Annotated in this window: 55 protein-coding genes and 1 pseudogene (1 of these 56 only partly in view); 28 read left to right on the plus strand and 28 right to left on the minus strand. The window is 70.7% G+C overall.

The genetic code is table 11. From position 1 onward, the window contains the following. The first annotated feature begins 51 nt into the window (after positions 1–51). Positions 52–663, plus strand: coding sequence for a hypothetical protein (locus ASE44_RS08930; protein WP_056779043.1), 612 nt, complete (start codon positions 52–54; stop codon positions 661–663). Positions 664–876: 213 nt separating this feature from the next. Next, complete coding sequence (locus ASE44_RS08935; protein WP_056779047.1) at positions 877–2,955, plus strand: cytochrome c oxidase assembly protein; 2,079 nt, start codon at positions 877–879, stop codon at positions 2,953–2,955. Positions 2,956–3,019: 64 nt separating this feature from the next. On the opposite strand, the gene ASE44_RS18950 is transcribed toward ASE44_RS08935, so the two are convergent. The 6 genes and pseudogenes from ASE44_RS18950 to ASE44_RS08960 all read right to left on the minus strand — a co-directional run. Beyond that, a partial coding sequence (locus ASE44_RS18950; RefSeq protein ID WP_369817188.1) for a hypothetical protein occupies positions 3,020–3,286 on the minus strand: 267 nt, incomplete at its 5' end. Position 3,287: 1 nt separating this feature from the next. Continuing rightward, positions 3,288–3,707 (minus strand): annotated as a pseudogene (locus ASE44_RS19100) (copper resistance protein CopC); the annotation flags it as partial. Then, complete coding sequence (locus tag ASE44_RS08945) at positions 3,707–4,474, minus strand: YcnI family protein (protein WP_056779052.1); 768 nt, start codon at positions 4,472–4,474, stop codon at positions 3,707–3,709. The gene ASE44_RS08945 and the pseudogene ASE44_RS19100, both read right to left, overlap by 1 nt. Positions 4,475–4,618: 144 nt before the next feature. Continuing rightward, a complete protein-coding gene (locus tag ASE44_RS18465; RefSeq protein ID WP_056779055.1) occupies positions 4,619–5,233 on the minus strand; it encodes a hypothetical protein in 615 nt (204 codons plus the stop codon). A gap of 74 nt (positions 5,234–5,307) precedes the next feature. Next, positions 5,308–5,742: a hypothetical protein gene (locus tag ASE44_RS18470; protein WP_157579835.1), complete on the minus strand. Its 435-nt coding sequence runs from the start codon at positions 5,740–5,742 to the stop codon at positions 5,308–5,310. Between the two features lie 47 nt (positions 5,743–5,789). Continuing rightward, positions 5,790–6,908 carry an AI-2E family transporter gene (locus ASE44_RS08960; protein WP_056779061.1) on the minus strand — a complete coding sequence of 373 codons (1,119 nt, stop codon included), beginning with the start codon at positions 6,906–6,908 and terminating at the stop codon, positions 5,790–5,792. A gap of 117 nt (positions 6,909–7,025) precedes the next feature. Between ASE44_RS08960 and ASE44_RS08965 the strand changes: the two genes are divergently transcribed. The 4 genes from ASE44_RS08965 to ASE44_RS08980 all read left to right on the plus strand — a co-directional run bounded on the left by ASE44_RS08965 (position 7,026) and on the right by ASE44_RS08980 (position 11,250). Continuing rightward, on the plus strand, positions 7,026–7,976 hold the full coding sequence (locus tag ASE44_RS08965; RefSeq protein WP_056779065.1) for a pirin family protein: 951 nt from the start codon (positions 7,026–7,028) through the stop codon (positions 7,974–7,976). Positions 7,977–8,089: 113 nt separating this feature from the next. Further along, on the plus strand, positions 8,090–8,671 hold the full coding sequence (locus tag ASE44_RS08970) for an ECF transporter S component (protein WP_056779067.1): 582 nt from the start codon (positions 8,090–8,092) through the stop codon (positions 8,669–8,671). Next, complete coding sequence (locus ASE44_RS08975; protein WP_056779070.1) at positions 8,672–10,420, plus strand: ABC transporter ATP-binding protein; 1,749 nt, start codon at positions 8,672–8,674, stop codon at positions 10,418–10,420. After that, positions 10,417–11,250 carry an energy-coupling factor transporter transmembrane component T gene (locus ASE44_RS08980; protein WP_082455919.1) on the plus strand — a complete coding sequence of 278 codons (834 nt, stop codon included), beginning with the start codon at positions 10,417–10,419 and terminating at the stop codon, positions 11,248–11,250. The genes ASE44_RS08975 and ASE44_RS08980 overlap by 4 nt, the downstream gene beginning before the upstream one ends. A 45-nt stretch (positions 11,251–11,295) precedes the next feature. On the opposite strand, the gene ASE44_RS08985 is transcribed toward ASE44_RS08980, so the two are convergent. Then, the gene (locus ASE44_RS08985; RefSeq protein WP_056779073.1) at positions 11,296–11,775 is read right to left on the minus strand and encodes a GNAT family N-acetyltransferase; all 480 of its coding nucleotides are present in this window, start codon (positions 11,773–11,775) and stop codon (positions 11,296–11,298) included. A gap of 63 nt (positions 11,776–11,838) precedes the next feature. Between ASE44_RS08985 and ASE44_RS08990 the strand changes: the two genes are divergently transcribed. Further along, on the plus strand, positions 11,839–12,930 hold the full coding sequence (locus ASE44_RS08990) for an Rv2578c family radical SAM protein (RefSeq protein ID WP_056008626.1): 1,092 nt from the start codon (positions 11,839–11,841) through the stop codon (positions 12,928–12,930). A gap of 68 nt (positions 12,931–12,998) precedes the next feature. Here ASE44_RS08990 and ASE44_RS08995 read toward each other — a convergent pair whose 3' ends face one another. After that, positions 12,999–13,418: a GNAT family acetyltransferase gene (locus ASE44_RS08995; protein ID WP_056008629.1), complete on the minus strand. Its 420-nt coding sequence runs from the start codon at positions 13,416–13,418 to the stop codon at positions 12,999–13,001. A gap of 98 nt (positions 13,419–13,516) precedes the next feature. Here ASE44_RS08995 and ASE44_RS09000 point away from each other — a divergent pair, with 98 nt between their 5' ends. Beyond that, a complete protein-coding gene (locus ASE44_RS09000; RefSeq protein WP_082455920.1) occupies positions 13,517–15,034 on the plus strand; it encodes a carboxylesterase/lipase family protein in 1,518 nt (505 codons plus the stop codon). 95 nt (positions 15,035–15,129) lie between these two features. On the opposite strand, the gene ASE44_RS09005 is transcribed toward ASE44_RS09000, so the two are convergent. After that, positions 15,130–17,589: a DEAD/DEAH box helicase gene (locus ASE44_RS09005; RefSeq protein ID WP_056779075.1), complete on the minus strand. Its 2,460-nt coding sequence runs from the start codon at positions 17,587–17,589 to the stop codon at positions 15,130–15,132. A gap of 284 nt (positions 17,590–17,873) precedes the next feature. On the opposite strand from ASE44_RS09005, the gene ASE44_RS09010 reads away from it, so the two are divergent. After that, positions 17,874–19,667: a glycoside hydrolase family 15 protein gene (locus ASE44_RS09010; RefSeq protein ID WP_255353630.1), complete on the plus strand. Its 1,794-nt coding sequence runs from the start codon at positions 17,874–17,876 to the stop codon at positions 19,665–19,667. 15 nt (positions 19,668–19,682) lie between these two features. Here ASE44_RS09010 and ASE44_RS09015 read toward each other — a convergent pair whose 3' ends face one another. Beyond that, positions 19,683–20,168 carry an NUDIX domain-containing protein gene (locus ASE44_RS09015; protein ID WP_056008642.1) on the minus strand — a complete coding sequence of 162 codons (486 nt, stop codon included), beginning with the start codon at positions 20,166–20,168 and terminating at the stop codon, positions 19,683–19,685. Between the two features lie 64 nt (positions 20,169–20,232). Here ASE44_RS09015 and ASE44_RS09020 point away from each other — a divergent pair, with 64 nt between their 5' ends. Then, positions 20,233–20,847, plus strand: a complete 615-nt coding sequence (locus ASE44_RS09020; RefSeq protein ID WP_056779082.1) for a hypothetical protein — start codon at positions 20,233–20,235, stop codon at positions 20,845–20,847. A 30-nt stretch (positions 20,848–20,877) separates the two neighbouring features. Here the strand turns inward: ASE44_RS09020 and ASE44_RS09025 are convergent, their stop codons facing one another. Further along, complete coding sequence (locus ASE44_RS09025; RefSeq protein WP_162235744.1) at positions 20,878–21,840, minus strand: AraC family transcriptional regulator; 963 nt, start codon at positions 21,838–21,840, stop codon at positions 20,878–20,880. A 99-nt stretch (positions 21,841–21,939) separates the two neighbouring features. Here ASE44_RS09025 and ASE44_RS09030 point away from each other — a divergent pair, with 99 nt between their 5' ends. Further along, a complete protein-coding gene (locus ASE44_RS09030) occupies positions 21,940–22,422 on the plus strand; it encodes a hypothetical protein (protein WP_056779089.1) in 483 nt (160 codons plus the stop codon). A 42-nt stretch (positions 22,423–22,464) separates the two neighbouring features. Here the strand turns inward: ASE44_RS09030 and ASE44_RS09035 are convergent, their stop codons facing one another. Then, the gene (locus ASE44_RS09035; protein ID WP_056779094.1) at positions 22,465–23,217 is read right to left on the minus strand and encodes an IclR family transcriptional regulator; all 753 of its coding nucleotides are present in this window, start codon (positions 23,215–23,217) and stop codon (positions 22,465–22,467) included. Positions 23,218–23,350: 133 nt separating this feature from the next. On the opposite strand from ASE44_RS09035, the gene hutH reads away from it, so the two are divergent. Beyond that, positions 23,351–24,964, plus strand: a complete 1,614-nt coding sequence (gene hutH, locus ASE44_RS09040; protein ID WP_235522575.1) for a histidine ammonia-lyase — start codon at positions 23,351–23,353, stop codon at positions 24,962–24,964. 40 nt (positions 24,965–25,004) lie between these two features. On the opposite strand, the gene ASE44_RS09045 is transcribed toward hutH, so the two are convergent. Together ASE44_RS09045 and ASE44_RS09050 are read right to left on the minus strand one after the other, a co-directional pair. Beyond that, positions 25,005–29,060, minus strand: coding sequence for an efflux RND transporter permease subunit (locus ASE44_RS09045; RefSeq protein WP_157579836.1), 4,056 nt, complete (start codon positions 29,058–29,060; stop codon positions 25,005–25,007). A gap of 141 nt (positions 29,061–29,201) precedes the next feature. Beyond that, positions 29,202–30,644, minus strand: a complete 1,443-nt coding sequence (locus ASE44_RS09050; protein ID WP_056779096.1) for a PLP-dependent aminotransferase family protein — start codon at positions 30,642–30,644, stop codon at positions 29,202–29,204. A 63-nt stretch (positions 30,645–30,707) separates the two neighbouring features. Here ASE44_RS09050 and ASE44_RS09055 point away from each other — a divergent pair, with 63 nt between their 5' ends. Continuing rightward, positions 30,708–31,367: a YitT family protein gene (locus ASE44_RS09055; protein ID WP_056008660.1), complete on the plus strand. Its 660-nt coding sequence runs from the start codon at positions 30,708–30,710 to the stop codon at positions 31,365–31,367. A gap of 118 nt (positions 31,368–31,485) precedes the next feature. Here the strand turns inward: ASE44_RS09055 and ASE44_RS09060 are convergent, their stop codons facing one another. After that, the gene (locus ASE44_RS09060) at positions 31,486–32,808 is read right to left on the minus strand and encodes a cation:dicarboxylate symporter family transporter (protein ID WP_056008663.1); all 1,323 of its coding nucleotides are present in this window, start codon (positions 32,806–32,808) and stop codon (positions 31,486–31,488) included. 217 nt (positions 32,809–33,025) lie between these two features. On the opposite strand from ASE44_RS09060, the gene ASE44_RS09065 reads away from it, so the two are divergent. The 4 genes from ASE44_RS09065 to ASE44_RS09080 all read left to right on the plus strand — a co-directional run bounded on the left by ASE44_RS09065 (position 33,026) and on the right by ASE44_RS09080 (position 36,425). Next, a complete protein-coding gene (locus ASE44_RS09065) occupies positions 33,026–34,669 on the plus strand; it encodes a sensor histidine kinase (RefSeq protein WP_235522576.1) in 1,644 nt (547 codons plus the stop codon). Then, positions 34,666–35,373 (plus strand): response regulator, encoded by a 708-nt coding sequence (locus ASE44_RS09070; RefSeq protein WP_056779099.1) that lies wholly within the window; start codon positions 34,666–34,668, stop codon positions 35,371–35,373. Before ASE44_RS09065 ends, ASE44_RS09070 begins: the two co-directional genes overlap by 4 nt. Before the next feature lie 103 nt (positions 35,374–35,476). After that, positions 35,477–35,713, plus strand: coding sequence for a hypothetical protein (locus tag ASE44_RS09075; RefSeq protein ID WP_056008668.1), 237 nt, complete (start codon positions 35,477–35,479; stop codon positions 35,711–35,713). Positions 35,714–35,783: 70 nt separating this feature from the next. Further along, the gene (locus ASE44_RS09080) at positions 35,784–36,425 is read left to right on the plus strand and encodes a hypothetical protein (RefSeq protein WP_056779102.1); all 642 of its coding nucleotides are present in this window, start codon (positions 35,784–35,786) and stop codon (positions 36,423–36,425) included. A gap of 51 nt (positions 36,426–36,476) precedes the next feature. Here ASE44_RS09080 and ASE44_RS09085 read toward each other — a convergent pair whose 3' ends face one another. Continuing rightward, on the minus strand, positions 36,477–36,686 hold the full coding sequence (locus tag ASE44_RS09085; RefSeq protein ID WP_056779104.1) for a helix-turn-helix transcriptional regulator: 210 nt from the start codon (positions 36,684–36,686) through the stop codon (positions 36,477–36,479). Continuing rightward, positions 36,683–37,087: a hypothetical protein gene (locus ASE44_RS09090; RefSeq protein WP_056008676.1), complete on the minus strand. Its 405-nt coding sequence runs from the start codon at positions 37,085–37,087 to the stop codon at positions 36,683–36,685. Before ASE44_RS09090 ends, ASE44_RS09085 begins: the two co-directional genes overlap by 4 nt. 229 nt (positions 37,088–37,316) lie before the next feature. Between ASE44_RS09090 and ASE44_RS09095 the strand changes: the two genes are divergently transcribed. Both ASE44_RS09095 and ASE44_RS09100 read left to right on the plus strand, forming a co-directional pair. Beyond that, the gene (locus ASE44_RS09095; protein WP_056008678.1) at positions 37,317–38,168 is read left to right on the plus strand and encodes a DUF4097 family beta strand repeat-containing protein; all 852 of its coding nucleotides are present in this window, start codon (positions 37,317–37,319) and stop codon (positions 38,166–38,168) included. Beyond that, the gene (locus tag ASE44_RS09100; protein ID WP_056779108.1) at positions 38,165–38,797 is read left to right on the plus strand and encodes a PadR family transcriptional regulator; all 633 of its coding nucleotides are present in this window, start codon (positions 38,165–38,167) and stop codon (positions 38,795–38,797) included. The genes ASE44_RS09095 and ASE44_RS09100 overlap by 4 nt, the downstream gene beginning before the upstream one ends. Positions 38,798–38,861: 64 nt before the next feature. On the opposite strand, the gene ASE44_RS09105 is transcribed toward ASE44_RS09100, so the two are convergent. Continuing rightward, a complete protein-coding gene (locus ASE44_RS09105; RefSeq protein ID WP_056779111.1) occupies positions 38,862–39,368 on the minus strand; it encodes a septum formation family protein in 507 nt (168 codons plus the stop codon). 261 nt (positions 39,369–39,629) lie between these two features. Between ASE44_RS09105 and ASE44_RS09110 the strand changes: the two genes are divergently transcribed. Next, positions 39,630–41,633 (plus strand): APC family permease, encoded by a 2,004-nt coding sequence (locus ASE44_RS09110; RefSeq protein ID WP_369796429.1) that lies wholly within the window; start codon positions 39,630–39,632, stop codon positions 41,631–41,633. A gap of 37 nt (positions 41,634–41,670) precedes the next feature. Here the strand turns inward: ASE44_RS09110 and ASE44_RS09115 are convergent, their stop codons facing one another. Then, positions 41,671–42,492, minus strand: a complete 822-nt coding sequence (locus ASE44_RS09115) for a helix-turn-helix domain-containing protein (RefSeq protein ID WP_056779112.1) — start codon at positions 42,490–42,492, stop codon at positions 41,671–41,673. A 60-nt stretch (positions 42,493–42,552) separates the two neighbouring features. Between ASE44_RS09115 and ASE44_RS09120 the strand changes: the two genes are divergently transcribed. Further along, entirely contained in the window at positions 42,553–43,071 is a 519-nt protein-coding gene (locus tag ASE44_RS09120; RefSeq protein WP_056008691.1) for a glyoxalase/bleomycin resistance/extradiol dioxygenase family protein, read from the plus strand. A gap of 12 nt (positions 43,072–43,083) precedes the next feature. Further along, positions 43,084–43,374, plus strand: a complete 291-nt coding sequence (locus ASE44_RS09125) for a hypothetical protein (protein ID WP_056779116.1) — start codon at positions 43,084–43,086, stop codon at positions 43,372–43,374. A 69-nt stretch (positions 43,375–43,443) separates the two neighbouring features. Here ASE44_RS09125 and crcB read toward each other — a convergent pair whose 3' ends face one another. Genes crcB through ASE44_RS09145 form a run of 4 tightly spaced genes read right to left on the minus strand, consistent with a single transcriptional unit; the run spans position 43,444 to position 45,365 of the window. Continuing rightward, the gene (crcB, locus tag ASE44_RS09130) at positions 43,444–43,824 is read right to left on the minus strand and encodes a fluoride efflux transporter CrcB (protein WP_056008696.1); all 381 of its coding nucleotides are present in this window, start codon (positions 43,822–43,824) and stop codon (positions 43,444–43,446) included. Beyond that, entirely contained in the window at positions 43,821–44,255 is a 435-nt protein-coding gene (locus ASE44_RS09135; protein ID WP_327078813.1) for a CrcB family protein, read from the minus strand. The genes crcB and ASE44_RS09135 overlap by 4 nt, the downstream gene beginning before the upstream one ends. After that, entirely contained in the window at positions 44,252–44,776 is a 525-nt protein-coding gene (locus ASE44_RS09140) for a universal stress protein (protein ID WP_056779121.1), read from the minus strand. Before ASE44_RS09140 ends, ASE44_RS09135 begins: the two co-directional genes overlap by 4 nt. A gap of 4 nt (positions 44,777–44,780) precedes the next feature. Beyond that, complete coding sequence (locus ASE44_RS09145) at positions 44,781–45,365, minus strand: HhH-GPD-type base excision DNA repair protein (protein ID WP_056781003.1); 585 nt, start codon at positions 45,363–45,365, stop codon at positions 44,781–44,783. A 207-nt stretch (positions 45,366–45,572) separates the two neighbouring features. Between ASE44_RS09145 and ASE44_RS09150 the strand changes: the two genes are divergently transcribed. Continuing rightward, positions 45,573–45,788: a DUF3073 domain-containing protein gene (locus ASE44_RS09150; protein WP_056008702.1), complete on the plus strand. Its 216-nt coding sequence runs from the start codon at positions 45,573–45,575 to the stop codon at positions 45,786–45,788. Positions 45,789–45,908: 120 nt separating this feature from the next. Continuing rightward, complete coding sequence (locus ASE44_RS09155; protein WP_056779124.1) at positions 45,909–47,105, plus strand: 2TM domain-containing protein; 1,197 nt, start codon at positions 45,909–45,911, stop codon at positions 47,103–47,105. Between the two features lie 70 nt (positions 47,106–47,175). On the opposite strand, the gene purF is transcribed toward ASE44_RS09155, so the two are convergent. From purF to ASE44_RS18805, 3 genes are all read right to left on the minus strand, one after another. Next, complete coding sequence (gene purF / locus ASE44_RS09160) at positions 47,176–48,633, minus strand: amidophosphoribosyltransferase (protein WP_056779127.1); 1,458 nt, start codon at positions 48,631–48,633, stop codon at positions 47,176–47,178. 72 nt (positions 48,634–48,705) lie between these two features. Next, complete coding sequence (purM, locus tag ASE44_RS09165) at positions 48,706–49,824, minus strand: phosphoribosylformylglycinamidine cyclo-ligase (protein WP_056779130.1); 1,119 nt, start codon at positions 49,822–49,824, stop codon at positions 48,706–48,708. Then, positions 49,821–50,279, minus strand: a complete 459-nt coding sequence (locus ASE44_RS18805) for a hypothetical protein (protein ID WP_200921036.1) — start codon at positions 50,277–50,279, stop codon at positions 49,821–49,823. Before ASE44_RS18805 ends, purM begins: the two co-directional genes overlap by 4 nt. Positions 50,280–50,362: 83 nt before the next feature. Between ASE44_RS18805 and zapE the strand changes: the two genes are divergently transcribed. Further along, positions 50,363–51,508, plus strand: coding sequence for a cell division protein ZapE (zapE, locus tag ASE44_RS09175; protein WP_056779132.1), 1,146 nt, complete (start codon positions 50,363–50,365; stop codon positions 51,506–51,508). 33 nt (positions 51,509–51,541) lie between these two features. Here zapE and ASE44_RS09180 read toward each other — a convergent pair whose 3' ends face one another. Together ASE44_RS09180 and ASE44_RS09185 are read right to left on the minus strand one after the other, a co-directional pair. Beyond that, positions 51,542–52,600, minus strand: coding sequence for a glycosyltransferase family 2 protein (locus ASE44_RS09180; protein WP_235522577.1), 1,059 nt, complete (start codon positions 52,598–52,600; stop codon positions 51,542–51,544). Positions 52,601–52,675: 75 nt separating this feature from the next. Continuing rightward, a complete protein-coding gene (locus ASE44_RS09185) occupies positions 52,676–53,041 on the minus strand; it encodes a sterol carrier family protein (RefSeq protein ID WP_056779136.1) in 366 nt (121 codons plus the stop codon). Between the two features lie 38 nt (positions 53,042–53,079). Here ASE44_RS09185 and purD point away from each other — a divergent pair, with 38 nt between their 5' ends. The 3 genes from purD to ASE44_RS09200 form a co-directional block, all read left to right on the plus strand. Further along, positions 53,080–54,345 carry a phosphoribosylamine--glycine ligase gene (purD, locus tag ASE44_RS09190; protein ID WP_056779139.1) on the plus strand — a complete coding sequence of 422 codons (1,266 nt, stop codon included), beginning with the start codon at positions 53,080–53,082 and terminating at the stop codon, positions 54,343–54,345. Between the two features lie 19 nt (positions 54,346–54,364). Beyond that, positions 54,365–55,216, plus strand: a complete 852-nt coding sequence (locus tag ASE44_RS09195; RefSeq protein WP_056779141.1) for an alpha/beta fold hydrolase — start codon at positions 54,365–54,367, stop codon at positions 55,214–55,216. A gap of 150 nt (positions 55,217–55,366) precedes the next feature. Next, a protein-coding gene (locus ASE44_RS09200) for a 2'-5' RNA ligase family protein (protein WP_056779144.1) crosses the window boundary here: on the plus strand, positions 55,367–55,656 show its 5' portion. 211 nt of this gene lie beyond the right edge of the window; only the first 290 of its 501 coding nucleotides appear in the window; its start codon is at positions 55,367–55,369; the stop codon falls past the right edge of the window.

Consider the following 55,656-nt stretch of genomic DNA (forward strand, 5'->3'; position numbering starts at 1 on the left):
GGGCCGATCGTCGGCGACGCCGAGCGGACGCGCGTCTGTGAGAATGGACCCATGCCGTCAGACCGCTCCGACCGCGTCCTCCGCGGCTCGAGCGCGGCGGTGTTCGCGACCTTCATCGCGCTGCTGTCCCACGTCGCGGGCGGGGGCCAGGTCCCGGGTGCCCTCGGTGTCGTCGTCCCACTCGTCCTCTCCACGGCGGCCTGCGTCCTCCTCGCCGGTCGGCGCCTGACCCTCCTGCGGACCACGCTCTCGGTCGTCGTCAGCCAGGTCCTGTTCCACACCCTGTTCGTGCTCGGCACCGCACCGCGAACGCCTCAGCACCCTGGAGCCATGGCGCACGGCACGCACGGGTCCGCCGCAACGGTCGACCTCGTCACCGGCGCGACCGCGAGCCACCACACCGATGTGGGCATGTGGTCCGCCCACCTCGCCGCCGGTCTCGTGACCATCGCCGCCTTCCAGCGCGCGGGCTCGCTCCTCGCGGCCCTCGCGGGCGTGCGGGAGTTCGTCCTCGTCCGCCTCATCCGCAGAGCGCTGACGGACGCACCGCCGACGCGCCCGACGCGCGTCGAGACGGCGACCGAGCCCCGCCTGGCGCACCCGCTCGGCTTCCACCCCGAGACGACCGCCCTGCGCGGCCCGCCGCTCGCGACCATCCGCTGAGCACGCGGCCGGCCAGGCCCCATCGGTCCCCGTCGACCGCCCCACACCGCGGGTCGTCCCACCGCGCTCCGACATCCGGAGCGCCGCGCGACCCGTCTCCCCATTCCCGTCGCTCGACCACGGTCCCCGCCGACCCGTCGAGCGGCCAGTGCTGCGGCGGCGACGCGTCCCGAGGGACGAGCGCGCCGACCCCGCAGGAAAGGAGCCACCACCGTGGCCGAACCCCGCACCTCCTCCCCGCCGGACGACGACCTCGCGGTCGCACCGAACCGCTCCCCCGGCCTGGCTCCGATCCGGGCACCGGAGGCGATCATGCTCGCATCCGTGCCGGTCGCCGTCGCCGTCACCCTGCTCGCGCTCGTCGGCACCGGGGCGTTCTCGACCGGGACCCTGCTCTCAGACCCCGGTGTCGTGGTCACGAGGGGGCTCCCGATCGCGCGCGTGGTCCACGATGCGGCGGCGGCGGTGACGATCGGGCTGCTGACCGCCGCGACGTTCCTCCTCCCCGGGCAGCGGATCGTGCCCGGCATCGTCTCGTTCTCGCAGGCCAAGGCCGTCCGCTGGGCCGCCTGGTCGTCGGCCGTCTGGTTGGCCGCCGGTATCGCGGTCCTCGTGTTCACCGCGGCGAACTCCATCGGCGTCCCCGTGTCGTCGCCCACCTTCGCCAACACCTTCCTCTTCTACGCGACGCAACTCGAACTCGGTCAGACGCTCCTCGCCTCGCTCGGGTGCGTCCTCCTCGTCGGCTGCATCGTGGTGCTCGCGCGCCGTCTCGCCTGGGTCGCCGCGGCGAACGCCATCGCGGTCTTCGCACTCCTGCCGCTCTCGCTGTCCGGACACGCGGCCGGCTCCGACGAACACGGCAACGCGGTGAACTCGCTCGCCGTCCACCTCATCGGCGTCACCGCCTGGGCGGGCGGCCTCGTCGCGGTGATCCTGTTGCGCCGAGCCGTCGGAAACGAGATCGGGGTCGTGGTCGCGCGCTACTCGGTGCTGGCCGGCTGGGCGTTCGGGGCGGTGGCCTTCTCCGGTGTCGTGAACGCCTCACTGCGTCTGGCGGGACCGTCCGACCTCCTGACCCCCTACGGGCTGCTCATCGTTGCCAAGACGGTGGCGCTCGTGCTCCTCGGTTGCGCAGGCGTCTGGCACCGCCGTCAGTTGATCCCGAGGCTGCTGCGTCCGAACCGTGATCCGAGGGCCTTCATCCGCCTCGCGGTGGGCGAGGTCGTCGTCATGGCCGTGACGATGGGCGTCTCCGTCGCGCTGTCCCGCAGCCAACCGCCGGTGTCGCAGGAGCCCGTCGCCGACGACGTCCGACGCCGCCTCCTCGGGTTCGAGTACCCACCGCCCGTGACGCCGCTCCGGATGTTCACCGAGTGGCACGTGGACTGGATGTGGGCCGGGATCGCGGCCGTCGGCGCCGGCTGGTACCTGTGGGCGTTCCTGCGGCTCAGACGGCGCGGTGACGCGTGGCCGGTGACCCGGCTGGTCGCCTGGCTGCTCGGCTGCGTCGCACTGCTGTACGCCACGAGTGGTGGCCTCGCCGCCTACGGCCAGATCCACTTCAGCACCCACATGCTGCAGCACATGGCGCTCATGATGATCGTGCCGCCGCTCCTCGTGCTCGGCGGCCCGGTCCTCCTCGCCCTCCGGACCCTGCCGGCCCGGACGGACGGTGGGCGGGGGCTCCGCGAGTGGATCCTCGCCGTCGTGCACTCTCGCTATCTGAGCCTCCTGTCGAAGCCCGCCGTCGCCGGCGTCCTGTTCGCCGGCAGCCTCGTGGTGTTCTACTACACCGGCTGGTTCGAGTGGGCGATGATCGCGCACCAGGGTCACGTCCTCATGACCGTGCACTTCCTCGCCACCGGGTACCTGTTCTTCTGGGTGCTGATCGGCGTCGACCCCGGTCCGAACCGGCCCGCGTTCCCGTTCCGGCTCATCCTGCTGCTCGCGACCCTGGCGTTCCACGCCTTCTTCGGCCTGGCGATCATGTCGAGCTCGACCGTGCTCGCCGCCGACTGGTGGACGGCCCTCGGGTACACCGACACCGCCGCGCTCCTCGCCGACCAGGGCGTCGGCGGTGGCATCGCCTGGAGCGTCGGGGAGGTGCCGGCGGTGCTCGTCGCGCTCATCGTCGTCTCGCAGTGGGTCCAGAGTGACGAGCGCGCCGCGAAACGGTACGACCGCCGGGCGGAGCGCGACGGTGACGCCGAGCTCGGCGACTACAACGCCCGTCTGGCGCGCATCAACCGGCAGGACGAGCGGTCGGGTGAGGACCGCGAGCACTCCTGAGCCGGACGACGACGGCCCNCGCCGGCAGTGGATGCCGGCGGGGCCGTCGTGGTGCGGAGGACGATCAGGAGGTGGGAGGACCGTCCGAGCCGGAACCGCCCGACACCGAGGTCTGGTCGTCCGGCTCCGGCTTGCGACGGGTCACGAGGAGCACGCCGATGCCGGCCACCAGGACGACACCGATCGCGCCGACCACCCACCAGACGTCGCCGCTCAGACCACCGGTGGCCGGTGTGGCGGTGTCGCCATCACCTGCGCCACCCGCAGCCGACGACGGCCCGACGGACGAGGCACCGCTCGTCGCGCACGCCGGCTCCGAGCTGCCGGCGGCNGAGCTCCTGACCCTCGGCCGGTGCCCACTGGAAGGTGTAGCTCCCCGACAACGGATGCCCGTCGGTCGACACGAGTTGCCACACGACCGTGTACTCCCCGGCCTCGCCGAGCTGCATCGGCATGACGAGCGCCGGTCCGTTGACTGCCGCACACGCCGTGCCGTATTGGAGCTGCTCGTCGCCGGGGCCGGTCACCTGGATCTGATTGGACTGACCCGCCTCGCCGAGGTCGAGCAGGTTGTCGTTCGTCGTGATGACGACCTGCTCCGGCTGCTCGGTGACCGTCGATCCCTCGGCGGGGCTCGTCGAGACGATGGTGTTGTGCGCTGCAGCCGGACCGGCGACGGCGAACACCGCCGCCGCCGCGAGGAACGCGGTGGCGACGGAGCCGACGAGGCGGCGGCGACGGGCCGTCGTCATCAGGCCTGGCGCTTCGCGTCGGACGCCGCGCGACGCGCGGACGCGGCGATCACGATGCCGGCGGCACCGACGACGAGCCCGGCGATGCCGAGCACGCGTCCCAGGACGTCGGTGGTGCCGGCGTCGGAGGCGGCAGCGGCCTCGGTGTGGTCACCGTCGCCGTCGTCGTCCGTGGCAGCCGCGCCGTGGTGGTCGCCGGCCTCGGCGGCCGTGACGACGACGACCGGTGCGGGCGACTCGAGGTCGTCCTCGGTCTGGCCGTCCTTCGCGACGTCGGTCCAGTCGGTCTGGCCGACCTCACACGTCTGCGTCACCGGGAACACGAGGGTCTTCCCCTCCGCGTCGGCCGGCAGCTGGACCTGGAAGGAGACGGTGTCGCGGTAGCCGTCGGCGAGCGGCGTCTTGGCCGTGTAGACGACGGTGCCGACGCGTTCGGCGAGCTGCTCGCCGTGGCTGTCGGTGATGGGCTTCGCGAGCGGGGCCATCTGCTTGTCGATGGTCCAGTTCGGGTTGACCGTCGGCGTCACGGCGTTGATCTCCTCGGGGATCTCGAAGGAGAGGCTCGTGGTGGGCGAACCGTCGCAGCCGTGACCGACGGCGAAGCTCAGCACCGTGTAGGAACCGGCGGCGGTCGAGGTGGGCGTGACGCTCACGTGGGCGCTGGCGGCGAGCGGCGCTCCCACGGCGAGGAGTGCTCCGGCGCCGATGGCGATCGCACCGAGGGCGGCGGGCTTGCGGAAGGTGGGGCGGGGGGTCGTTGCGTTCATGATGTCCTGTCGACTGCTCCGCGGCGTCGAGCCTGCGGAGACGGATGGGGCGACGCCTGGGCGGGCGCGCCGGTGGGTACTGCGATGCGGATGGCCGACCACGCCGCGCACAGCACCCGTCCGTGTCGGACGGTGGCGCGGCGGTCAGGCGGTGGCGAACGCCGGAGGACCGCGGTGACGCAGGTGGAGCAGGACGACGCCGAGGTTGCGCGGGCGCTCGTTGACGCGGACCCACTGCACCCGCCGAGGTGCCGGGACGAGGTGGACCGGGGCGGCGCGACGTGCGAGCAGCCGGACCGTCAAGGCCGCGAGCGCCGCGCGGGTCGCGCGCTCGGCGAAGAGGATGGCCGTGATCGTGGCGACGGCGGCGACGAGGTGGGCTACCCACATGGCCGTGGCGCCGTGGCTGTGCATGGTGATGCCGCCGCCGGCCGCCAGCTCGACGACCTGGTGCCGGTGCCACGAGCCGGCGCCGGATCCGCCGCCCGAGGTCACCGTGGCGCTGACGGTGCTCGGGACGAGGGTGAAGAGCGCGTGGTAGCCGAGCTGGCTCACGAGCACGGAGGCGACGATCCCCGGAACGGTGATGCGTCGGCCGGCGAGCAGCACGCAGACGAGGACGGCGAAGGTGCCGCCGACGAGGAGCACGAACGCGGACGGTGCCGCGGCCCCGCCGATCGTGTGCGAGAGCGCGGCGGCGAAGGTGGCGAAGGCCGCTGCGGCGGTGCCGCGGGCGACTCGAGCCCACCGTTCCGTCATGCCAGGCCTCCGGGAGAACGAGCGGACCAGGTGTCGACGCTCGGACACCCAGACTACCCGAGCGATGGTCGCGCTCAGGCCGCGTCGGCCACGAACAGCAGGACGATCGACGCGACGGAGCAGGCCACGCCGATGCCGAAGCTCACCCAGAACAGCAGCCGGAGCGCCTTCGCGTGGTCGGCGCTCCGCGTGAACCGTGCACGGGACGGCTCGCGCCGGGCGTAGAAGACGTTCGGTTCCTCCGGGTCGCGGAGCGCGTCGAACTCCGCGTCGGAGACGGGACGGGAGTACAGCTCCGCGGCCTCCGTCATCCAGCGGACCTCCCGGCCGGCCGTCCCCTCGGGGCGCTCCGGATCGACCGGTCCGTCGACGATGACGCCGTGCGTCTCGATCCAGCTGCCGTCCGCCGCCCTGGCGATGAGCATGGCGAGGAGCACGACGACGGCGCATCCGAAGCCGATCCAGGTGAAGACCTCGAACACGAGGCCGAGGAGGTCGTGGGTGTCCACGCTCACATGCTATCCGGCGACTCCGGGTGCGCCGGCGACCGCTCGACTCAGACCGACTCCGGGCGCTTCTGTCGCATGGGTTCCGCCGGCTGGTCCGGACCGTTCCAGACGCCGACGATGCCCCAGGCGACCGCGGCGATCGGGACCGCGAGGACCGCCCCGACGATGCCGCCGAGGATGGTGCCGGCCGTCAAGGCGAGGAGGACGACGAGGGCGTGCAGCTTGAGCGAACGCGCCATGACGACGGGCTGCAGGAAGTTGCCCTCGAGCTGGTTCACCAGGACGACCACACCGACGACGATGAGCGCGGCCACCGGACCGTTGGCCACGAGCGCGACGAGCGCCGCGAGGATGCCGGCGGCGGTCGCACCGACGATCGGGATGAAGGCGGTGAGGAACACGATGACGCTCAGCGGCAGCGCGAGCGGGACGCCGATGATCGCGAGGCCGATGCCGATGCCGAGCGCATCGACGGCCGCGATCGTCGCGGTACCGCGCACATAGCCGCCGAGCGTGTCGACCGTCTTGCCGCCGACGCGCTTGGCGCGGTCGTACGCGGCCCCGGTGAAGGGGCGGAGCAGGAACTCCCAGAGCCGCGGCCCGTCCTTGAGGAAGAAGAACAGCACGACGATCATGAGGACGAGCCCGGTGAGGAAGCTCGCCGTCGCCGAGACCCCGGCGAGCGCCCCGCTGCTGAACTGGCTCGAGGTGAGGAAGTCGACCGCGGTCTGCTTGGCGTCCTCGATCTGCTTCTCGTCGATGTCGAACGGCAGGGTGCCGAGCCAGTCCTGCAGCTGCCCGAAGCCCTTCGAGGCGGAGTCGACGAGGTCGTCCCACTGGCTGCGGACGGCCCAGACGATGAGCCAGCCGATGCCGCCGAGGACGACGAGGATCGAGACGAGGGCGATCCAGGTGGCGAGGATCGACGGGAGGCCCTTCGACCGCATCCACCGCATGAGCGGGTAGATCGCGGACGCGAGGATGAGGGCGATGACGACGGGGATCATCACGAGGGAGAGCTGGGTCAGCGCGAAGACGATCAGCGCGGCGACGGCGACGATGGCGAGCGTCTGGACACTCCGGGTCGCGAACGTGCCGATGCGGTCGTGCCAGAGCCCTCGTGCGAGCGGCTCGGGCGTACCGTCGTGCTTGTCGAACAGGCCCATGGGATCCCCAATCTCGGGAGCGACGGGACCGGAGCGGCCCCGTCGCCCAGTCAAGCACGTCGGCGAGGACCGCGGCAGACCGAGCGGAGTAGCGTTGGCCGTGATAAGGAGGCGCTCATGACGAGACTCGACGCCGATCCGGTACCCAGCGTCTGCCACGCGCCCGACAGCTCGGGCACGCGGCTGCTCGAGGCACGTGAGGTCCCCCTCGGCGGCGTCCGAGGCCTGAGCGTCCACCGCACCCTCCCCCAGCGCGAGCTGCCGATGATCGGCGCCTGGTGCTTCCTCGACCGCTTCGACGAGGACCACGCGCGGATGCGGGTCCTGCCGCACCCGCACACCGGCCTGCAGACCGTGACCTGGCCGCTGGCCGGCGACATCCGGCACCGGGACAGCGTCGGCAGCGACGTGGTCGTCCGCCCGGGTGAGTTGAACCTCATGACGAGCGGCGTCGGCGTCTCGCACTCCGAGTTCTCCGTCGGCGAGGAGGAGGACGAGATGCACGGCCTCCAGCTCTGGGTCGCCCTCCCCGAGCATGCCTCCTCGGTCCCGGCGGCGTTCGAGCAGCACCGGGACCTCCCCGTCCACACCGCTCCCGGTCTCCGCGCGACGGTCCTCGTCGGCACGCTCGGTGCGGCGACCTCCACCGCCACCGTGCACTCACCGCTCCTCGGGGCCGACGTCGTCCTCGACCCCGGTGCAGCGGTGACCCTGCCGGTCGACCCCGCCTTCGAGCACGGCGTCCTCGTGATCGAGGGTGAGCTCGACGTGGACGGCACCGACCTCACCTCCGGTCCGCTGCTCTACCTCGAGCCGGGTCGCGACCACCTCAGCCTCGGCAGCGCCTCGGGTGCCCGATTCGTCCTCCTCGGTGGAACACCGTTCCCCGAGGAACTCGTCATGTGGTGGAACTTCGTCGGTCGGAGCCACGAGGACATCGAGACCGCCCGGGCGGACTGGGAGGCCGGTTCCCCGAGGTTCGGCTCGGTGGCCGGTCACGGGGTCGAGCGCATCCCGGCCCCGCCGCTGCCGAACGTCCGGCTGACCCCGCGTCGGCGGTCGATCTGATCCCTCCCGGACGGTGCTCACCATCCCGATCCGGACCACATCCGTCGGCCGTGCGCCCGGCGAAGGGAGGATAGGCTGTCCTCAGGAGATCGGCTGCTCGTGAAGGTGGGCTCATGCAACGTCTGAGTACGCGACTGCTGCTGACCTGCGCCGCGATCGGCGTCGGGGGCGGCCTCGTCTTCGTCGTCTCCGGGTACGTCGGGGGCACGATCTCCGCCACCGCGCCGGTGCTCTACGGCCTCATCATCGGTGTCTACTTCCTGCCGGGCGTCGTCGCACAGGCACTCCTGCGCCGAGGCGGCGTAGCGCTCATGACCGGCCTCACCGCCGGCCTCGTCTCCGCGGCGTTCAGCCCGCAGTGGTTCTTCCGCTACTTCGGCACCGGCCTCGCCATCGGCCTCCTCCAGGAGATCCCCTTCGCCGTGTCCCGGTACCGCGTGTGGCGTTCGTGGGTCTTCTATCTCGCCGCCGGGATCGCCGGGCTCGTGTTCGCCGCCTCGGTGCTCGTCGTCCTGGGCATCGACCACTTCACCCCGGTCGCACAGGCCGTCTACATCGCCCTGTTCGTGCTCAGCCCGATCGCGTTCACCGCGGCCGGACGCGGCGTGGCAGCAGCGCTCGCCAGGGCAGGGGTCGGGCGATCCATCGCCAAGCCGGTGCAGCGCGGCCGCGGATCCGTCGACACGCGGGCCTGAGTGGACGTCGCTCCACCGGCGCAGCCCGCCACCCTCGTCCGACGGGTGCGCATCCGTCATGACGACCGGGAGCTGTGGACCCCGGACGACGTCTCGTTCGGGATCGCGCCGGGCGAGGTGGTGCTCCTGCTCGGACCGAGCGGGTCCGGGAAGTCGACGCTCGCCCTCGCCCTCAACGGCCTCATCCCCCACGCGCTCCCGGCCGAACTCGAGGGCACCGTGGTCACCGCCGGCCTCGACACCGTGGATGCGACCGTCGCCCAGCTGAGCGAGCACGTCTCGATGGTCTTCCAGGATCCGGACGCGCAGATCGTCACCGGTTCGGTGCTCGACGAGGTGTGCTTCGGACCGGAGAACCTCCTGCTCCCCGTCGAGGACGTCCTGGCCAGAGCCGAGCGCGCGCTGCGGCAGGTCGGGCTCTGGGAACGGCGGACCGAGAACCCCGACCGCCTCTCGGGCGGCGGCCGGCAGCGCCTCGCCATCGCCTGCGCCCTGGCCATGGGTGGCGAGCTGCTCGTCCTCGACGAACCGACCGCCAACCTCGATCCGGCGGGCATCGAGGAGGTCTACTCCGCGCTCCGGTCCCTCGTCTCCGCGCCGGACGGTTCCCGGGGTGACCACGCGATCCTGCTCGTCGAGCACAACCTCGACGCCGCCATCGACCTCGTCGACCGCGTCGTCGTCCTCGACCGCGACGGCCGTCTCCGATTCGACGGGCCGACCCGCGAGGTCCTCGTCGGCCATGTCACGGAGCTCCTCGAGATGGGCGTCTGGCTGCCGGTCGCCACCCTCGCCGCGCTGCGCCTCCAGGAGGCGGGCGTCCTGCTGCCGAGCCTCCCCCTGACACCCGACGAGCTGACCGTCGCCCTCGACGCGATCGAGCTGCCGGCGCCCCCCTCCGCCGTCGCGGCACCGGTCACGGCCGACCGGTCCGTCGCGGTGCGTGTCGACCGCCTCAGCGTCGAGCGCGGCAGGGGGCGACACCGGACGCGGATCCTGCACGAGGTGAGCCTCGAGGTCGACACCGGCGACTTCCTCGCCGTCATCGGCACGAACGGCGCCGGCAAGACGACCCTGCTCCAAGCGATCGCGGGCGTCGTCCAACCCCCTCGAGGCCGCATCGACGTCGGCGGGGTCGACCCCGGCCGGAGCGACGTGCGCACGGTCGCCGCGCACATCGGGTTCGTCTTCCAGAACCCCGAGCACCAGTTCATCACCCACACCGTCCACGACGAACTCGCGCACGGCCTGCGGATCCGGGGCGTCGACGAGCCGGAGGTCGAGTGTCGCGTCACCGAGCTGCTGCGCCGCTTCGGGCTCGAGTCGGCGCGTGAGGTGCACCCGTTCCTCCTGTCGGGCGGTCAGAAGCGGCGGTTGTCCGTCGGGAGCGCACTCATCGCCGGAGCCCCGGTGCTCGCGCTCGACGAGCCGACGTTCGGGCAGGACCGCGCGCGGGCGAACGAACTCCTCGACCTCCTCGCCGAGCTCAACACCCAGGGCACGACGGTCATCGTCGTGACCCACGACCTCCAGCTCGTCGCAGACCACGCCACCCACGTCGCGGTGATGGCCGACGGGCGGCTCCTGGCCCATGGTCCGACCGGCGCCGTCCTCGCCGACGACGACCTCATCCAGCGGGCCGGCCTGCGTCCGCCGCCGCTCGCGAGAGCCATGCGCGCGCTGGAACACCACCCCGAGTGGCGGCATCTCTCGCGGCTCGACGATCTGCCGGGGACGGACGCCCCGTGAGCACGACGTCGATCGACCCGTACGCGACGAACGGGACGCACCCGGCGAACCGGTTCCTGTACCGCTTGAACCCGCTCGCGAAGCTCGGTGCACCCCTCCCGGTGATGGCGGTGCTCGCGTTCACGAGGGACCTCCTGACACCGACGCTCTGCATCGCCCTCGCCGTCGTGATCATCCTCATCGGTGCTCGACTGACGAGACCGGTCGCGCTCCTCCTGTTCGTCGGGCTCCCGGTCGTCGTCGGGATCATGTCGTTCAGCTTCGGCCTGTGGACCGACCCGGGCAAGGTCGACCAGTCCGTCCTCCTGTTCCAGATCGGCGACTACCGCTTCTTCCTCGGGGCGCTGCTCGTCGGACTCGCGACGGCACTGCGGCTGGCGAGCCTGCTCGTGCTGGCCCTGATCGGCGGGCTCACCTCCACCGGACCGGACGTGGTCCGCGCGATGATCCAGCAACTGCACGTGCCGTACCGGATCGGGTACACGGCGCTCGCGGCCTACCGGTTCGTGCCGCGGTTCGGCCATGAACTCGAGGTCATCCGTTCGGCGCACCGGGTTCGCGGGATGGCCGAGGGGCGCGGTCCGATCGCCGCCGTCCGCCGCACCGGCGGGTACGTCGTACCGCTGCTCGCCGGGGCGATCCGGCACGCGGAGCGGGTCGCCCTCGCCATGGACTCGCGCGCCTTCGGGGCCCATCGGACGCGGACGGAACGGTACCGTGTCCCGTTCCGCGCGCGCGACTGGATCTTCATGGTCCTCTTCTGGCTCGTGAGCGCCACCATCGTGTGGTGGAGTCTCACCGCCGGCCCTGGCCCGGTCACGCGCGGGTGAACCGCTGAGCACCCTGGCGGGGCCATCCCGTCGACAGGCCGGTGCTCAGGGGCCGAGCTCACCGGCGAAGCAGACCGTCGACCCGGAACGCCCCACCTCGGCGAGACCGGCCTTCTCGAGGACACGCTGCGACGCGACGTTCGCCACGTCGGTGTCGGCGATCGCCCGCGACGCGCCATGTGCGCTCGCCACGGCGAGGGCTGCGACGACGACCTCGGTCGCCAGCCCGACGCCACGCGCCGCCGGGATGAGGCCGTACCCGAATTCGACCGCACCGGAGCTGTCGGGCGGGCCGAAGAAGCCGAACCCTCCGACGGCCAGTCCCGCGGCGTCGCGGACGAGGTAGAGCGTGAACACCGGATCGTGGTCGGTCGATGCGGCGTGGCTTCGGAGTGGACCCAGTTCGTCGGCGAGCGGATACTCCGGGTGCCACGCGTCGCCGTCCCGCTCGTCGCGGTCGACGATCCGTCGGGCAAGCGCCGGGGAGATGGGTTCGAGTGTCGTCCGTGCCGTGTTGATGGTCATCGATGTCAGTCTCCCATCGTCTCGGGCGATGCCGGATGATCGAACGTATGTTCTAATGGGTGCATGCGGTGGAGCGGACAGGAACTCGGAGTCGAAGCGACGTCGGCGCTACCCGGCCTCGCCAAGTTGAACAACCTCGTGCGCAGCGTCCAGACGCCGGAGTTCGCCGGGATCACCTTCCACGAGGTGCTCGCGAAGTCGGCCCTGAACCGGGTTCCCGGACAGTCGGTGATGCCGTTCGGGTGGACGATCAACCCCTACCGGGGATGCTCGCATGCCTGCGTGTACTGCTTCGCCCGGCCGAGCCATGGCTATCTGGATCTCGATGCGGGGAAGGACTTCGACTCGCAGCTCATCGTGAAGGTGAACGTCGCCGAGGTGCTCCAGAAGGAGCTCGCGAAGGCGAGTTGGGGGCGACACCCGGTGGCGCTCGGGACGAACACCGACCCGTATCAGCGAGCGGAGGGGAAGTACCGGCTCATGCCGGGGATCATCAACGCCCTGGCCGACTCGGGGACGCCGTTCTCCATCCTCACGAAGGGCACGCTGCTCCGGCGCGACCTGCCGCTGCTCGCCGAGGTCGCCCAGCGCGTGCCCGTCGACCTCGCCATGTCGATCGCCATCTTCGACGACGAGCTGCAGCAGTCGATCGAACCCGGCACCCCGACGGCGGCGGCCCGACTCGCGACCGTCCGCGCAGCGAGCGATCTCGGGTTCGACGTCGGGGTGTTCATGATGCCGATCCTCCCGTACCTCACGGACACCGTCGAGCACCTCGACCTCGCCCTGTCGCGCATCCGTGAGGCCGGCGCGAGCACGGTCCTCTTCTCGACGCTGTACCTGAAGGCCGGCGTCAAGCCGTGGTTCATGCAGTGGCTGTCGAAGGAGCACCCGGAGCTCGTCGACCGGTACACCTCGATGTACGCCGACGGCGTCTACGCCCCGAAGGAGTACCGGAAGTGGCTCGCGGCCCGCATCCGGCCGATGATCCGCGACCACGGGCTCGAGCGAGGAACCGAGGACCCGGCCACCGGGGGTGTCCGCTCGTCGGCGCTCGGCATGCTGCGCGACGGGTACGGGGAGCGGGCCGAACTGCGCAAGCGCGCACCGGAGTTCGTCACCACCGGCCTCCAGGTCCAACCGACCCTGTTCTGAGCCGTTCATTCGCCCATGTTCGGGCGAGCGAACGCCCATTCGCCCGAACATGGGCGAACGAACCGACGTCAGACGTCGGGGATGAGTCGCTTGCTGAGGAGGGCGACCTCGTCGGTGCCGTACCCGAGCGCCTCATAGAACCCGATCACCCGGTCGTTGCCCGTGCGGACCATGAGGTTGATCTTCGGGCACCCGAGCTCGATGAGCAGACGCTCGGCCTCCTCCATGAGGACGCGTCCGAGGCCGCCGCCCTGCTGCTCCGGCGAGACCGCGAGGTAGTGCACCCACCCGCGGTGGCCGTCGTACCCGACCATCGCCGTCCCGATCACGGCGCCGGCCTCCTCAGCGACGAGGAACAGCTCGGGCTGCGTCGTCAGCTTGCGCTCGATGTCCGCCGCGGGGTCGTTCCAGGGTCGGGTGAGGCCGACCTCGTGCCAGAGGGCGATGACGGCGTCGGTGTCGGATCGGGTGAACGGACGGATCTGCATCGATCCAGTCTCGCGCACCGCCTCTCGCCCGATGCACAGGCACGCCTGCGAGCGCCGTCGATACAGTTGGTCACCCGAGCATCGACGAACGGACCCGAATGAGCATCGAGCCTGCGCTGGAACCGACCGGCGACGAGACCCTGCCGACGAACGGATCGACACCCGTCACCGTGCACACGGGGAGCGGCCCCGTCACCGGACGCACCAAGGCCGGAATCTCCCGGTTCCTCGGCATCCCGTACGCGGCGGCTCCGTTCGGCGACGAACGGTTCCGACTCCCCCAGCCCGTCGAACCGTGGGACGAGCCACGCGACGCGACCCGCCCGGGAGCCACCGCGCCACAGGCCCCGTATTCCGGCGCGGTCGGCGAACTCTTCGCCACCGTCTCGGTGCCCGGCAACGAGATCCTGAACGTCAACGTGTGGGCACCCGCCGGGGCTGCGAACGGGGCGCTCCCGGTGATGGTGTGGATCCACGGCGGCTCGTTCGTCCACGGCTCGAACGCGCTCGACTCGTACGACGGCACCGCGTTCGCCCGTGACGGGGTCGTCTTCGTGTCCGTCAACTACCGTCTCGGTTCGGAGGGGTTCTCGGTGCTCGACGACGTCCCGCTGAACCTCGGCATCGCGGACCAGCTGGCCGCCCTGACGTGGGTGCAGGACGAGATCGCCCACTTCGGCGGCGACCCCGACCAGGTGACGGTGTTCGGCGAGTCGGCGGGCGGCGCATCGGTCGCGACGCTCCTCGCCCACCCGGACGCCGCCGCGGTCATGCGACGGGCGATCGTCCAGAGCGGTCCGCTCGAGGCGCAGACGCGTGAGCGCGCCGGCCGCATCACCAAGCTCATGGCGAAGGACCTGGGGGTACCGGCCACCCGCGCCGGCTTCCGGCGCATTCCACCCGAGGGGCTCGTGGCCGCCCAGGAACGGGTCATGGCTGGCGGCAACCCGCTGAACGGCGGCGCGGGGTTCGCCGTCGCGACGGACACCGCGCTCGTCCCGAGCAGCCCGATCGACGCCCTGCTCGCCGGGCAGGCGGCGGGGATCCCCGTCCTGATCGGCAGCACCACCGAGGAGTACCGGTTGTGGCTCGTGCCGGCCGGGCTCCTCCCCACGATCAAGCGCGTCCACCTGCTGGCGGCGCGCTTGAAGCTCGGCATCTCCGCAGCGACGGTCCGCACGTTCCGCCGGAACCGCCCGAAGGCGTCCACCGGCGAGATCCTCGGTGCGATCGCGACCGACGTCCTACTGCGCGTCCCGGTGAACCGGGTGGCCGACGCCCGAGCCGCTGCCGGGGCGGACACCTGGGTGTACGAGTTCGCCTGGCGGAGCCCCGTCGGCGAAGCGGGCAACGGGGCACTCGGAGCCGCGCACGCGATGGAGATCGGCTTCGTGTTCGACCGGATCGACTCCGCGGAGTCGATCCGGATGGCCGGTCGCGACGCACCGCAGTCCCTCGCGACCGCGATGCACGACGCCTGGGTCGCCTTCGCAACGACCGGCGATCCCGGCTGGCAGCGGTGGGACTCCACCCGCCCGGTCCGGACCTTCGACGGGGTCGACGACGCCGTCGTCCTCGCGCCGCGCGACGACGAGCGCGCGGCCCTCACGCGGTAGCGGTCCGCTCCCGGCGGTCGGAACCGCAGACCCACCGGACACGCAGAACGCCCGCCGAGCGTGAGCTCGACGGGCGTTCTGTTGCAAGTGAAGGACTACGCGGTGGCGATGTCCTCGACGAGCTGGTCACCGGGGGCTGCATCGTCGAACGCGGCCTCGATCTCGGCACGGTCGAGCATCTCCGTCATCCGTCGGCGACGGGCCTTCGGGATGATCGTCACGACACGACCGATCTTGCCGGCACGACCGGTGCGACCCGCGCGGTGCAGGTACGTCTTGTACTCGTCCGGGGCGTCGGCCTGGACGACGAGCGTGATGTCGTCGACGTGGATGCCGCGGGCAGCGACGTCGGTCGCCACGAGCACGTTGACCCGACCGGAGGTGAGCTTCTCCAGGTTGCGCGTGCGGCGCGCCTGGTTGAGGTCACCGTGGAGCGAGACGGCGGGGATGCCCGCCATACCCAGCTGCTCCGCGAGCCGCTCGGCGTACGCACGGGTGCGAGCGAACACGAGGGTCTTCTCGGTGCGGTTCACGAGCTCCTCGATGAGGCGGTCCTTGCCCTTGTGCTCCACCACGAGGACCCGGTGGTCGATGGTCGAGGACGCCTGGTCCTCGCCTGCGACCTCGTGCACGGACGGGTTCGGGAGGAACTCGTTGACGAGGGCTGCGACGCCCTTGTCGAGGGTGGCGGAGAAGAGCAGCTTCTGGCCGTCGGGCGAGGTGCGACGCAGGATGCGCTGCACCGGCTCGAGGAACCCGAGGTCGCACATGTGGTCGGCCTCGTCGAGGACGGTCACGGTGACCTGCGAGAGGTCGAGGCGACCCTGCTCGATGAGGTCCTCGATGCGGCCGGGGGTGCCGACGATGATGTCGACGCCACGCTGCAGTGCGCCGACCTGGCGGCCCTGCGGGACACCACCGTAGATCTGCGTGGTGAAGAGGCCGACGGCGCGCGCGATGGGCTGCACGGTGCGGTCGATCTGGAGCGCGAGCTCACGGGTCGGGGCGAGGATCAGCGCGCGGGGCTTGCGACCCGGCTTGCGGTTCTTGCCGCCGCCGTTCTCCATGAGCTTCTCGACGAGCGGAGCGCCGAACGCGATGGTCTTGCCGGAGCCGGTGCGGCCACGGCCGAGCACGTCGCGACCCGCGATGACGTCCGGGATGGTCGCCGCCTGGATCGGGAACGGGCTGGCGGCGCCGAGCTCGGCGAGCGCACGGACGATGTTGCCGCCGAGGCCGAGGCTCTCGAAGGTCACACCCTCGACGTCGGCAGCCTGGATGGCGTCGGCCTCGAGGCGCTCGAGCACCACGTCGTCCTGGGGCGTGTACGACCCGGCGTCGCGCTTCGGGTAGTAGTCGCTGCCGCGGCCCGCGTCGGAGGTGCCGCGGTCGTCGAAGCTGCGCTTCGGACGGTCGTCGAACGAACGCTTGGGGCGGTCGTCGGAGGAACGGGCCGGACGCTCTTCGAAGCTGCGCTTCGGACGGTCGTCGTACGAACGTGCCGGACGCTCTTCGAAGCTGCGCTTCGGACGGTCGTCGTACGAACGTGCGGGGCGGTCGGTGCGGCTCGCCTGACGGGGGTCTCCCTGGCGTGCGGGGCGGTCGCCGTAGGACGGACGCTCCGTGCGCTCGCCACGGTTGTACGACGGACGCTCGTTGCGGTCACCGGAGGACGGACGCTCGGTGCGCTCACCACGGTTGTACGACGGACGCTCGTTGCGGTCACCGTACGACGGACGCTCGGTGCGCTCACCACGGTTGTACGAGGGGCGCTCGTTCCGGTCACCGTACGACGGGCGCTCGGTGCGCTCGCCACGGTTGTAGGACGGGCGCTCGTTCCGGTCGCCGCCACGGTTGTACGCCGGGCGCTCGTTCCGGTCACCGTACGACGGACGCTCGGTCCGCTCACCGCGGTTGTAGGCGGGGCGCTCGTTCCGGTCGCCGCCACGGTTGTACGCGGGACGCTCATTGCGGTCGCCACCGCGGTTGTACGCAGGACGCTCATTGCGGTCACCGTAGGACGGACGCTCGGTCCGCTCGCCACGGTTGTACGCGGGACGCTCGTTGCGGTCACCGTACGACGGACGCTCGGTCCGCTCGCCACGGTTGTAGGACGGACGCTCATTGCGGTCACCGTAGGACGGACGCTCGGTCCGCTCACCACGGTTGTACGCAGGACGCTCGTTGCGGTCGCCACCACGGTTGTACGCAGGACGCTCGTTCCGGTCGCCGCCACGGTTGTACGCAGGACGCTCGTTGCGGTCGCCACCGCGGTTGTAGGCGGGACGCTCGTTGCGGTCGCCGCCGCGGGGTGCACGGTCGCCGCGCTCCTCCGACTCGAAGCGGGCGGCGCGCTCGGCGCGCTCGTCGGCGTTCCAGCGGGACTTCTGCGGTGCTCCGCCGGCGTCGGGACGGTAGCCGCGGTGGCCTTCGCTCTTGCTGCCGGACTTCGCGCCGGGACGCGAGCCGAAGGGCCGCTTGTTCTCGCCGTACTTGGACTTGGGATCGAAGTTCTTGGCCGGGCGTTTGCCGGCGGGGGTGTTGTTCTTGGGCATGGAGAAATTGCTTTCCGGGTTATTACTCGTTCGCATGAACGACCTGCATGACTCACACAGCGCCATCCGAGACCTCGGCTGCGCTGCGGCATGCTCATACCCGGGCGATCAATGGCCGGGACCGTTCACATCGTGTGTGTGTTCGCGGAGTTCTCTCCGACGAAACCGGCCCACCAGACTGACATAACCCTCCGCGGTACAAACGCGGTGTCTAGAGCCGACTTCGCTACATTACCTGATCGACCCTGAGAAGTCACGGGGCATCGCTCCCAAGCGCTCCCGGCCTGGCGTGGCAGCATGGGGACATGCCCAGCCCCATCGAGGACTACGCCCTCATCGGTGATTGCCACACCGCAGCACTCGTCTCGACGGAGGGCAGCATCGACTGGCTCTGCCTCCCCCGCTTCGACTCCGCGTCCATGTTCGGAGCCCTGCTCGGCACCGAGGACCACGGCCGGTGGAGTGTCCGCCCGGCCGACGCGGACGCCCGGGCGAGCCGTCGATACCTCGACGACACCTTCGTCCTCGAGACCACCTGGACGACGGGCGACGGCGAGATCCGCGTCACGGACGTCATGCCGCACGGGGACCGCCGAGCCGATGTCATCCGCCGGATCGAGGGCGTCCGAGGCACCGTCACCGTGGACGTCGACGTCCGCATCCGCTTCGGGTACGCCGACGCGGTGCCGTGGGTGCGCCAACTGCCCGACCGATCCGGCATCGTCGCCGTGGCGGGTCCCGACGCCGTCGTCCTCCGCGGGGTGCGCCTGACCGCCTCCGACCACGCCCACTCGGCGTCCATCGAGGTGTCCGCCGGTGACACCGTCGACCTGACACTCACCTGGTACCCCTCGCACCGCGACGTGCCGGAGCCCGTCGACGTCGGCCGTCGGATCGACCACACGGCCGACTGGTGGCGGGACTGGGCCGCCCGCTGCGACCCGGCCGCGGAGTACGAGGAGGCGGTGGTCCGCTCGCTGCTGGTGCTCCGGGCCCTCACGCACGAGGACACCGGCGGCATCGTCGCCGCCGCGACCACGAGCCTGCCGGAGTCGTTCGGCGGGGTCCGCAACTGGGACTACCGCTACGTCTGGCTGCGCGACGCGTCCCTGACCCTCGAAGCCCTGATGCAGCACGGGTTCACCGAGGAGGCGCACGACTGGCGGGGGTGGCTGCTGCGCGCGATCGCCGGCGACCCGAACGACCTGCAGATCATGTACGGACTCGCGGGCGAACGCCATCTCGTCGAGGAGGAGCTCGACAGCCTGCCCGGGTACCTCGGCGCCGCGCCCGTGCGCGTCGGCAACGGCGCCTACACGCAGTACCAGGGCGACGTGTTCGGTTCGGTCATGATCGCCCTCGACGAGGCACGCTCGGTGGGGCTCGCCGAGGACGACTTCTCCTGGAGCCTGCAGCGCGCGCTCCTCGGCGTGCTGGAGGAGCACTGGAACCGCCCGGACCGCGGGATCTGGGAGGTCCGCGGCGAGGAGCAGCACTTCACCCACTCCCGGGCGATGATCTGGGCGGCGCTCGACCGCGGCGTCCGGGCGGTCCGGGAACACGGCCTCGACGGTCCCGTCGAGCGCTGGGAGGCCCTCCGCGAGACCCTGCGGGAGACCATCGAACGCGAGAACGTCGACCACGCCCGCGGATGCTACGTGCAGCACGCCGGGACGACGGAGGTCGACGCGTCGCTCCTCGTCCTCGCGCAGATCGGCTACGTCGCGCCGGACGACCCACGCATGCTCACGACGGTCGCGGCCATCGAGGAGGACCTCCTGCAGGACGGCCTGCTCCTCCGCTACCGGACCACCAGCGGCGTCGACGGGCTCCCGGGCGAGGAGCACCCGTTCCTGGCGTGCTCGTTCTGGCTCGTCCAGCAGTACGCGTCGTCCGGACGGCTCGACGACGCGCGGACGCTGATGGACCGCCTGCTGTCGTTCCGCAACGACCTGGGCCTCCTGTCCGAGGAGTACGACGTGCAGGAGGGCCGGCAGGTCGGCAACACCCCGCAGGCGCTGTCACACCTCGGGCTCGTCCGCGCAGCCGACGCGATCGCCGCCGCCGCCGCGCACTGAACGACCGACGGCGGCTCAGCGGACGAAGTGGGCCTCGGGGGTGTCGGAGGCCGCGAGGGCGATCCGGGTGCGGAAGTTCTGCGAGACCTCGGCCGGCAGCGCATCGAGCGGGAACCACCGCGCCTCGGAGTTCTCGCCGTCCGCCGGGTAGGGCTCACCCGACTCGTACCGGCAGCGGAACACGAGGTCGATGTACTGGGTGATGTCACCGTTCTCGTAGACGTTCTGCGGGAGCACCTGCACCTGCGACAGCCGCTCGGCGACGGCGACCACGGCAGCCTCCTCGAGCACCTCGCGTTCGGCCGCGACCGCAGGCTCCTCCCCCGGGTCGATGATCCCGGTGACGGGCGTCCAGGCACCGTTGTCGGCCCGTCGGACGAGCAGCACCTCTGCCTCAGGCGTCCCGAGGCCGCGGAGGACGACCGCGGTCACCCCCGTCAACCAGAGCGGCGCGTGACCGATCCGCTCGCGGAGGGCCAGTACGAAGTCAGGAGTCGCCATGCCTCGACTCTACGGCGCGGGGCCGGGACACGAGATCGAAACACGAGTGCGGTCTACTGGAGGGATGGAACACGATCCCATCACCGTCTCGATCGAGCGACGCGTCAACCCGGCGTCGATCTCCGAGGCCACCATATGGGTGCAGGCGGGCATCAACCTCGCCAACCGCTATCCCGGCTTCCTCGGCTCCGGCTGGGTGCGCGCGGGCGCCGAGAGCGACGTCTGGTACATGCTCTACCGCTTCGCCGACGAACAGACCCTCACCGACTGGGAGGAGTCGAAGGAGCGCGCCTGGTGGTTGTCGAGCGGGCGGGAGTTCATGGAGCAGTCGCGGGTGGAGCGACGCAGCGGGATCGAGGGGTGGTTCGACGCGCCGGAGGGCATCCTTCGCGTCGACGAGGCGGAACGCTCGAACGATCCCGACCCCGTGCCGCCCGCGCCCCCGCGGTGGAAGCAGGCGGTGAGCATCTGGTTGGGGTTCTTCCCCCTGAACCTTGTCTTCACGCTCCTGGTGACGAGCCTGGTGCCCGGGTGGGAACCGCTCGGCGTCTTCCTGCACGTCCTCATCTCGACGCTCATCCTGACGCCGATCATGACCTACTGGCTCCTGCCGCTCGTCACGAGGATGCTCCGTCCCTGGCTGACGGCGCCGCGTCGGGTTCGGCGTCCGGCGAGCTGACCGCCGGCGTCACGGACGGACCGGCGTCGCTCAGGAGCCGCCTGTCGTCGCCTGCTCCCGCACCTGGGTCGGGCTGAACCCGGTGTGCGCCACGACGGCCCGGCGGAGGTGCGCTTGCGAGTGGTATCCGCAGCGGGCTGCGACCTCCGCGATCGACAGCGTCCGGTGGTCGGGATCGGAGAGGAGCGCGAGGGCGAGCTGGAGTCGGCGTTCGGCGATCTCACCCGCCGCGCTCGTCCCTGAACCCTCGAACACCCGCTGCAAGGACCGGGTCGACATGTTGAAGCGGCGGGCGAGCGTCTCCGGCCGCAGCTCCCGTTCGGCGAACGACAGCGCGATGTGCTCGATGATCCGCAACCGGATCGGGACGCGTCCGGCGTCGCCGTCCGCCTGGAAGAGGTCGTTCTCGGCGTACAACGTGGCGAGCATCGTGTCGATCACGCGACACAGGCGCACCTGCGCGGCACCACCGATCGGTTCGAAGCTCGAGACGACCTCCTCGAGGAAGGCCGCGCTCGCGCGCAGCAGCGGCGACGGGGCGAGCGCCCCGAACGGCGTCGGCGTGATGCCCAGGCGACGCAGCGCGCGCAGGGGGACGAAGACGTACAGGTAGGTGGCCTGCTCATCGACGGTCGTGCGGTAGACCTCTTCCGACACGGCGAGCGCGCCACCACCGGGATGCAGGTCGAGTTGTTGCCGTCCGTGGATCAGACTCACTGAACCGTCGGTGAGGAGGATGATCATCGCGACCGGCTCCTCCGCTCCGGCGGCGTCGACGACGTCGAAGGTGCCGGGGCCGACGAGGTTCCGATGGACGACATAGTCGCCGAGCGCCACGGCGTCGATGGTCATGGAGAAGCGGTCCGGGTCGACGTCGACGAAGCGCATGGCACCGGACGCCTCCTGCATGCCCGGCGCCCCCGAGAGCCGGGTGGTCGTGACGCGTCCGCGCGCAGGACATCGCGCCGGCTGGCGGTCATCGTGCTCGGGCATCATCGGACCCTTCGGACAGGACAACCACCCTCGCAGAGCGAACCCTCCGAATCGAGGGGTTGCGGGTTCCGTCGGACCGTGGTCGGCGATACTGGACGGATGATCTCCGCTGAACTCGCCAGAGCGCTCCGCACCGCCGGTCTCCGCTGGACGCCCGAACCCGGCGACCGCTTCACCATCGACGGTGGCGAGCTCGCCGGTGACGTCTTCACCGTGAGCGAGATGACCGTCGAGGTGCACGAGCACCCGGGTGGGCGCAGCTTCGGCTTCAACGGCACGACCGAGTGGGCGCTCGACTCGGTCGACCAGGAGGAGACGCTCTGGCTGCCCTCGGAGCACCAGTTGCGTGCCCTGCTGCGCGGCTCGTTCCGTTCGCTCGAACGGGCGGTGACCGCGCCGAACCCCGCCGATGAGGAGCAGACGCTCGACGAGGAGCTCGACGTCCTGCTGTCCCTCGGCGACGCCGAGGCGTACACGGTCGTCGTCGAGCTCGGCGGCGAAGTGCGCCGGTTCAGTGCGGCGACCGCTCCCGACGCCTACGCGACCGCGTTGCTGGAACTCATCCTGCGCTCCGTCGACTGAGCCACGACCCGGCAGCCTGCTCCCGGGCGCCGATCCGGGCGCTCAGCGACCGCGGATGCGACGGGAGAGCTCGGTGGCCGCAGGCCCGATCTCCCTCGCCAACCACGCCGGATCCGGCCCGTCGTCGGCGTCGTAGGTGACCGCGATCGCCGCAGCCGGCCACCCCGTGTGGTCACGGACGACGACGCCCACACTCGCGAGGCCCACCGTCACGCCTCCCTCCTCCCGCGCGTAGCCGTCCTCGGCCGTCCGAGCGAGGAGCTGACGCAGCTCCCGGTACCGTTTGGGCCCGTGGCCGGTGCGGTCGACGAACGCCGCCTCGTCGGGGAACAACGCACGCAGCTGGCCGGTCGGGAGCGCGGCGAGGATCGCGCACCCGCTCGCGGTCAGGTGGGCGGGCAACCGGACCCCCACGCCGGTGACGAGGTGCGGCCGCCGAGGAGCCCGTTCCTCGACGATGTACAGCACGTCACGACCGTGCAGCACCGCGAGGTGGGCGCTCTCGCCCAGGCGGTCGACCAGCTCCGCCAACAGCGGTCGGCCGAGCATGCTGAGCGGCTCCTGCCGGGCGTACCCACCGGAGAGTTCGAAGGCCGCGACCCCGAGTCCGTAGCGGCGCGCCTCCGGCAGGTGGACGACGAAGCCGTGCTGCTGCAGCACGCCGAGGAGGTGGTAGACCGTCGATCGAGGGAGGCCGAGTGACGTCGCGATCGCTGCGGCGGGGACTGGACCACGGGCGGCCGCGAGGTGGCTGAGCACGCGGAGGGTGGCGTCCGCTGCCGGTACCTGGCTCATCGCCCGCTCCTTCCGCTCCCGTCCGCGCGACCGGGTGCGGCTCCATGCCGTTCTGCGCGGAACGTCTGGCATCCCAGACACGGACGACTCTACGCGCCCCGCCCCACCAGGCCCACGGGTGTTGCATCGGAGGATGGACATGCACCCAGGCACGACGGAGACGCCCACTGGTTCGACGACACCGGGCGCGGCTCGACCGGAGGGGCACGACCGGCCCGTCCTCCTCGGCGCAGGGCCGTTGTCGATCGACGACGTCGTCGCGATCGCGCGGCACGGCGCCGTGATCGACCTCGACGAGGCGGCGCTCGAGGGCGTCGCGGCATCCCGTCGGATCGTCGAGGATTTGGCGTCCGATCCGGAGCCCCACTACGGGATCTCCACCGGCTTCGGCGCGCTCGCGACCACGTTCATCGACCCCGACCGGCGGGCGCAGTTGCAGGCCAGCCTCGTCCGCTCGCATGCGGCGGGCAGCGGCGAACCCGTCGAAGTGGAGGTCGTGCGCTCGCTGATGACGCTGCGGCTCTCGACGCTCATGACGGGTCGGACCGGCGTCCGTGTCGACACCGTCCGCGCGTACGCGGCGATCCTGAACGCCGGCATCACCCCGGTGGTGCGCGAGTACGGGTCGCTCGGGTGCTCCGGTGACCTCGCGCCCCTCGCGCACGCCGCCCTCGCGCTGATGGGCGAGGGTGACGTCGTCGACGCCACGGGGGCGCGCCGTCCGGCCGGGGAGGCCTTGGCCGCCGCGGGGCTCACGCCGATGCGGCTCGCCGAGAAGGAGGGGCTGGCGCTCATCAACGGCACCGACGGCATGCTCGGCATGCTGGCCTTGGCGGTGCACGACCTCCGGATGCTGTTGCAGACCGCCGATGTGGCCGCGGCGATGAGCGTCGAGGGCCTGCTCGGCACGGATGCGGTGTTCGCCGCCGACCTCCAGTCGCTGCGCCCGCAGGCGGGGCAGGCCGACAGTGCCGCGAACCTGCGCCGGATGCTCGACGGCTCCCCGATCGTGGCCAGCCACCGTGGCCCGGAGTGCACCCGGGTGCAGGACGCCTACTCGCTGCGCTGTGCCCCGCAGGTGCACGGTGCCGCGCGCGACACGGTCGCCCATGCGGAGCTGGTCGCCGGGCGTGAGCTCGCGAGCGCGGTCGACAACCCGGTGCTGACGGTGGACGGGCGGGTCGAGTCGAACGGGAACTTCCACGGCGCACCGGTCGCCTACGTGCTGGACTTCCTGGCGATCGTCGTGGCCGACGTCGCCTCCATGTCGGAGCGTCGCACGGACCGTTTCCTCGACCGTTCGCGCAGCAACGGGCTGCCGCCGTTCCTGGCGCACGAGGTCGGGGTGGACTCCGGTCTGATGATCGCGCAGTACACCGCGGCGGGCATCGTGAGCGAGCTGAAGCGCCTGGCGCATCCCGCGTCCGTGGACTCGATCCCGTCGTCCGCCATGCAGGAGGACCACGTGTCGATGGGGTGGGCTGCGGCGCGGAAGCTGCGGCGGGCGATCGACGGCTTGGGCCGGGTCCTCGCGATCGAGGTCATGACCGCCGCGCGGGGGCTCGAGTTGCGGGCGCCGCTCCGTCCTGGCACCGGCACCGGCGCTGTGGTCCGGCGGGTCCGGGCGGACGTCGCGGGTTCAGGACCCGACCGCTTCCTCTCACCTGAGATCGAAGACGTCGTCGCCCTGGTGCAGGCCGGCGCCGTCGTCGAGGCGGCGACGGGGGCGGTGGGCGCCCTGCGCTGAGCCGGGAGGGCTCAGCGCAGGGGGCTCACGCCGACCGGCTTCACGGCCACTGGGCGCGACGGCGCTTGGGCCGCTGCGGTCCGTCGGGCGAGGGCGCCTCGGGAGACGGGGCGTCCGTGGACGGCGTCTCAGACACCGGCTCATCTGCGGGTGGGGCATCCGTGGACGGTGTCTCAGACGCCTGCTCGTCGGAAGACGGGGTGTCTGTGGAGGCCGCCTCGGAGGACGGCTCGTCCGCGGCCGGAACTTCCGCGGACGGCGCTTCAGACGCCTGCTCCTCGGCGATCGGTGCAACCTCGGTCGTCGGCTGCTCCGCAGTGGTCGGCTCCGGATCCGTCAGCGGCTGCGTGTCCGTCGACGACTCGACGTCAGCGGCCTGATCCACCTGGGTGGTCGACTCCGCGTCCGCGATGGGCGCGGCGTCCGTCGGTGCTCCGTCGGCGACGTGTTCTCCGTGGTGGGCAGCCTCCGCCGCAGCCGTCTCGGCAGTGGCGTCCGGCAGGGTGATCGCTTCAGTCCGTGGGAGCTCGTCGCCGACCGCGACGTGTGCTCCATGCACCTCGTGGGCCGCGGGAGCCGTCGGCTCCCCTGGAGCCACGGCTGCGCCTTCGTCGATCGATCCGGCGCCCGTGCCCGGCTCGGTCGTTTCGACCGTCTCGGTCGCCTCGGTCGCCCCGGTCGTGTCGGTCGGCCCCGCCACCTCGGTCGTCGCAACCGTGTCGGTGGGCTCCGTCACCTCGGTCGGTTCCGTCGCATTGATCGGACCGGGCGTGACCGTCGAGGCGGTCGACTCGCTCGCTCCGGTCTCAGTCGTGGCCGGACGCTCTGCTGCGCCGACGCCGCCGACACCGGCGCCGACGAGCGCGGGCTCCTCGACCGGCGCCGTGGCCCGCGGGCCTTCGATCGCGGCCACGGAACGCGCCCGGGGCTTCTCCGCCGCTGCACGGCGGAGTTCGCGACGCTCGCGGAAGCCCTCGACGAGGTTGTAGAGCGACGGCAACACGACGAGGGTCAGCACCGTCGAGGAGACGAGACCACCGATGACGACGATCGCGAGCGGCTGGGAGATGAACCCGCCGTGTCCGGTGAGCCCCATGGCCATCGGCGTGAGGGCGAAGATCGTCGCGAGTGCCGTCATGAGGATCGGACGCAGTCTGCGGGCGGCACCGTGCTCGACCGCCTCGGCGACGGTCATGCCCCGGCGACGGTACTGGTTGACGAGGTCCACCAGCACGATCGCGTTGGTCACGACGATGCCGATGAGCATCAGCACGCCGATGATCGACGGGACGCCCAGCGGGATGCCGGTGATGATCTGGAGTCCGATCGCGCCCGTCGCGGCGAAGGGGACCGACACGAGCAGTTCGAGCGGCTGACGCAGCGAGCGGAACGTCGCCACCATGACGACGTACACGATCAGGATGGCGGCCAGGAGCGCCAGGCCGAGCTGGCCGAACGCGTCGCTCTGCGAGGCCGTGACACCGCCGAGGGTCGCCGAGGTGCCGGCGGGCAGCTTGACGTCGTCGATGGCGTTCTGGACTTCGGCGCTCGCCGTGCCCAGGTTGTCGCTCGCCGGCGTCGCGCTGATGGTCGCGGAACGCAGCCCCTTCACGGTCGAGATGCTCGACGGGCCGTCGACCTGGGAGACCGTGGCGAGGGCGTCGAGGCGGCGTGGGCCGGTGGCCGTGGGCACCTGCGTGGCGGCGAGGGCGTCGACGGTCGTCGGCGGGTCCTGCGCGTCGAGGTAGATGGTGAGGGTGGTGTCGTCGATGACGATGGAACCCACGGTCGTCGGCTGCATGAGCTGGGAGATGTAGGCGCCGAGGGCGACCTCGCTGTACCCGGCGGCGGCAGCGGCGTCGCGGTCGACCGCCACCTGGACGAAGGGTCGCGACTCACTCAGGTTGCTCGTGACCTGGTCGACGCCGTCGAGCCCGGTGACCGCGTCCTGGATCGCGTCGGCGGCCTCGGCCAGGTCGCTCTGCCGGGCGGAGGTGATGTCGATCTCGATGTCGCTCGAGCCACCGAAGCCCGCCGAGGCCGTCACCTCGATCTCACCGACGTCGTCGAGACCGGCGAGGTCCTTGCGGACCGTCTTCTGCAGCGCCGTCTGGTCGGCGTCCTCGGACGTCGTGATGGAGTAGGTGATGGCACCGCCGCCACCGCCCGAGAACGCGTCGCGCACCGAGCTGCCGCTCGACCCGATCGACAGCTGGACGGTGTCGATGCCGTCGATGTCGCGCAGCTTGGTCTCGACCTGCTCCGCCGCGGCGTCCTGAGCGTCGAGACTCGTGCCCACCGGCAGGGTCTGGGTGACGGTCAGCGTGTTCTGGCCCGAGTCTCCCAGGAAGTTCGTCTTCATGAAGGGGATGAGCGCGAAGGTGCCGATGAGGACCACCGCCGAGAGCACCAGTGTGGTGACCGAGTGCTTGAGCGTCCAGTGGATGATCGGCAGGTAGCCCTTCTGGAGCCGCGAGGGCTTCTCCAGGTCGTCCTCGTCCTGCACGCTGACGCGGCGCTCGCGTCGGCTCCGGACGGACCCGCTCGATGCCGCCGGCGCCTCCTCCACAGCCGCGGCCGCGGCAGCCCGCTTGGCCTTCGGGGCGCGGAGGAACCAGTACGCGAGCACCGGCACGATGGTCAGCGCGACGAGCAACGATGCGAGGAGGGCGATCGTCACGGTGAGGGCGAAGGGTCGGAACAGCTCGCCGGTCACGTCGCCGACGAACGCGATCGGGAGGAACACGGCCACGGTGGTGACGGTCGAGGCGGTGATCGCTCCGGCCACCTCCTGCACGGCGCTCAGGATCGACGCGACGCGCTGCGGCCCGGTGCGGTTGTCTCCGAAGGAGAGGTGCCGTTTGATGTTCTCGATCACGACGATGGAGTCGTCGACCACGCGTCCGATCGCGATCGTCAGTGCGCCGAGGGTCAGGATGTTGAGGGAGTACTCGGCGACCTGGAGCCCGATGAAGGTGATGAGCACCGAGGTCGGGATGGAGATCGCGGTCACGATCGTGGCGCGGACGTCGAGGAGGAAGACGAGGATGATCAGCACGGCGAAGACGAGACCGAGGAGGCCTTCCGTCGTCAGCGCTTCGATCGACTGCTCGATGTAGGGGGCCTGGTCGAACACGACGGTGAGTTTCGCGTCGGTGCCGATGGTCCGTTCGAGTTCGGGCAGGATGTCGCGAACGCCCTGCGAGACCTCGACCGTGTTCGCGGCGGGAAGCTTCGTGACGGCGATCGTCAGCGCCGGCTCGCCGTCGACGCGCGAGATCGAGGTGATCGGGTCGTCCGTCAGCGCGACGGTCGCGACGTCGCCGATGGTCAGGACGGAACCGTCGGCGGCGAAGGCGCCCGTGATGGGCAGCGCGGCGATGTCGTCGACGGAGGTGAGCTTCGTGCCCGTCTGCACGGAGAAGGTCTTGTCGTCTTCCGTGATGTCGCCGGCGGGCTGGAGGGAACCGTTCTGCTGCAGCGTGGTGCCGATGACCCGGCTCGTCTGCCCGGCGAGGGCCAGCTTCGCGTCGTCGGGGGTGATCGTCACCCGCTTGCCCACCTCGCCGACGATCGCGGCGTCGCGCACACCCTCGACGTCCTTGAGGTCGGGGACGACCGAGCTCGACAGCACCTCGGCCAGACCGTCCTGGTCGGCCGCGCCGGAGACGGCGATCTGGATCACCGGGAGGTCGTCGAGACTGCCGCTGACCACCTGCGGGTCGACCGTGTCGGGCAGGGTCGACTTGATGCGGTTGATCGCCTGGGTGATCTTCTGTTCGGCGGTGGCGAGATCCGTGCCGTAGGTGAAGGTCGCGGAGATGAGGCTGGTGTTCGTGCTCGAGGTCGCCGAGGTGGACTCGATGCCGGGCACCCCCTGGATCGCCGTCTCGATCGGCGTCGAGACGTCGTCGTTGACGACCTCGGGCGCCGCACCCGGGTAGCTCGTGATGATCGCGAGCTGCGGGAACTGGACCGAGGGGATCAGTTCCTGCTTGAGACCACCCACCGCGAGGACGCCGAACACGGCGGCCACGATGGTGACGAGCGCGATCAACGCGCGGTTCTTCATGCTGAGGACGGAGAGCAGATGCACGGAGCCGCTTTCGGTTGATGCGAGAGGTGCCGACTCTGCAAGTATGTCACCGCAGAACCCTCCGACCGCGGTCTCCCGCAGACGGTGGACACCGCGTGCATCCGCGTGTCCTGTGGAGCGATGTCGCCCCTCGAGGACGGGTCAGACCACGTCCTCGAGGTAGTCCAGCGCGGGGACGTGACCGAACATGGCCGAGTTCCACGTCTCGGTCAACAGCTCGACCGCCTGCTCGGTCTGCGCCCACGGATAACTGATCGGGATGCGCAGATAGCGCTCGAACGCACCGTCGATGCCGAACCGTGGTCCGGCGACGATCACGAGCCCGTGACCGCGAGCCGCGAGCGAGAGCTGGGAGGACGCCGCCTCACCGAGGTTCACCCAGGTGGCGATGCCGCCGTCGACGCGCGGCACCGTCCAGTCCGGCAGCCGTTCGGCCAGCAGGTCGACGAGACGATCGCGGGTCTCGCCGAGGGCCTGGCCCCGACGCGCGACGATGCCGTCCATCGCCGGCAGCAACTGCTGGACCGTCAGCTGGTCGAGGATCGGCGTGCCGAGGTCACCCAGGGACCGCGCCGAGACGAGCTTCCTGATCGTGCCCCGCTCGGCGCGGATCCACCCGATGCGGAGGCCGCCCCAGATCGTCTTGCCGACGGACCCGATCGTGACGATCGACGCCGGCGCACCCGGGAGCGCCGCGAACGGGGTGCCGTCGAGGCCCTCGTCCGTCGGCCGGTCGATGTCGAGTTCGGCCGTGGTCTCGTCGATGACGAGGACCGTCCCGTGGCGCTGGGCGGCCGCAGCGACGCGTCGGCGGGTCTCGAGCGGCATCGAGGCGCCGGTCGGGTTGTGGAAGTCGGGCATGAGGTAGGCCATGGCCGGACTGGTGCGCTCGAACCACTGCTCGAGCTCCCGGACGTCCCACCCGGTCTCCGACGAGACCGTGGCCGCGCCGAGCCGGGCTCCTGCCGCCCGGAGTGCCTCGTAGGCGTGCGGGTAGCTCGGCATCTCGACGAGGACGCGGTCGCCACGGCTGAGCAGGGTGCGGGCGATGAGGGCGATGGCGTGCTGCGCGCCGACGGTCACCATGATCTCGTCGGGGTCGGTGGGCAGACCGCGAGCCGTGTAGCGGTCGGCGATCGCCTGCCGGAGTTCGGGCATGCCGACGAGGTCGTAGTCGAAGTCGTGCATGTACCGCGGGAGTTCGGCGGCGGCCGTCCGGACCGCGTCGATGATCTCCGGGCACGGCGGCACGGCGGCCTTGCTGAAGTCGAGGAACCCGCCCTGCGGCACCGGGGCCAGCGAGACCGGGGCTGACGGCAGGAGGGTGACACTGCCCGAGCCGCGGATGCTGCGGAGATACCCCGCCTCGCGCAGTTCCCGATAGGCGGCGGTGACCGTGGTGCGACTCAAGCCGAGGCGCTCGGCCAACTCGCGCTCGGCGGGAAGCCGGGTGCCGACGGGGATGCGGCCGTCGAGGACGAGGAGGCGGATGCGATCCGCGAGACCGCGGTACGCCGGCGCGGCGTTCTTCCACTGTCCGAGCAGGGCGGCGAGCGAGCGTGCACTCAGGGTGATGGAGGCCATTGAACCACGATAGCCAGATTGGCCTCTAGCGCCAAAGCCAATCGTGGAATTGGATTGTCCACCATGACCCGTCGTGTGCTCCAACTCCTCATCGGCCTCTTCCTGTACGGCATCGCCATCGCCATGATCGTGCGCGGAGCCGTCGGCGTCGCCCCCTGGGACGTCCTCACCCAGGGCCTCAACCTGCGCACCGGCCTGACGTTCGGCCTCATCACCATCATCGTCGGCGGGGTCGTGCTCCTCGCCTGGATCCCGCTGAAGCAGCGCCCCGGTGTCGGCACCGTCCTCAACGTCCTGCTCGTCGGTCCCTCGGCGGACATCGGCCTCGCCGTCATCCCCGCCGACCTCGACCTCTGGGCGCGCATCCTCCTGTTCGCCGGCGGACTCCTGCTGCTCGGCGTCGCCTCCGGGCTCTACATCGGTGGCAACTTCGGCCCCGGTCCGCGCGACGGCCTCATGACCGGCATCCACCGGGTCACCGGCTGGCCCATCTGGGTCGGACGCACAGGCGTCGAGGTGGTGGTCCTCGGCATCGGCTGGCTCCTCGGCGGCAACGTCGGCATCGGAACCGTGCTGTTCGCCGTCCTCATCGGCCCGATCTGCGGCTACACGATCCCGCTGTTCCGGATCGCCCCGAGCACCGCGCGCCCGGCCGCCGGTGAGGCGGCGCTCGAGGGCGACACCCCGCCGTCGAAGCCGATCGTCGACTCCCCGGCGAACTAGCCCTTCGACAGGCTCAGGGACCGGAGGCGTATTCAGGGTCTGGGGCGGGCTCAGCGACAGGGACGCGGACAGGCTCAGGGACCGGAGGTCCGGTCCCTGAGCCTGTCGACGGGTTCGATCAGTGCTTCGCCACCGCCACCGCACCCGTGTGGTCGTCGACACTCATCGTCGCCTCGTCGAACCGCGACCGGCCGGCGAGGACCTCGACGACCTGCGCACGGTCGACCTCCTTCACCCAGGTGCCGATGATGATCGTGGCGACCGCGTTGCCGGTGAAGTTCGTGAGGGCGCGAGCCTCCGACATGAAGCGGTCGATCCCGACGATGAGGCCGACGCCGTCCACGAGGTCGGGACGGTTCGCCTGGAGGCCGCCGGCGAGGGTCGCGAGCCCGGCACCGGTGACGCCGGCCGCACCCTTCGACGCGATGATCATGAACGCGAGCAGCGAGATCTGCTCGCCGAGGTTCATCGGCACCCCCATCACGTCGGCGATGAAGATCGACGCCATCGTCAGGTAGATCGCCGTGCCGTCGAGGTTGAAGGAGTAGCCGGTCGGCACGGTGATGCCGACGACGGGCTTCGAGACGCCGAGGTGCTCCATCTTCGCGATGAGCCGTGGCAGGGCGGCCTCAGAAGAGGAGGTGCCGACGATGAGCAGGTACTCACGGCCGAGGTACTTCATGAGCGCGAAGATGTTGAACCCGGTGGCGAGCCGCAGGACACCACCGAGGACGACGACGATGAACACCGCACACGTGATGTAGAACGCGATCATGAGCGTCGCGAGCCCGACGAGTGCACTGGCGCCGGCGGACCCGGTCACGGCGGCGATCGCGCCGAAGGCCCCGATGGGCGCGATCCACATGATCATCGCGAGCACGCGGAACACGAGCGCCTGGATCAGCTTGATCCCGCGGAGGATCGGCTCACCCGTCGTGCCCATCTTCTGCAGGCCGAACCCGACGAGCAGGGCGACGAACAGCACCTGGAGGATGTTGCCGCCCGTCAGCGACGACACGAGTGTGGTGGGGATGATGCCGAGGATGAACTCGGTGGTGCTCTTCGCCTCCCCCTCCACCTGGTAACTCGTCTCAGCGAGGTTCAGGCCCGCACCCGGCTGGATGAGGTTGCCGACGACGAGGCCGATCGCGAGGGCGAAGGTCGACATGACGATGAAGTACAGCATCGCGAGACCGCCGACCTTGCCGACCGTAGCGGCCTTGGCGATGGAGCCGACGCCGATCACGATCGTGCAGAAGATGACCGGGGCGATCATCATCTTGATGAGGGCGACGAACGCGTCGCCGACGGGCTTCAACCCCTTCGCGAACTCCGGTGCGGTGAGGCCGACCACGATGCCGGCGAGCACCGCGAGGATCACCGCGAGGTAGAGGTAGTGGGTCTTGTCCAGCCGTTTGAGGGAGGAGAGCGTCATTGCCATTCCGGATCCGTTTCGTCGGTGTCGCGTCTCTGCGGCAGCGGGTGGTCGAGTTGCCCCACTCTGCGTCCGGTGGGCCGTCGCACCCCGGTTGTGGTCGTAGTGACCGCTTGTGGTCGTACTGGTCGCCGATGACGACCGCAGGCACGCCGACACCCCGCGATACTGGGAGGGTCGACGCGACGGAGCAGACGGAGGTGACACGATGGCCGGTCGGTCCATGAGCATCGCCTCACGACTCTTCCTCGTGCAGCTGGTCGCGGTCGTCGCCATGACCCTCGTCGCCGGCGTCCTGCTCTGGTTCCAGGCCCGCACCGAGACGGAGGAGCGCGCCGTCGCGAAGTGCCTCGACGTCGCGAACGGCATCGCCGACAACCCGTTCGTCGTCGCCCAGGTCACGACCCGGCGCCCCCAGGACACCCTGCAGCCCTACGCCGAGGCGCTCATGCGCGACACCGGGGTCGACTTCGTCACGATCATGGCTCCCGACCGCACGCGCTACACCCATCGGGAGCGCGAGCAGATCGGCAAGCCGTTCATCGGCACCATCGCCCCGGCGCTCGAGGGGCGCACCTTCACCGAGACGTACACGGGCACCCTCGGCCCCTCGGTGCGTGCGGTCGCACCCATCCGGGACGGTGACGGCACCGTCGTGGCGCTCGTCGCCGCCGGCGTCACCGTGAGGAACGTGTCCGAGACCTTCGAGACCCGGGTGCCGTGGCTGCTCGGCACGGCCCTGCTCGTGCTCGTCGTGGGCGGCATCGCCTCCTGGACCCTCCGCCGGTACCTGTCGCGGGTCACCGGTTCCCGTGGGCCGGAGGACCTGGCGCGCATGTTCGACTACTACGAGTCCGTGCTCCACTCCGTTCGCGAGGGACTCGTCCTCGTCGACCGGCAACGGCGCCTGGTGCTCGTCAACGACCAGGCCGCCGAGCTCCTCGGGCTCCCGCTCGGCGACCGTTCGCCCGGTGCGGTCCCGGTGGACGAGTTGCCGATCGACGCCGGCCTGCGCGAGCTCCTCGGCAGCGGACGACAGGCGGTCGACGAGATCCATCTCACGCAGGACCACGTGCTCGTGGTGAACCAGGAGTCGGCCGTCGGCCCGGACGACGCCGGCGGCCCGCACCCGAGGGGCTGGGTGATGACGCTGCGCGACCACACCGAGATCGAGCATCTGAGCGGCGAGCTGGCCTCGATGCGCACCATGAGCGACGCCCTGCGCTCGCAGACGCACGAGTTCGCGAACCGCCTGCACACGATCGTCTCGCTCATCGAACTGGATCGCCGCGACGAGGCGCTCGAACTCGCCGCCCAGGGTCTCGGCGCCAGCCAGCGCCTGACGGACCGGGTCCTCGCCGCCGAGCAGGAACCGGTGATCTCCGCCCTGCTCCTCGGGAAGACGGCGCAGGCCGCCGAGCAGGGGGTCGAGCTGCACCTGGAGAGCGACCCGGCGCTCGGACGGGTCCGTGTGGATCCGGCGGTCGTCGTCACGATCCTCGGGAACCTCATCGACAACGCCATCGACGCGGCGTCCGGCGAGCGGCCCTGGGTGGAGGTCTACCTCGGGCAGGGGCTGGCCGATCCGTCCGGCGCGGAGCAGACGTCCGGAACGGATGCGACGGAGCTGGTGATCCAGGTGACTGACAGCGGTCCCGGGCTCGATCCCGAGGCGCTCGACCTCGCCTTCGTGCGCGGGTGGTCGACGAAGGAGCCCGGCCGGTACGGTCGCGGGTTCGGACTGGCGCTCGTCCGCCAGGCCGTGACCCGGCTCGGTGGCACCATCGAGGTCGTGCAGGAACCGGCCTCGGCGTTCGTCGTGACGCTGCCGGCGGCCGTCGGCGTCCGGGACGAGGCGACGGCATGAGCGAGCCGATCCGTGTCCTGGTGGTCGAGGACGAACCCATCGCGCAGCAGGCCCACGCCGCCTACCTGCGTCGGGTGGACGGTTTCACTCTCGCCGGTGTCGCCGGGGATGCGGCCACCGCGATGCACCTGCTGCGGGCCGCGGACGCCCACCGTTCGCCTGACGACCGCATCGACCTCGTCCTCCTCGACCTCAACCTGCCCGACGCGCACGGTCTCGAACTGTGCCGGCGCATCCGGACCGCGGGGATCGACGTCGACGTCATCGCCATCACGGCGGCGCGCGACCTGCGGATCGTGCGGGCGGCGGTGTCGGCCGGGGTCGTCCAGTACCTCATCAAACCCTTCGCCTTCCCGGCGTTCGCCGACAAGCTCGAGGCGTACCGGACCTTCCGTCGCACGATGACCGCCGAGGGTGCCGTCGCGAGTCAGCACGAGGTCGACCTCACCCTCGCCACACTGCGAGCGCCGTCGTCGCGGCCGCAACTGGCGAAGGGACTGTCGGAGGACACCCTCCGGCTGGTGTCCGAGCTGCTGCGACAGGCGAACGATCCGTTGTCCGCCAGCGAGGCCGCCACCGCCGGATCGCTCTCGCGGGTGACGGCGCGACGCTACCTCGAGTACCTCGCTGAGACCGGTGCGGTGGAACGCTCACCGCGGTACGGCACCCCGGGGCGACCGGAGCTCGAGTACCGCTGGCGCTGACGCGGCGCGGCTCCTGCCTCCGCCGCTCGGTGGAGTCGATCTCGTCCGACCGCTCCACCAGCCGACGGATGTCGGATGAGGGCGCGCTGCTTAGGCTCGGACCATGATCTCGAAGACGACCTCCTCACCCCGGTCCGCTCGACCCGCCCGCATCGACCCCATTGTCATGAGCGCGATGACCGGCGCCGGCGTGGGCCTCGGGTTCGCCATCGCCCTCGCCGTCGCCGCGATGCTCGACGTCCCCTTCGGGGTCCCGCTCGCGGTCGCCCTGCCCGGAGCGATGCTGCTCGCCGTCGGAGCAGCGATCCTCATCACCCGTCGGCGCAACCGGCTCGCCTGATCCCGGGCGCATCGCACAAGTGTCGGTTAGCGTGGTGGGGCATCGACCTGCCGACGACAGGAGACACGCCATGACCCAGCGCAGTAACCGGGGACGCACGATGCGTTCCGCCATCACGATCGTCATCCTCGCCGCCCTGTGCACCGGCTGCGGCATCGGACGCCCGGCGGTGGCCCCGAACGACGTCGACGACGCTCGACTCATGCGACTCGCGTCAGATCCACTGCTCACCGACGGCGACGTGCAGGAGGCGCATGCACCCGACACCTCGGCGAACGTCACGGTGCAGCGCGGCAGCGTGACGGGCTCCGACGAGTGGGAGGCACCACTCGCCGAGGACGGGACGGTGGTGCCGGGGGCGACCCTGGAGGAGGCCCGTTCGCTGCTCGCGACCGTTCGGGACGCCGGGTGGACACCCGTCGCCGTCTCCTGCTCCTTCGATCGCTCCGGTGAGCTCGGGGCGGCGCGCGTGTTCGCCGTGAAGGAGCTCGGTGACTTCACCGCGGCGTTCGAGTCGCACGTGTCCCTCCGACTGACCGACCGTGTGGCCTACGCGCCCTTCCACGACGAGGATGCGGATCCGTGGCGGCCGACCGCCCCCGTCGCGTCTGGCGACAGCTGCCTCGACACCGCGCCGGCTCCCGGCGAGGACGCCCCACCTCCGGAGAACGTCCCGCTCCCCGACGAGCTGAACATCTCGCGCTGGTACTGAACGGCGGCGATCATGACCCGACTCGTCCGACGATGACCGCTGAGGTGCGGCTCATCGCCGGGGAGGTGCGCCATCCGGTTCGAAGAGGTCCTCGATGTGGATCCCGAACAGCGCCGCGAGGCGGAATGCGAGGGGCAGGCTGGGGTCGAATCGCCCTTTCTCGATCGAGATGACGGTCAGACGCGTGACGCCGACCAGTTCAGCCAGGTGGGCCTGCGACCAACCGGCGTCCTGACGACGTTCCCTGAGCGAGTTCTTCACGCCCGGACTGCACGCGTGCGGGCGATCGCGTACCGCGTGGCCGTCGAGGCGAAGGCGACGAGCAGGACGCCGAGCAGCACGAGCTGTGTCGGCAGTTCCGACCGCACGATCGAGATCGCCGCGAGCCCGAGCCCGACCGCCAGGACCACGTCGGTCGCCGTACCGGCGAGCGCCGTGTTCATCCAGGTCGCCTCCGCAGTCTCGGACGTGTGCGGCGAGGGCTGGCTCTTGGGGGCCACGGCGATGATCCAGCCCAGCATCACGCCGAACGGAAGGGCGGCGAGGGCGAAGACGATCCCCGAGAGACCGGCGGCGATCGGCGAGAGCGCCCAGGCCACCACCCCGGCGAGGGTCGAGACCGCCGCTCCGATCAGGACGGCGACGAACCAGCGAATCATCATGTTTCCTCCATGTATAGCGAACTATGCGTATAGCAAACTGTACATCACGAGTCGCGAACCCGAGACCACACATGGGAGACCGCAGACGCCGCGGTCGCGACCCCAGCCGATCCCAGGGTCGACTCAGGGTGATCCCGGAGGCTCCCGGGGTTGCCGCGCGACGGAACGCGATATATCGTGAGTTCCAGCTCAACGCGATATATCGCGTTCAATCGGAAGGAAGCGCACCATGGCACAGGAGAAGTGGATCATCGCCCCCGGCGAGAGCCGCATCATCGACCTCGAGCTCGTGAGGCGGCTGAAGGTCGGCCTCATCGGCGGCCAGGTCGACATCATCGGGCACGACGAGCCCGGTGCGCGCATCGAGGTCGGCGCCGTCACCGGCAAGGACCTCAAGATCACCATCGACGGCGACGTCGCGGAGATCGACCACCCGCAGCTGCGCTGGGACAACTTCCTCGAGGTCTTCTCGAACTTCGGCGCAAACCGCGCCACCGCCCAGGTGAGCGTGCTCGTCCCACGGGACATCGCGCTCACACTCGGCGTCGTGAGCGCCGGCGCGCTCGTCTCCGGACTCACCGCCGACGTGAAGCTCAACACCGTCTCGGGCGACCTCGTGGCCGACCGCATGACCGGCCGCCTCGACCTCAACTCCGTCAGCGGCGAGGTCACCGTCCAGCACCACACCGGCCGCATCAACGCCCACACCGTGTCCGGCGACGTCACCGTCTCCGGCGACATCACGAGGGCGTCCGTCGACGGGGTGTCCTCCGACCTCCTCCTCGACGTCCACGGCGCCGCGGAGCAGCTCGACCTGAACACCGTGAGCGGCGCGATCACGGTCCGACTCGACGACGACCTCGCCGCGCGCTACACGGCGAACTCCGTCGGCGGCCGCCTCGCCATCGACGGCGTCGTCCTCAAGGGGCTGCGCGGCGGCGGCTACAGCTCGCACACCGGCGCCCTGTCCGGTCAGTTCGCCGAGGTGCGCCTCAACACCGTCGGCGGTGCGGTCACGGTCCTCCGACGCGCGACTGCAGAGCCCGCCACGGCGACCGCCGGGAGCGAGGCCGGAGCATGAGCCCCGTCTTCGCGCACGGCAGTCTGCGCCTGTACCTGCTGAGCCTCCTGGAGGAGTCGCCCAAGCACGGGTACGAACTCATCCAGGCGCTGACGGATCGGAGCGGCGGGACGTACAGCCCGAGCGCCGGCACCATCTACCCCCGCCTCGCGAAGCTCGAGGAGGAGGGCTTGGTCACCAAGACGAGCGACGGCCGGAAGAGCGTCTACGAGATCACCGAGGCCGGCCGAGCGGAACTCGCGGCACGCGCCGGCGAACTCGACGGCATCGAGGACCAGCTCACCGACTCCGTGCGCCGGATTGCCGACGAGGTCCGGAGCGGGGTGACGGCGGCCATGAAGAGCCTCCGCGCCGATCTCGCCTCCGCGGCACGCGAGGCGAAGCAGTCGTCGAAGCCCGGGCCGAGCTGGACGACCGCCTCCGAGGAGAGCGCCGACCAGAAGGTGCATGGCCGCCTGGCGCTGCACGAGACGGACGTGTCGATCAACGAGTTCCGACAGGCGGTCCGCACGGAGCTCCGCGAACACGTCGCACGCGGTGGCGTCCTCGACGAGGCGACCGTCTCGGCCCTGCGCGCCGACCTCGTCGCCGTCCGCGACCGCCTGCGCGAGCAGCTCCGCGGCTCCTGACGATCCACGGACGACGAAGCGCCCGCCTCCACATCGGGAGACGGGCGCTTCGTCGTCCATCGGGTCAGCGCGCGGCGCCGGCGAGCGAACCCGTGGTCGCGGCGGTGTCGAAGATCACGCAGGTGACGAGGCGGTCGTCCATCTCCTCCCAACTCCCCTTCGTCGGCGTGTAGTAGTTGAACTCGAGCGAGGAGTCCTCGTAGACGATCCCGGCGAACGCCTGGAACTGTGCGTAGCAGCCGTCGTCGGCCTGCTGCGTGACCGCCTCGTCGCCCGGCCATTCGTCGCCGGTCAGGGTGACCTCGCCGTACACCTCGTACTGGTGGGGCTCGGAGCACGGCACGGTGGGCACCTCGGAGACCTCCTCCGAGGACGACTCGTCGTTCAAGCAGTCGCCGACGGAGAGCGTGAAGACGTCGGTGGTGCCCCCACCGACGATCTCGCCGGACTGCGCGTCACGGGTCTCGGCCGGCTTCGGGAGGATGCCCTCCACGACACTGCAACCGGAGAGCGTCAGGGCCGCGGCGAGGGCGGCGAGGGCGAGCGGGAGGAGACGACGGCGAGCGGTCACGATGAGGGTCCTTGCGGTGGGTGGTCGATCACGAGCGGCTGTCCCGGCTCACAGCCAGGCAACAGCCGTCGATCAGGATATTGCTCGGCCGTTCTGGTCCGCCACTCCCCCGCTCGATGAACACTGCGTCACGGTCGGGTGACGATGCCTGTCCATCCAGCCCATCTCCGCTTGACTCCCCTTGGCGAAGGAGTAATATCGCCGCTCGTGACAACTGAGGGTCGAGAGCCCGGGACAGAACCACGATCAGCAAAACGCTGGTTGATCGGGGACCCGCTGCCGACCGACAACCTGGAGGGCCAGCTCCTCCCCAAGCGCCTCGCGCTGCCGATCTTCGCGAGCGACGCGCTGTCGAGTGTCGCGTACGCTCCGCAGGAACTCCTCATGATCCTGACCCTCGGCGGGCTCGCCTTCCTGAGCTTCGCGCCCTGGGTCGCCGCGTGTGTCGTGATCCTGCTGGTCGTGGTCGTCGCGAGCTACCGGCAGCTCATCAAGGCGTACCCCTCGGGCGGTGGCGACTACGAGGTCGCGCACCGCAACCTCGGCGAGAAGGCCGGCCTCGTCGTCGCCTCGGCGTTGCTCGTCGACTACGTCCTGACGGTCGCCGTGTCGGTCGCCTCCGGCGTCGACAACATCATCTCCGCGATCCCCGGGCTGAACCCGTGGCGCGTGGAGCTCGCGGTCGGCTTCGTGCTCGTGCTCATGGCCGTGAACCTCCGAGGCGTCCGCGAGTCGAGCAAGGCCTTCGCGATCCCCACCTACTTCTTCATCGCGAGCGTGCTCGTCATGATCGTCGCCGGCCTCGCGCGCACCTTCCTCGGCGACGCCCCGGTGGCGTCGAGCGCCGAGTTCACGGTGCAGGGCGAGAGCCTCACGCAGGCCGCGTTCATCCTGCTCCTCCTCCGCGCGTTCTCCTCCGGCTGTTCGGCACTGACGGGTGTCGAGGCGGTCTCGAACGGTGTCCCCGCGTTCCGTCGCCCGCAGATCAAGAACGCGCAGAAGACCCTCGTCCTCATGGGCGGAACGGCCATCGTGCTGTTCGTCGGACTCACCGCCCTCGCGCTCATCTCCCGCGTGCACTACGCCGAGAACGCCTGCCACCTCGAAGGGTTCGCGAACTGCGCGACCACGCCGCAGCCGAGTCTCATGGCGCAGGTCGCGACCGCGGTGTTCGGCGCGAACAGCATCCCGTTCTTCCTCATCCAGGCGGCGACGGCGTGCGTCCTCCTCCTCGCCGCCAACACCGCGTTCAACGGGTTCCCGCTCCTCGGCTCCGTCCTCGCGCGCGACTCCTACGCCCCCAAGTCGCTCAACACCCGCGGCGACCGCCTCGTGTTCTCGAACGGCATGATCATCCTCGGGCTGGCCGCCTGCGCGATCCTCGTGGTCTACCAGGCCAACCTCACGCAGCTCATCCAGCTGTACATCATCGGGGTCTTCGTCTCGTTCACGCTCGGGCAGACCGGCATGGTGAAGCACTGGCTGCGCATGCTCCGTGAGGGCTGCGACAACCGGGGCTCCGTCTACCGCGGCCTCGCGATCAACGCGTTCGGCGCGCTGCTCACCGCGAGCGTCCTCATCGTCGTCACGATCACGAAGTTCACCCACGGCGCATGGCTCGTGTTCGTGCTCATGCCGATCCTCTTCGTGCTCATGCTGGGCGTCAACCGGTACTACCGCGATGTCGAGAAGGAGGTCGAGGTCGATCCGACCACGACCTTCGGCGCGACGGGCGACCACGCGATCGTGCTCGTCGGCAAGATGCAGAAGCCCATCCTCAAAGCGCTCGACTACGCGATCGCGGCCAAGCACGACAGCCTCGAGGCCGTGCACATCTCGGTCGACCCCGAGTCCACGAAGCTGCTCGAGCAGCAGTGGATCGAGCAGAACATCCACGTCCCGCTCGTCATCCTCGAGTCGCCGTACCGCGAGTTCGCCATGCCGCTCGCGAAGTACATCAAGGCCCACCGCGCGGAGCACGGCTCCGAGGTCGTCACCGTCTACATGCCGCAGTACATCGTCGGCCACTGGTGGGAGAGCCTCCTCCACAACCGGCGGGCTTCACGGATCCGCAACCAGATCATGCTCGTGCACGGCGTCACCGTGGCGCTCGTCCCGTGGTTGCTCGACTCCTCGGAGCTCATCTACGGCCGCCGGTCCCGTCCGCTGCCCGGACAGGAGCGACGCGGCGAGATCGTCCGTGTTAAGAAGCCGATCGAGCGGAAGCCGCACATCGACCGCAACACGGGCCGCACCAGGACCTGAGCCGAGCGCCCGGTGCCGGGCGTCACCGGTCAGCGTGTCATCGGTCCGGGCGGTTGTCGGGATCACGACGGTAGCCCGTCGGCGTCAGCCCGAGCACCCGACGGAAGTCCGAGGTCAGGTGCGCGTGGTCGGCGTAGCCGAGGTCCGCGGCGACCTGGGCGATCGTGACGTCGGCGTCGTCTCGGAGCCGCTGCGCCGCCTCCTGCAACCGGTAGCGTCGGATGATCGTCAGGGGCGGCAGCCCGACGGACCGCTGCGCGAGCCGCTGGACGGCACGGACGCCCACGCCGAGGCGTGCTGCGAGCTGCTCGACCCTGACGATGTCGCGGTCACCCGCCACGATCTCCTCCATCCGGTTGGCGAGCAGTCCGTCGACGTCGACCGTCGGGAACCGGTCGGCGCACCAGGCCTGGCAGGCGCGCACCGCGCCGCTGCGGGCGGCGTCGCGGTCTTGGCCGGCCATCGCCGCGACCACGTCGCCGTGGAGCGACGGCGCTGCGAACGGCACCTCGACGTCGCGGAGCGTCCCGGGATCGTCGACCAGGGTCATGAGCGCCGCCGGCCGCAACAGCATGCCGACCGCCCAATTGCTCCCCGTGAGATCGCGGTGGGACGCGCTCGTCGTCGGGCCGGCGAGCGTCACCGCATCAGGCCCAACGACGAGGTTCGATGCGGGGAACGGCAGCAGTTCCTGGCGTGAGCTTCGCCCCGGTGCCAGTCGCCACTCCGGGATCCAGAACCACCGGACGAGGCCGGAGAGTCCCGGCGGCGCCTCCACCCGGTGGAAGGTGGGCAACCGGGCCGGATAGAGCACGCCGCGGGGATCGATGGACGCCCCGGTGCCGTCGATACCGGACATCTGGCCCTCTCGTCGCGAATCTTCAAGCCACCCGGCCCTGCTGGTCCGTACCGTCGCAGCATGAGCGAATCCACTGCATCGAAGACCGGTGTCACCGGCGACCACACCACCGCCGGGGTGCCCAACGGCTCCACGAGCCTGACCCCGTTCCTCGTGGTGGCGCGCGCCGCCGAGGCGATCGAATTCTACCGAGCGGTCCTCGGGGCGCGACTGGTGGACGCCACCGAGATGGGCGGCGTCGTCGTGCACGCCGAACTCGACCTCGGCGACGGACGCCTCCAACTCGGTGAACCGAACCCGGAGTACGGCTTGATCCCTGCGCCCGGCGGCGAGTCCGACTGCTACTCCCTGGGCTTCTTCTGCGCCGACGTGGATGCGGTGGTCGCGAGGGCCACGGCCGCGGGTGCGACGATCCGGGAGCCGGCCACGGATTTCGTCTCCGGCGACCGCTTCGCGTCGATCCGCGACCCGTTCGGCGTCCGCTGGTCGATCATGTCCCGCATCGAGGACCTGTCCGAGGAGGAGAGCGCTCGACGCGTGGCCGACTGGGCGGCACAGGCCGCGTCCGGTCGGAGCTGACAGACTGAGGGCATGTTCACCTGGGGTCTCTCGCTGCTCTTCCTCGCGGCCGTGTCCGGCACCCTCTCGATGGCGCGACTGATCGCGGCGAACCCCGACTCCCCACTGCCGATGTGGCAGGGGCGGCCGCAGCGGCTCCCCCAGTTCACGATCATCCTGCGCGGACTCTCCGGCGGCCTCGGGGTGTTCGGCGTCTTCCTCCTGTGGTCGGAGATCGGCTTCTGGAGCGTCCTGCTGCTCGTCGTCGCCCTCGGCATCCCCATCGCGCTCAACGTCCGACACAACCGCCGGTTCGAGGCATAGCCGCCGTGTTCGATCGCCCATCTTCGGGCGAACGAACGCTCATTCGCCCATGATTGGGCGAACGAGTGGCTAGGCGAGGAGCGAACCGAGCCCGTATCCGACCAGGGCCGCGACGACCGACGCGACGAGCATGCCCAACGCGTTCGTCAATCCGGCCCGGGAACGTCCGTCGTGGAGCAGCCGGACGGTCTCGATGCTCGCGGTGCTGAACGTCGTGTACCCACCGAGCAGCCCACCCCCGAGGACGAGCCGCCACGCCTCGTCGACGACCCCGCCGAGGGCCAGCGCCGTGACGAGGCCGAGCAGGAGCGACCCGCTGACGTTGATGACGGTCGTGCCCCAGGGGTACGCACCACCCACACGGGAGCGGATGAGGCCGTCGACGACGAAGCGGGCAGCGGCGCCGACACCGCCGGCCGCCGCGATCGCGAGGAACAGCCAGGGCGTCACGAGCGGCCACCGCCGATCCGTCGGGCGAGGACGATGCCGCCCCAGCTCGCGAGGGCGCCCAGCACGATGCTCCCCGCGGCGTACAGCACCCCGACCAGCGCGTTCCCCTCGATGAGGAGGACACTGCTGTCGGCTGCAAGCGCGCTGTACGTCGTGAAACCGCCGAGGACGCCGGTGCCGAGGAAGAGGCGGAGATCACGTCGACGGCCGTCGTCGGGCCCGCGTCGGAGGAGCGACTCGACGAGGAGGCCGAGCAGGAAGGCGCCGACGACGTTGATGCCGAGGATGGCCACGGGGACACCGCCGATGGGCGGGATCGCGAGCGAGATCGCCTCGCGGGCGCCCGTCCCGATCGCGCCACCGACCGCGACCATCGCGATCGTGGCGGGTTGGAGGTGCGGAGCCCGTGTCCCCGTCGGAGCGGCCGTCACCGCAGGTCGCCGGCGGGGGCGTCCCACAGCGGTTCGTCGGTGGCGCTCGGCGCGAGAGGGACCACGACCACCGGACGCGCCTGCCGATGGGCCAGCGTCGCGGCGACGGAGCCGTTGAAGAACTCGAGGATGCCCTTCCGCAGGCCACGCTCCCGGGTTCCGACGATGATCGCCCGCGCGGACACCGAATCGGCGAGCCTGCCGAGGGCGCGCGCCGGATCGCCGGCGAGCTGGGTCAGCTCCCACGCGACGCCGGTGTGGTCGAGGAGACGATGCGCGGTCGCCTCGAGCCCGGGATCGGCCGGCTCCGGGTCGAAGTCGTGCAGATCGGCGTCGAACGGCAACGACGTGACGGTGCCGTCGACGTTCTCGACCACGACGAACCGGCTCGCGTCGACGTGGGCGAGGACGAGCCGGCAGGCGAAGGCCTGCGCGAACGACGCCGCCTCGATGAGCACGGTATCGGGCTGCCCCGGCGTGACACCGACCACGATCGCGGTACCCCGCTGCGCTTCGCTCATGTCGTCACTCCCCCTTCGCGCGCTTCGCGGCGGCCTTGGCCGCCTGCTTCGCCGCCCGCACCTGTGCGAGCGACTCCGGGTCGACGATGTCGGCGACGGACCGGAGACTGCCGTCCTCGCCGTAGGGCGCCGACGCGTCCCGCCAGTCGGCCGCGTCGAGCCCGTACTGCTTGCCGAGGAGCGCGAGGAAGATCTTCGCCTTCTGCTCACCGAACCCCGGCAGGGCGAGCAGGCGCTTCAGGATCTCCGGGCCGTCGGGCGCGTCGCGCGTCCAGATCGCCTCCGCGTCGCCGTCCCAGTCGTCGACGATCGCGGCGCAGAGCCCCTGCACCCGGCCGGCCATGGAACCCGGGAACCGGTGCACGGCGGGACTCGTCTTGAAGAGGGAGGCGAACGCCTCGGGTTCTTCCCGCGCGATGGTGGCCGCATCGAAGGAGCCGAGACGATCGCGGATCTTCAGCGGGCCGGCGAAGGCGGTCTCCATGGGGACCTGCTGGTCGAGGAGCATGCCGATGAGGAGGGCGAGCGGGTCCGAGGACAGCAGCCGGTCGGCGTTCTGGTCTCCCGTGATGTGCAGGGTTCCGGTCATGCCACCATCGTCCCACCAGTCGTCGCGCAGGCCCACCCCCGGTGCGGCACGCCGTGCAGCCCGCCCGCCGAGCGGGTCCTCCCGCACGAGCGCTCCGGCCACGGGCAGCATGGTAAGCTGAACGCTAGTCTTTATCGTTCCCTGGTAGGCGAAAGCCCCGGACGCCCCGCAAGCGCGGCCGGTCAGAAAATCATGAGGGGGTCTCGCATGGGTCGTGGCCGTCAAAAGGCAAAGCACACGAAGATCGCTCGTGAGCTCAAGTCGTTCAGCCCGGACGTGAACTACAACGCGCTCGAGCGCGAGCTCACGGGACACTCCGCCGACGGCCCGAACACGGGCGTCGACGAGAGCTACGACGACGAGATCGCGAAGTGGGCTGAGTACGCCGACAAGTACGCCGACGGTGAGGCGAAGGGCGCGTAGTCGCGTCCTTCCCGTTCGTCGAGCGGTGTGCACCATCGGAGCCGTCACCCGCAGCTGAGGGGTTTCTCCGACGACTCTGGGCAAATGGAGTTCTGACGAGGCGAAGACTAGCCTGGACGGATGAACACCGACGAGCTCCGTAGTGCCGCCAAGAAGCGCCTGAAGGCGCAACACGATTTCAAGCAGTTCCTCGCCGTCTGGGGTGCGGTCTCCGTCCTCCTCGTCGTCATCTGGCTCCTCACGGGCGCCTGGGGATACTTCTGGCCGATCTGGCCGATCTTCGTGATGGGCATCGCGGTCCTGTTCGTCGGTCTCGACGCCTACGGGCCGTCGAAGCACATCACCGAGGACGCGATCGACGCCGAGGTCGCCCGTCTGGTCGAGAGGCAGCAGCAGCGTGCCGCGGCACGTGCGGCCGCCGCCCAGCCCACGTACGAGCAGGGTCAGCAGTACACCGGTGGCCAGACCACCGCCTACGACCCCTCCGTCTACCAGAACGGACAGACCGGCCAGGCGCCCGTCTACGACCCGACGCAGTACCAGCGCCAGACGGGGTCCTACGACACCGCGCAGTACCAGACCGGCCCGACGGCCGGATACGGCGCCCAGCCGTCGCCCGACTCGGCGACCCAGGCCTATACAGGCACCCAGCAGTACGGCACGCAGGAGCAGCCGTCGGCTGAGACGACTGCCGTCCCGGCTCCGCCCCGGACCACCGAGCCGACGCCGACCGAGCAGTTCGCCGCAGTCTTCTCCGGCACCGGCCTGCCGACGGCCACGGACCACGCGCCGAGCGAACCGGCCGAGTCCATCGTTCTCGATTCCACGGCCACCGGCGACACCGAGACGGTGACGGCGGCCGCCGACGAGACGCAGGCACGACTGGACGGCGAGACGCCGGTCGAGCACGTGTCCACCGAGGGCACCGCAACCGACGACGCCACCGACCGGGCGACGACGTCCGCCGCAGCGGCACCCGCCGCGACCGTCAGTGCACCGCGGAAGACATCAACGCGCTCGACGTCACCGCGGAAGCCCGCCGCCAAGGCGGCGACGGCCGCCGGCACCACGGTCCGGAAGACGAGCTCGACCCGCGCCTCCACCGGCGCCGCCGCGCCGAAGGCAGCCGGAGCGAAGGCCCCCGCCGCGAAGGCCACGGGTACCACGGGGACGAAGCGGACCACGTCAGCCTCCACCACGGACGGTACGCCGAAGGCCCCGGCGGCCAAGGCTCCGGCCAAGCCGCGCACGACGAAGCCGAAGGTCACGCCGACCGACGCCCCGACGACGGCCACCGAGCCGGGCACGGCCGAGTAGCACCCGCGACACGACGACGGCGCGCGATCCCCTCGGGGGTCGCGCGCCGTCGTCGTTCAGGTGCAGGAGCTCAGGAGAGCTGCGAGCGCTCGACCCACTCGAGGTACTCCTCGGAGACGGTGCCCGTGACGTACTCGCCGGTGAAGCAGCTCATCTCGAGGTCGCTGATGCCGGACCCCTCGAGGATGGCGGCCTTCATGTCGGCGACCTCCTGGTAGATGAGGTTGTCGGCACCCAGCTCGCGGGCGATGTCGGGGATCTTCTTCCCGTGCGCGACGAGTTCCTTCCGCGACGGCATGTTGATGCCGTACACGTGCGGGTACCGGACGGGTGGGGCGGCGGAGGTGAACGTCACCTTGTTGGCGCCGGCGAGCCGGGCCATGTCGACGATCTCCTTCGAGGTGGTCCCGCGCACGATCGAGTCGTCCACGATGAGGATGTTCTTGCCCTTGAACTCCGACCCCATGGCGTTGAGCTTCTGGCGCACGCTCTTCTTGCGCTGGGCCTGGCCCGGCATGATGAAGGTGCGGCCGACGTAGCGGTTCTTGTAGAAGCCCTCGCGGTACTCGATGCCGAGCTTCTGCGCCACCTGCATGGCCGCGGGCCGTGAGGAGTCGGGGATCGGCATGACGACGTCGATGTCGCCCATCGGCGTGTACTCGGCGATCGTGTCGGCGAGCCGGTTGCCGAGCCGCAGCCGTGCCTCGTAGACCGAGATGCCGTTCATGACCGAGTCGGGTCGCGCGAGGTAGACGTACTCGAAGGAACACGGGACGAGCCGCGGGTTCTTGGCGCACTGACGGGAGTAGAGCTCGCCGGAGGCGGTGATGAAGACGGCCTCACCCGGGGCGATCTCGCGCACGGTCTCGTAGCCACCGGCCTCGAGGACGAGCGACTCCGAGGCGACGACCCAGTCGTTCCCGACCAGACCCGTCTGGCGCTTCCCGAGGATGAGCGGGCGGATGCCGAACGGGTCGCGGAAGGCCAGCAGCCCGTGGCCGGCGATGAGGGCGATCGTCGCGTAGGAGCCCTCGACGCGCTCGTGGACGTTCTCCACGGCGTTGAACACCTGGTCGGGGTCGAGGTCGAGGCCGCTGATCTGCCCCTGCAACTCCGTCGCGAGCACGTTGAGGAGGAGTTCGGTGTCGCTCGTGGAGTTCACGTGACGGCGGTCGACGTGGAACAGGTCCTTGCTGAGCTCACGCGTGTTCGTGAGGTTGCCGTTGTGGATGAGCGTGATGCCGTAGGGCGCGTTCACGTAGAACGGCTGCGCCTCGCTCTCGTTGGCGGCGTCGCCCTTCGTCGCGTAGCGCACGTGCCCGAGCCCCATGTTGCCGAGCAGCGAGCGCATGTCGCGGGTGCGGAAGGCCTCCCGTACCTGCCCCTTCGCCTTCACCATGTGGAAGGTGCTGCCGTCGGCGGTGGCGATGCCGGTGGAGTCCTGACCGCGGTGCTGCAGGAGCAGGAGGCTGTCGTAGACCTGCTGATTGGCAGGCTCGGTTGAGACGATGCCGACGATGCCGCACATGCGTGGGGACTCCTTGTGGTTCGTGCTGGGCGAGTGACGGAACGGAGGGAAGCGGGACGTGCGGCGGTGGCGTCAGTCGCGGTAGGCGCCGACGAGGCGGACGGCGCCGCCGTCGACCCCCTTCGCGCCCTGCTCGAAGCCGGTGAGGTCGTGGGTGGCGGCGTCTGCACCGAGGTGCACGGTGCCGACCTGCCAGGTCGCGATGCCGTCGGCCTCGAGCGCCGCAGTGATGTCGGCCGCCAGCGCGGGCGACACGACGGCGAAGAACCCGACACCGAGGTTCCAGGTGCCTTCGCTGGACTCCAGCGTGGAACCCGCGAGCTCGCTCAAGGTGCGGAACACGGGAGCGGGGCTCCAGGTGGAGCGGTCGACCTCGGCCCAGGAGCCCTTCGGGAGGACGCGTGCGAGGTTCGCGGCGATGCCGCCGCCCGTGACGTGGCTGAGCGAGTGCACGCCGCCGGCGAACGCGGGGGCGTCGAGCAGGCGCAGGAGCGGGAGGGTGTAGAGGCGCGTCGGTTCCAGGAGGGCCTCACCGAAGGTGGTGCCGAGCTCGTCGCTGTGGTCGCTGTAGCCGACGCCCGCCTGGGCGAGGATGTGGCGGACGAGGGAGAAGCCGTTCGAGTGCAGACCGGAGGACGCGAGGGCGAGGATGACGTCGCCGTCCTCCACCCGGTGCTCCCCGAGGATCGCATCCGCTTCGACGGCTCCGGTGCAGGCTCCGGCGACGTCGTAGTCGTCGACCCCGAGGAGCCCGGGGTGCTCGGCCGTCTCGCCACCGATGAGTGCGGTACCGGTGTCGGAACAGGCGCGGGCGATGCCCGACACGATCGAGGCGATGCGCTCGGGGTGCACCTTGCCGCAGGCGATGTAGTCGGTCATGAAGAGCGGCTTCGCGCCCACCACGACGATGTCGTCGACGACCATGCCGACGAGGTCCTGACCGATGGTGTCGTGCTTGTCGATCGCCTGCGCGATCGCGACCTTCGTGCCGACGCCGTCGGTGGAGGTCGCGAGCAGCGGGCGACGGAAGGAGGTGAGCGCCGAGGCGTCGAAGAGGCCGGCGAAGCCACCGAACCCACCGAACACCTCGGGGCCGTGCGTCTTGGCGACGGCAGCCTTCATGAGGTCGACGGCGCGGTCACCGGCTGCGGTGTCGACACCGGCTTCCCGATAGGTGGTGGATGAGGTCATGACCGTCCTGAACCTTCTGCGGTGGGTGGATTCGGGGGGCCGGACTCACCTGGCTCGGCACTCGCGGGACCGGTCGGCTCCGCGTCTGCCGCGGGGGTTCCGGCTGGATGCACGTCAACTCTATCCGCTCGGACGATCCGGGTCCGTCGTGCCATCGAGCGGTCGATGAGGAGGCCGATCCCGAGGGCGGCGGCGCCGAAGACCACGATGCACACGAGCAGCAGGAAGCCGAAGACCTGGGTGAGCGAGTAGTCGGGGCTCGTCGGGAACGCGAAGGTGAGGACGAGGGCCGCGATGATGCCCACGAAGGCCCCGATGACGAGGAACCGCCAGTAGCGGGGCGAGCGGCGGACGGCGACGGACCCCGTGGAGTACACGGTCGCGACCTCGGTGTCGGTGGCGGGTTCGGAGGGGAGCTGAGCTTCCGGCGCTGGCTGCCCGGTGGCATCTGTCATGACTCCATTCTCCCCCACGATCCCGGCCACCGTGAACCGATGGTGAACGCGGGTCGACATCCGTCGGCGACTACGATCGAGCGGTGGACACGATCGAGACGACTGGGAGGATCCCGTCCGACGACGCGTCCGAGCAGGACGTGCTCGCGGCCGTCGTCGCCGCCGCGCGCGACGCCGGCTTCACCCTGGAGCCCGAACAGCTCGAGGTGGTGCGCCGGCTGGCGGCCTTGCCGATCGGCGGGGACGAGCCTGCACACCTGTATCTCTGGGGTGCCGCCGGTCGCGGCAAGACCTGGCTGCTCGACGCGTTCTTCGCCGCCCTCCCGACGCCGCGGAGAGGACGGGTCCACTTCCACTCCTTCTTCCGCGGGCTGCACGCCTCGATCCATCGGCTCCGCACCGAGGCCGCCGACGCCGCCCGAGCGACGGGTGAGCCCGGCGCCGGCTCCCGCGCGGCGGCCGGAGCGGTCGTGAACGCGGTCGAGCAGGCCGTCGACGAACTGCTCGACGACGTCGACGTCGTGCTCTTCGACGAGTTCCACGTGCACGATCCGGGTGACGGCATGCTCATGATCCGGCTGCTCGAGGCGCTCTTCGCCCGGCAGGTGACCCTGTTGACGAGTTCGAACTTCCGGCCGCAGGACCTCCTGCCCGATCCGGTGTACCACCACCTCTTCGAGCCGGGCATCGCGATGATCGAGGCGAACATGACCGTGGTCGAGCTCGGCGGTTCGGCGGATCACCGCCGTACCTCCCCGATCCGCAGACGCGACGGCTTCGCCCGGGGCAGCTGGTCCGTCGCCGGCGAGGCCGCGGACGCCCACCTCGCCACACTCGGCCTCCACCGTCCCCGTCCCGACGAGGCGACGACGCTGGCGATCAGCGGGCACACCTTTCGCGCGGCCGCCGCGGGCGACGGCACCGTCTGGTTCACCGCGGCGGAGCTCCTCGAGCGTCCGACGTCCGTCGGCGACTACCTCGCCTGGACGGCGGACTACGACCGGTGGGTGCTCGACGCGCTGCCGGCGTCCCACGAGCTCACCCGTGAGGCTCGCGCCCGGTTCGTCCACCTCGTCGACGCGCTCTGCGACCTCGGCGTCGAACTGCACGTCGTCGCGGCGACCGACCGGGAGACCTTCATCGCCGCTCCCGGCCTCGGCCGGGGCGGCTTCGCCCGCGACGCTGTCCGGACGCGCAGCCGACTCGCCCTCCTGCACGAGATCGGCTGACGGAGACTCAGCCGCGGCCGAGCATGCGACGGGCTACTTGCGGCTGTGTTCCAACGATCCGGCACGCATGGCGGCCTCGTCGTTCAGGTCGACGCGGGAGGCGACGTAGTAGCTGCTCCACTTCGCCGCGTGGTACGCGGGGTTCATGACGAACCAGTACGCGCGGCGCTTCCAGCCGTACTGGCGGTCTCGGACGATCCGCTTCGCGTCGCGCAGGGCGCCGAACACCGTGTAGGCCACCTGACGGAACCGGCTCACGCGGGTGACGGGCTTGCCGATGCGGCGGAGCGCCGTCGTCTCGTCGAAGATGCGCTTGCGGTACTCGTCGAGCGTGAGGTCGTTGGAGTGGATCACCCAGCCGCGCGGTGCGTACGCCTTCCGTAGGCCCGCCGCGATGATGTCGGCACCGAACGCCATGTCCTCGGAGTAGGGCAGGTCGCGGTAGGGGATGTCACCGAGCAGGAGCTCTCGCCGCGTGGCCGAGTTGACGTCGGAGTAGAACGCGAGGGCGTCGAGCAGGCCGCCGTTCCCGTCGGCGAAGCCGTCGTTCGCGAAGACCGTCGTCCCGAAGTCCGGTCCGAAGTTGTTGAAGACGTCGGTGATCTCGTACTTCAGCAGCGGGAAGCAGTTCGGGCGGGCGACCTGCTTGCCCATGACCGCGACGACGTCCAGGCCGTCGGGATCGAGCGGCGCGGTGAGCTCGTGCAGCCACCGTGAGTCGCCGGGGATCGCGTCGTGCGTCAGGTAGGCGACGACCTTGCCACGGGCGAGCCGGGCCGCGAGCTGGCGGGTCCGCCCGTGACCGAACTCGCTGTTCGGGATGACGTGCAGGCGGACGTCCGGGTGCGCGGCGACGATGTCGAGGGTGCGGTCGGTCGAACCGGAGTCGATCACCAGGGTCTCGAAGGTGCCGTCGTACTCCTGCCCCTCGATCGCGGTGAGGATCTGCTCGAGGTACATCTCACCGTTGTACGTCGGGATGACGATCGTGGCGTCGAGCGTCGTCTCCTCGACGACGTCGAGGGGATCGTGGGCGCCGTGGGGCTCGGCGTCGTCGGGACGGCTCGTCGCGGGGTCGGTGTTGGAGGTCACCGCACCAATGTACCCGGAGGCCGCTGGAGGCGACCCGGTGGGAGCCTCGCGGTGGTCGTGGGTCGGCGGCAGGGCTCAGCGCGGCAGGAGCAGGGGCACGAGACCGGAGAGGTCCGCCCGTTGCCCCGAAGCGTGGACCGTCCCTCCGGCCATCGCGGCGGCCCAGTCGATGCGCCCCGAGGCGAGGGCGAGCCAGGTGGGCGGGTCCATCTCCACGACGTTCGGCGGCGTCCCGCGAGTGTGCCGTGGGCCCTCGATGCACTGCACCGCTCCGAACGGCGGGACCCGCACCTCCACGGTGTTGCCCGGCGCCCGTTCGACGAGGAGCTCCAGCAGGTACCGCACCGCGGTCGCCATGTCGGTGCGCGCCACCGGTCCGTCACCGAGCGCCTGCTCGAGGGCGGCACGGCCGACGGCGTCGGTGATCCTGGGTCTGACCATGCATCCGAGGCTAGGGCATTGCGCCTTAAGCTAGACGGGTGAAGATCCTCGTCCTCGGTTCCGGTGCCCGCGAGCACGCCATCATCAAGGCTCTCCTCTCCGAAGAGGCCGGGCACCACATCATCGCCGCCCCCGGCAACGCGGGCATCGCGGGGGATGTGACCGTGGTCGGCATCGACCAGGAGAACCCGTCGATCGTGCGCGACTTCGCCCGCGACGAAGCGGTCGACCTCGTCGTCATCGGGCCCGAGGCCCCGCTCGTCGCCGGCGTGGCCGACAAGCTGCGCGCCGCCGGCATTCCGGTCTTCGGCCCCAACCGCTCCGCCGCCGCCCTCGAGGGCTCGAAGTCCTTCGCCAAGCGCATCATGGACGAAGCCGGTGTGCCCACGGGCCGCGCCGTCCGTGCCGAGGACCTCGACGCGGCGATCGCCGCCCTCGACGAGTTCGGCGCCCCCTACGTCGTCAAGGCCGACGGCCTCGCCGCGGGCAAGGGCGTCCTCGTCACCCACGACCGCGAAGCGGCCATCCAGCACGCGACCAACTGGCTCGGCTACGGCGGCATCCTCGTGGAGGAGTTCCTCGACGGCCAGGAGGTCTCCCTCTTCTTCATCACCGACGGCGAGACGGTACTCCCCCTGTCCCCGGCGCAGGACTACAAGCGCCTGCTCGACGGCGACGCCGGGCCGAACACCGGCGGCATGGGCGCGTACTCGCCGCTGCCCTGGCTCGACAACCGCTTCGGCAGCGAGACCGCCTTCGTCGACGAGGTCCTCGAGACCGTCGCGGTGCCGGTCGTCCGGCAACTGGCCTCGGAGGGCAACCCGTTCCAGGGGCTGCTCTACGCCGGCCTCATCCTCACCGAGCGCGGCATCCGCGTGATCGAGTTCAACGCCCGGTTCGGCGACCCCGAGACACAGGTCGTGCTGCCGCGCCTCGTGACGCCGCTGTCCGCACTCCTCCTCGGTTCGGCCACCGGCACCCTCGGCGAGCAGCCGCGCCCGGCCTTCGCCGAGGCCAGCGCCGTCACCGTGGTGCTCGCGAGCCAGAACTACCCGGAGACGCCGGTCACCGGACGCGGGATCACCGGTCTCGACGCCGCGGTCGCGGTGGAGGGCGTCCACCTGGTGCACGCCGCGACGGCGGACGTCGACGGCGGGCTCGTCGCCACGGGCGGTCGTGTGCTTAACGTGGTGGCGCTCGGGTCGACCTTCGCCGAGGCGCGGGGCCGGGCGTACGAGGCGCTGTCGCGCATCGAGCTCGAGGGCGGGCAGTACCGCACCGACATCGCCGCACGCGTCTCCTGACGCGACGACGACCGACACCATGCCGACCCTCACGAGTCACGACGGCACACGCCTGCACGTCGACGTCATCGGCGACGAGTCGCTCCCGCCGTTGGTCGTGCTCGCCGGCGGCCCGGCCCGCCACCCGGTCTACCTCGGCGACCTCGGCGGTCTGAGCACTCGCCGGCGGTTGATCGTCCTCCACCAGCGTGGGGTCGGCGAGTCGGACGCCGGCCCGGCCGGGACGACGGCGAGGTGGCCGGAACTCGCCGAGGACGTGGAGGCGGTCCGTCTGTGGTTGGGCCTCGACCGTTTCGAGCTGCTCGCCCACTCCGCCGGCACGCGGGTCGCGATCAGTTACGCCGCCCGGTACCCGCAGCACCTCGACCGCCTCTGCCTCGTCACCCCTCCGGCCACCTGGCTGGTGGACGCTGATGACGACAGCGCCGAGATCATCGCCCGGCACGCCGCCGCGGACTGGTACCCGGGCTTCCTCGACGCGCTCCCGGCGCTCCTCGCCGCGCCGGACTCGGCGACCGGCAACCGGCTCTTCCCCGCGGTCGCCCCCATCGCCTGGGGCGACTGGGACGAGACGGCGCAGGAGCACGAGCGACTGGGCGCCTGGCACCCGGCGGCGCAGGACGCGTTCGTCCACACGCCGACGCCCGACGAGGTCGAGGACCTCCGCGACGCGCTCCGCCACCTCGCGGCACCCGTCCTCGTCGTCGCCGGATCCGAGGACGGCCTCACCGGACTCGCACCGGTCCTCGACCTCGCGAAGCGCTTCCCGCTCGGGCAGGCGATCGTGCTCGACGGCTGCGGCCACTACCCCTGGGTCGAGCAGCCGCGGTCCTTCGCCGCCGCCGTGACCCCGTTCTTCCCCGCTGACTGAGGCCCGACCGCAAGCCCTGCCGCCGAGAACCCGTCCGGTGTTGACTGGTGCGGTGCAGACGTTCCTCCCGTACCCCGACTTCCACGCCAGCGCCGAGGTCCTCGACGACCCGGCGACGCTGGACGACGTCTGGCCGGTGGCGACGGACTGATGGTGCACAGCGTCGATCTGACCTTCGACGACGAGCTCGACGCTGCCGTCCGAGCGCGCTGGCGTGCCCTGTCGGACCTCGGCCTGCCGAGCCTGTCGACGCATCAGGGCGCCAGCAACCGCCCGCACATCACGCTGCTCGCCGGGGAGACACTGGAGCTGCACGGGCGGCCGGTCTTCGAGCCGTTCACCGTCCGCCTCGGGGCGCCGCTGACCTTCCCTCGCCGATCGGGCGCGGTGCTCGCGCTCGGCGTCGTGCCGACCCTGGACCTCCTCGCGCTGCACCGTCG

The organism is Plantibacter sp. Leaf1 (assembly GCF_001421315.1).
Taxonomy (GTDB): Bacteria; Actinomycetota; Actinomycetes; order Actinomycetales; family Microbacteriaceae; genus Plantibacter.

Excerpts from the sequence above, each read along its gene's own strand:
- ASE44_RS08960 (WP_056779061.1), bottom strand. The coding sequence starts at position 6,908 with ATGGGCCTGTTCGACAAGCACGACGGTACGCCCGAGCCGCTCGCACGA.
- ASE44_RS08930 (WP_056779043.1), top strand. The coding sequence starts at position 52 with ATGCCGTCAGACCGCTCCGACCGCGTCCTCCGCGGCTCGAGCGCGGCG.
- ASE44_RS09060 (WP_056008663.1), bottom strand. The coding sequence starts at position 32,808 with ATGGCAATGACGCTCTCCTCCCTCAAACGGCTGGACAAGACCCACTAC.
- ASE44_RS09140 (WP_056779121.1), bottom strand. The coding sequence starts at position 44,776 with ATGAGCGAAGCGCAGCGGGGTACCGCGATCGTGGTCGGTGTCACGCCG.
- purF (WP_056779127.1), bottom strand. The coding sequence starts at position 48,633 with ATGTGCGGCATCGTCGGCATCGTCTCAACCGAGCCTGCCAATCAGCAG.
- ASE44_RS09120 (WP_056008691.1), top strand. The coding sequence starts at position 42,553 with ATGAGCGAATCCACTGCATCGAAGACCGGTGTCACCGGCGACCACACC.
- ASE44_RS09005 (WP_056779075.1), bottom strand. The coding sequence starts at position 17,589 with ATGCCCAAGAACAACACCCCCGCCGGCAAACGCCCGGCCAAGAACTTC.
- ASE44_RS09075 (WP_056008668.1), top strand. The coding sequence starts at position 35,477 with ATGATCTCGAAGACGACCTCCTCACCCCGGTCCGCTCGACCCGCCCGC.
- ASE44_RS09100 (WP_056779108.1), top strand. The coding sequence starts at position 38,165 with ATGAGCCCCGTCTTCGCGCACGGCAGTCTGCGCCTGTACCTGCTGAGC.
- ASE44_RS08965 (WP_056779065.1), top strand. The coding sequence starts at position 7,026 with ATGACGAGACTCGACGCCGATCCGGTACCCAGCGTCTGCCACGCGCCC.
- ASE44_RS09090 (WP_056008676.1), bottom strand. The coding sequence starts at position 37,087 with ATGATGATTCGCTGGTTCGTCGCCGTCCTGATCGGAGCGGCGGTCTCG.
- ASE44_RS08985 (WP_056779073.1), bottom strand. The coding sequence starts at position 11,775 with ATGACCATCAACACGGCACGGACGACACTCGAACCCATCTCCCCGGCG.
- ASE44_RS09115 (WP_056779112.1), bottom strand. The coding sequence starts at position 42,492 with ATGTCCGGTATCGACGGCACCGGGGCGTCCATCGATCCCCGCGGCGTG.
- ASE44_RS09035 (WP_056779094.1), bottom strand. The coding sequence starts at position 23,217 with ATGAGCCAGGTACCGGCAGCGGACGCCACCCTCCGCGTGCTCAGCCAC.
- ASE44_RS08995 (WP_056008629.1), bottom strand. The coding sequence starts at position 13,418 with ATGCAGATCCGTCCGTTCACCCGATCCGACACCGACGCCGTCATCGCC.
- ASE44_RS09195 (WP_056779141.1), top strand. The coding sequence starts at position 54,365 with ATGCCGACCCTCACGAGTCACGACGGCACACGCCTGCACGTCGACGTC.
- ASE44_RS09050 (WP_056779096.1), bottom strand. The coding sequence starts at position 30,644 with ATGGCCTCCATCACCCTGAGTGCACGCTCGCTCGCCGCCCTGCTCGGA.
- ASE44_RS18465 (WP_056779055.1), bottom strand. The coding sequence starts at position 5,233 with ATGACGGAACGGTGGGCTCGAGTCGCCCGCGGCACCGCCGCAGCGGCC.
- ASE44_RS09080 (WP_056779102.1), top strand. The coding sequence starts at position 35,784 with ATGACCCAGCGCAGTAACCGGGGACGCACGATGCGTTCCGCCATCACG.
- ASE44_RS09070 (WP_056779099.1), top strand. The coding sequence starts at position 34,666 with ATGAGCGAGCCGATCCGTGTCCTGGTGGTCGAGGACGAACCCATCGCG.
- ASE44_RS09020 (WP_056779082.1), top strand. The coding sequence starts at position 20,233 with ATGGAACACGATCCCATCACCGTCTCGATCGAGCGACGCGTCAACCCG.
- ASE44_RS09055 (WP_056008660.1), top strand. The coding sequence starts at position 30,708 with ATGACCCGTCGTGTGCTCCAACTCCTCATCGGCCTCTTCCTGTACGGC.
- ASE44_RS08990 (WP_056008626.1), top strand. The coding sequence starts at position 11,839 with ATGCGGTGGAGCGGACAGGAACTCGGAGTCGAAGCGACGTCGGCGCTA.
- purM (WP_056779130.1), bottom strand. The coding sequence starts at position 49,824 with ATGACCTCATCCACCACCTATCGGGAAGCCGGTGTCGACACCGCAGCC.
- ASE44_RS09065 (WP_235522576.1), top strand. The coding sequence starts at position 33,026 with ATGAGCATCGCCTCACGACTCTTCCTCGTGCAGCTGGTCGCGGTCGTC.
- ASE44_RS09185 (WP_056779136.1), bottom strand. The coding sequence starts at position 53,041 with ATGGTCAGACCCAGGATCACCGACGCCGTCGGCCGTGCCGCCCTCGAG.
- ASE44_RS18805 (WP_200921036.1), bottom strand. The coding sequence starts at position 50,279 with ATGACAGATGCCACCGGGCAGCCAGCGCCGGAAGCTCAGCTCCCCTCC.
- ASE44_RS09015 (WP_056008642.1), bottom strand. The coding sequence starts at position 20,168 with ATGGCGACTCCTGACTTCGTACTGGCCCTCCGCGAGCGGATCGGTCAC.
- ASE44_RS09025 (WP_162235744.1), bottom strand. The coding sequence starts at position 21,840 with ATGCCCGAGCACGATGACCGCCAGCCGGCGCGATGTCCTGCGCGCGGA.
- ASE44_RS09145 (WP_056781003.1), bottom strand. The coding sequence starts at position 45,365 with ATGACCGGAACCCTGCACATCACGGGAGACCAGAACGCCGACCGGCTG.
- ASE44_RS09000 (WP_082455920.1), top strand. The coding sequence starts at position 13,517 with ATGAGCATCGAGCCTGCGCTGGAACCGACCGGCGACGAGACCCTGCCG.
- ASE44_RS09150 (WP_056008702.1), top strand. The coding sequence starts at position 45,573 with ATGGGTCGTGGCCGTCAAAAGGCAAAGCACACGAAGATCGCTCGTGAG.
- hutH (WP_235522575.1), top strand. The coding sequence starts at position 23,351 with ATGGACATGCACCCAGGCACGACGGAGACGCCCACTGGTTCGACGACA.
- ASE44_RS09125 (WP_056779116.1), top strand. The coding sequence starts at position 43,084 with ATGTTCACCTGGGGTCTCTCGCTGCTCTTCCTCGCGGCCGTGTCCGGC.
- ASE44_RS08945 (WP_056779052.1), bottom strand. The coding sequence starts at position 4,474 with ATGAACGCAACGACCCCCCGCCCCACCTTCCGCAAGCCCGCCGCCCTC.
- ASE44_RS09030 (WP_056779089.1), top strand. The coding sequence starts at position 21,940 with ATGATCTCCGCTGAACTCGCCAGAGCGCTCCGCACCGCCGGTCTCCGC.
- ASE44_RS09155 (WP_056779124.1), top strand. The coding sequence starts at position 45,909 with ATGAACACCGACGAGCTCCGTAGTGCCGCCAAGAAGCGCCTGAAGGCG.
- ASE44_RS09095 (WP_056008678.1), top strand. The coding sequence starts at position 37,317 with ATGGCACAGGAGAAGTGGATCATCGCCCCCGGCGAGAGCCGCATCATC.
- ASE44_RS08970 (WP_056779067.1), top strand. The coding sequence starts at position 8,090 with ATGCAACGTCTGAGTACGCGACTGCTGCTGACCTGCGCCGCGATCGGC.